Annotated in this window: 50 protein-coding genes (1 of these 50 only partly in view); 16 read left to right on the top strand and 34 right to left on the bottom strand. The window is 45.0% G+C overall.

The window, feature by feature from the left end:
• Both uvrB and ACRD7P_RS02570 read right to left on the bottom strand, forming a co-directional pair.
• Positions 1 to 1530, bottom strand: partial view of an excinuclease ABC subunit UvrB gene (gene uvrB / locus ACRD7P_RS02575; RefSeq protein ID WP_430905918.1) — the 5' portion only. Its footprint begins 459 nt before the window's first position; only the first 1530 of its 1989 coding nucleotides appear in the window; it begins with the start codon at positions 1528 to 1530; the stop codon falls past the left edge of the window.
• 161 nt (positions 1531 to 1691) lie between these two features.
• The gene (locus tag ACRD7P_RS02570; protein ID WP_430905917.1) at positions 1692 to 4070 is read right to left on the bottom strand and encodes a T9SS type B sorting domain-containing protein; all 2379 of its coding nucleotides are present in this window, start codon (positions 4068 to 4070) and stop codon (positions 1692 to 1694) included.
• A gap of 226 nt (positions 4071 to 4296) precedes the next feature.
• Between ACRD7P_RS02570 and ACRD7P_RS02565 the strand changes: the two genes are divergently transcribed.
• Positions 4297 to 4764 carry a hypothetical protein gene (locus ACRD7P_RS02565; protein WP_430905916.1) on the top strand — a complete coding sequence of 156 codons (468 nt, stop codon included), beginning with the start codon at positions 4297 to 4299 and terminating at the stop codon, positions 4762 to 4764.
• Positions 4765 to 4853: 89 nt separating this feature from the next.
• On the opposite strand, the gene ACRD7P_RS02560 is transcribed toward ACRD7P_RS02565, so the two are convergent.
• Positions 4854 to 5687 (bottom strand): ABC transporter permease, encoded by an 834-nt coding sequence (locus ACRD7P_RS02560; RefSeq protein ID WP_430905915.1) that lies wholly within the window; start codon positions 5685 to 5687, stop codon positions 4854 to 4856.
• A 7-nt stretch (positions 5688 to 5694) separates the two neighbouring features.
• Complete coding sequence (locus ACRD7P_RS02555) at positions 5695 to 6594, bottom strand: ABC transporter ATP-binding protein (protein WP_430905914.1); 900 nt, start codon at positions 6592 to 6594, stop codon at positions 5695 to 5697.
• 153 nt (positions 6595 to 6747) lie between these two features.
• Here ACRD7P_RS02555 and ACRD7P_RS02550 point away from each other — a divergent pair, with 153 nt between their 5' ends.
• Genes ACRD7P_RS02550 through ACRD7P_RS02530 form a run of 5 tightly spaced genes read left to right on the top strand, consistent with a single transcriptional unit; the run spans position 6748 to position 11710 of the window.
• On the top strand, positions 6748 to 7824 hold the full coding sequence (locus tag ACRD7P_RS02550) for a hypothetical protein (RefSeq protein ID WP_430905913.1): 1077 nt from the start codon (positions 6748 to 6750) through the stop codon (positions 7822 to 7824).
• 39 nt (positions 7825 to 7863) lie between these two features.
• Positions 7864 to 9240, top strand: a complete 1377-nt coding sequence (locus ACRD7P_RS02545; RefSeq protein WP_430905911.1) for an MATE family efflux transporter — start codon at positions 7864 to 7866, stop codon at positions 9238 to 9240.
• A gap of 6 nt (positions 9241 to 9246) precedes the next feature.
• Positions 9247 to 9474 (top strand): hypothetical protein, encoded by a 228-nt coding sequence (locus tag ACRD7P_RS02540; RefSeq protein ID WP_430905910.1) that lies wholly within the window; start codon positions 9247 to 9249, stop codon positions 9472 to 9474.
• A gap of 5 nt (positions 9475 to 9479) precedes the next feature.
• Positions 9480 to 10055 carry a phosphatase PAP2 family protein gene (locus tag ACRD7P_RS02535; protein ID WP_430905909.1) on the top strand — a complete coding sequence of 192 codons (576 nt, stop codon included), beginning with the start codon at positions 9480 to 9482 and terminating at the stop codon, positions 10053 to 10055.
• Positions 10052 to 11710, top strand: a complete 1659-nt coding sequence (locus tag ACRD7P_RS02530) for an ArnT family glycosyltransferase (protein WP_430905908.1) — start codon at positions 10052 to 10054, stop codon at positions 11708 to 11710. The genes ACRD7P_RS02535 and ACRD7P_RS02530 overlap by 4 nt, the downstream gene beginning before the upstream one ends.
• Before the next feature lie 81 nt (positions 11711 to 11791).
• Here the strand turns inward: ACRD7P_RS02530 and ACRD7P_RS02525 are convergent, their stop codons facing one another.
• From ACRD7P_RS02525 to ACRD7P_RS02480, 10 genes are all read right to left on the bottom strand, one after another.
• Positions 11792 to 12658, bottom strand: coding sequence for a lysylphosphatidylglycerol synthase transmembrane domain-containing protein (locus ACRD7P_RS02525; RefSeq protein WP_430905907.1), 867 nt, complete (start codon positions 12656 to 12658; stop codon positions 11792 to 11794).
• On the bottom strand, positions 12648 to 13607 hold the full coding sequence (locus tag ACRD7P_RS02520; protein WP_430905906.1) for a glycosyltransferase family 2 protein: 960 nt from the start codon (positions 13605 to 13607) through the stop codon (positions 12648 to 12650). Before ACRD7P_RS02520 ends, ACRD7P_RS02525 begins: the two co-directional genes overlap by 11 nt.
• Before the next feature lie 143 nt (positions 13608 to 13750).
• Positions 13751 to 14800: a methylmalonyl Co-A mutase-associated GTPase MeaB gene (gene meaB / locus ACRD7P_RS02515; protein WP_430905905.1), complete on the bottom strand. Its 1050-nt coding sequence runs from the start codon at positions 14798 to 14800 to the stop codon at positions 13751 to 13753.
• Positions 14797 to 15363, bottom strand: coding sequence for a DUF2911 domain-containing protein (locus tag ACRD7P_RS02510; RefSeq protein ID WP_430905904.1), 567 nt, complete (start codon positions 15361 to 15363; stop codon positions 14797 to 14799). The genes meaB and ACRD7P_RS02510 overlap by 4 nt, the downstream gene beginning before the upstream one ends.
• Before the next feature lie 820 nt (positions 15364 to 16183).
• Positions 16184 to 16483: a hypothetical protein gene (locus tag ACRD7P_RS02505; RefSeq protein ID WP_430905903.1), complete on the bottom strand. Its 300-nt coding sequence runs from the start codon at positions 16481 to 16483 to the stop codon at positions 16184 to 16186.
• 190 nt (positions 16484 to 16673) lie between these two features.
• Positions 16674 to 16952, bottom strand: a complete 279-nt coding sequence (locus tag ACRD7P_RS02500; protein ID WP_430905901.1) for a YgaP family membrane protein — start codon at positions 16950 to 16952, stop codon at positions 16674 to 16676.
• A 4-nt stretch (positions 16953 to 16956) separates the two neighbouring features.
• The gene (locus tag ACRD7P_RS02495; RefSeq protein WP_430905900.1) at positions 16957 to 17859 is read right to left on the bottom strand and encodes a haloalkane dehalogenase; all 903 of its coding nucleotides are present in this window, start codon (positions 17857 to 17859) and stop codon (positions 16957 to 16959) included.
• Between the two features lie 5 nt (positions 17860 to 17864).
• Positions 17865 to 18758 carry a DUF6503 family protein gene (locus tag ACRD7P_RS02490; RefSeq protein WP_430905899.1) on the bottom strand — a complete coding sequence of 298 codons (894 nt, stop codon included), beginning with the start codon at positions 18756 to 18758 and terminating at the stop codon, positions 17865 to 17867.
• A gap of 52 nt (positions 18759 to 18810) precedes the next feature.
• Complete coding sequence (locus ACRD7P_RS02485; protein ID WP_430905898.1) at positions 18811 to 19392, bottom strand: TetR/AcrR family transcriptional regulator; 582 nt, start codon at positions 19390 to 19392, stop codon at positions 18811 to 18813.
• A gap of 233 nt (positions 19393 to 19625) precedes the next feature.
• Complete coding sequence (locus tag ACRD7P_RS02480) at positions 19626 to 20531, bottom strand: aldose epimerase family protein (RefSeq protein WP_430905897.1); 906 nt, start codon at positions 20529 to 20531, stop codon at positions 19626 to 19628.
• A 101-nt stretch (positions 20532 to 20632) separates the two neighbouring features.
• On the opposite strand from ACRD7P_RS02480, the gene ACRD7P_RS02475 reads away from it, so the two are divergent.
• From ACRD7P_RS02475 to ACRD7P_RS02465, 3 genes are read left to right on the top strand one after another with little or no spacing between them, the layout of a single operon-like run.
• Complete coding sequence (locus ACRD7P_RS02475; RefSeq protein ID WP_430905896.1) at positions 20633 to 21157, top strand: RNA polymerase sigma factor; 525 nt, start codon at positions 20633 to 20635, stop codon at positions 21155 to 21157.
• Between the two features lies 1 nt (position 21158).
• On the top strand, positions 21159 to 21761 hold the full coding sequence (locus ACRD7P_RS02470; RefSeq protein ID WP_430905895.1) for a hypothetical protein: 603 nt from the start codon (positions 21159 to 21161) through the stop codon (positions 21759 to 21761).
• Complete coding sequence (locus ACRD7P_RS02465) at positions 21733 to 23181, top strand: hypothetical protein (protein ID WP_430905894.1); 1449 nt, start codon at positions 21733 to 21735, stop codon at positions 23179 to 23181. The genes ACRD7P_RS02470 and ACRD7P_RS02465 overlap by 29 nt, the downstream gene beginning before the upstream one ends.
• A gap of 287 nt (positions 23182 to 23468) precedes the next feature.
• Here ACRD7P_RS02465 and ACRD7P_RS02460 read toward each other — a convergent pair whose 3' ends face one another.
• Complete coding sequence (locus ACRD7P_RS02460; protein ID WP_430905893.1) at positions 23469 to 24203, bottom strand: sugar-binding protein; 735 nt, start codon at positions 24201 to 24203, stop codon at positions 23469 to 23471.
• 300 nt (positions 24204 to 24503) lie between these two features.
• Here ACRD7P_RS02460 and ACRD7P_RS02455 point away from each other — a divergent pair, with 300 nt between their 5' ends.
• Positions 24504 to 25313: a lysophospholipid acyltransferase family protein gene (locus ACRD7P_RS02455; RefSeq protein ID WP_430905892.1), complete on the top strand. Its 810-nt coding sequence runs from the start codon at positions 24504 to 24506 to the stop codon at positions 25311 to 25313.
• A gap of 207 nt (positions 25314 to 25520) precedes the next feature.
• Here the strand turns inward: ACRD7P_RS02455 and ACRD7P_RS02450 are convergent, their stop codons facing one another.
• Positions 25521 to 26171 (bottom strand): hypothetical protein, encoded by a 651-nt coding sequence (locus ACRD7P_RS02450; RefSeq protein WP_430905891.1) that lies wholly within the window; start codon positions 26169 to 26171, stop codon positions 25521 to 25523.
• A gap of 4 nt (positions 26172 to 26175) precedes the next feature.
• Positions 26176 to 26670, bottom strand: a complete 495-nt coding sequence (locus ACRD7P_RS02445) for an RNA polymerase sigma factor (protein WP_430905890.1) — start codon at positions 26668 to 26670, stop codon at positions 26176 to 26178.
• 404 nt (positions 26671 to 27074) lie between these two features.
• Here ACRD7P_RS02445 and ACRD7P_RS02440 point away from each other — a divergent pair, with 404 nt between their 5' ends.
• The gene (locus ACRD7P_RS02440; protein WP_430905889.1) at positions 27075 to 28364 is read left to right on the top strand and encodes an NAD(P)/FAD-dependent oxidoreductase; all 1290 of its coding nucleotides are present in this window, start codon (positions 27075 to 27077) and stop codon (positions 28362 to 28364) included.
• Positions 28365 to 28396: 32 nt separating this feature from the next.
• Here the strand turns inward: ACRD7P_RS02440 and ACRD7P_RS02435 are convergent, their stop codons facing one another.
• Positions 28397 to 30091 carry a glycoside hydrolase family 13 protein gene (locus ACRD7P_RS02435; protein ID WP_430905888.1) on the bottom strand — a complete coding sequence of 565 codons (1695 nt, stop codon included), beginning with the start codon at positions 30089 to 30091 and terminating at the stop codon, positions 28397 to 28399.
• Positions 30092 to 30338: 247 nt separating this feature from the next.
• Here ACRD7P_RS02435 and ACRD7P_RS02430 point away from each other — a divergent pair, with 247 nt between their 5' ends.
• Positions 30339 to 30857, top strand: a complete 519-nt coding sequence (locus ACRD7P_RS02430; protein WP_430905887.1) for a hypothetical protein — start codon at positions 30339 to 30341, stop codon at positions 30855 to 30857.
• Between the two features lie 100 nt (positions 30858 to 30957).
• Here ACRD7P_RS02430 and xerD read toward each other — a convergent pair whose 3' ends face one another.
• Positions 30958 to 31854 (bottom strand): site-specific tyrosine recombinase XerD, encoded by an 897-nt coding sequence (gene xerD, locus ACRD7P_RS02425; RefSeq protein WP_430905948.1) that lies wholly within the window; start codon positions 31852 to 31854, stop codon positions 30958 to 30960.
• Positions 31855 to 32152: 298 nt separating this feature from the next.
• Between xerD and ACRD7P_RS02420 the strand changes: the two genes are divergently transcribed.
• The 3 genes from ACRD7P_RS02420 to aroQ all read left to right on the top strand — a co-directional run bounded on the left by ACRD7P_RS02420 (position 32153) and on the right by aroQ (position 33966).
• The gene (locus ACRD7P_RS02420) at positions 32153 to 32716 is read left to right on the top strand and encodes an outer membrane beta-barrel protein (RefSeq protein ID WP_430905886.1); all 564 of its coding nucleotides are present in this window, start codon (positions 32153 to 32155) and stop codon (positions 32714 to 32716) included.
• A 175-nt stretch (positions 32717 to 32891) separates the two neighbouring features.
• Positions 32892 to 33410, top strand: a complete 519-nt coding sequence (locus ACRD7P_RS02415; RefSeq protein WP_430905885.1) for a hypothetical protein — start codon at positions 32892 to 32894, stop codon at positions 33408 to 33410.
• Positions 33411 to 33552: 142 nt separating this feature from the next.
• Complete coding sequence (gene aroQ / locus ACRD7P_RS02410) at positions 33553 to 33966, top strand: type II 3-dehydroquinate dehydratase (protein WP_430905884.1); 414 nt, start codon at positions 33553 to 33555, stop codon at positions 33964 to 33966.
• Positions 33967 to 33969: 3 nt separating this feature from the next.
• On the opposite strand, the gene ACRD7P_RS02405 is transcribed toward aroQ, so the two are convergent.
• The 14 genes from ACRD7P_RS02405 to ACRD7P_RS02340 all read right to left on the bottom strand — a co-directional run bounded on the left by ACRD7P_RS02405 (position 33970) and on the right by ACRD7P_RS02340 (position 55809).
• Positions 33970 to 34266 carry a hypothetical protein gene (locus ACRD7P_RS02405; protein WP_430905883.1) on the bottom strand — a complete coding sequence of 99 codons (297 nt, stop codon included), beginning with the start codon at positions 34264 to 34266 and terminating at the stop codon, positions 33970 to 33972.
• Between the two features lie 6 nt (positions 34267 to 34272).
• Positions 34273 to 34956 (bottom strand): hypothetical protein, encoded by a 684-nt coding sequence (locus ACRD7P_RS02400; RefSeq protein WP_430905882.1) that lies wholly within the window; start codon positions 34954 to 34956, stop codon positions 34273 to 34275.
• 68 nt (positions 34957 to 35024) lie between these two features.
• Complete coding sequence (locus tag ACRD7P_RS02395; RefSeq protein ID WP_430905881.1) at positions 35025 to 35324, bottom strand: DUF3817 domain-containing protein; 300 nt, start codon at positions 35322 to 35324, stop codon at positions 35025 to 35027.
• Between the two features lie 27 nt (positions 35325 to 35351).
• Positions 35352 to 36743: a dihydrolipoyl dehydrogenase gene (lpdA, locus tag ACRD7P_RS02390; RefSeq protein WP_430905880.1), complete on the bottom strand. Its 1392-nt coding sequence runs from the start codon at positions 36741 to 36743 to the stop codon at positions 35352 to 35354.
• A gap of 141 nt (positions 36744 to 36884) precedes the next feature.
• Entirely contained in the window at positions 36885 to 37943 is a 1059-nt protein-coding gene (locus tag ACRD7P_RS02385) for a nucleoid-associated protein (protein WP_430905879.1), read from the bottom strand.
• A gap of 83 nt (positions 37944 to 38026) precedes the next feature.
• Positions 38027 to 38521, bottom strand: a complete 495-nt coding sequence (locus ACRD7P_RS02380) for an IS1096 element passenger TnpR family protein (protein WP_430905878.1) — start codon at positions 38519 to 38521, stop codon at positions 38027 to 38029.
• 26 nt (positions 38522 to 38547) lie between these two features.
• On the bottom strand, positions 38548 to 39582 hold the full coding sequence (locus tag ACRD7P_RS02375; RefSeq protein WP_430905877.1) for a COX15/CtaA family protein: 1035 nt from the start codon (positions 39580 to 39582) through the stop codon (positions 38548 to 38550).
• Between the two features lie 168 nt (positions 39583 to 39750).
• On the bottom strand, positions 39751 to 41691 hold the full coding sequence (locus ACRD7P_RS02370; protein WP_430905876.1) for an OmpA family protein: 1941 nt from the start codon (positions 41689 to 41691) through the stop codon (positions 39751 to 39753).
• Between the two features lie 12 nt (positions 41692 to 41703).
• Positions 41704 to 42642 carry a PorP/SprF family type IX secretion system membrane protein gene (locus ACRD7P_RS02365; protein ID WP_430905875.1) on the bottom strand — a complete coding sequence of 313 codons (939 nt, stop codon included), beginning with the start codon at positions 42640 to 42642 and terminating at the stop codon, positions 41704 to 41706.
• Between the two features lie 33 nt (positions 42643 to 42675).
• Positions 42676 to 51477 (bottom strand): gliding motility-associated C-terminal domain-containing protein, encoded by an 8802-nt coding sequence (locus tag ACRD7P_RS02360; protein WP_430905873.1) that lies wholly within the window; start codon positions 51475 to 51477, stop codon positions 42676 to 42678.
• A 457-nt stretch (positions 51478 to 51934) separates the two neighbouring features.
• Complete coding sequence (locus ACRD7P_RS02355) at positions 51935 to 53353, bottom strand: CCA tRNA nucleotidyltransferase (RefSeq protein ID WP_430905872.1); 1419 nt, start codon at positions 53351 to 53353, stop codon at positions 51935 to 51937.
• 175 nt (positions 53354 to 53528) lie between these two features.
• Positions 53529 to 54089, bottom strand: a complete 561-nt coding sequence (locus ACRD7P_RS02350; RefSeq protein WP_430905871.1) for an L-threonylcarbamoyladenylate synthase — start codon at positions 54087 to 54089, stop codon at positions 53529 to 53531.
• A complete protein-coding gene (locus ACRD7P_RS02345; RefSeq protein ID WP_430905870.1) occupies positions 54086 to 54922 on the bottom strand; it encodes a glycosyltransferase in 837 nt (278 codons plus the stop codon). The genes ACRD7P_RS02350 and ACRD7P_RS02345 overlap by 4 nt, the downstream gene beginning before the upstream one ends.
• A 23-nt stretch (positions 54923 to 54945) precedes the next feature.
• Positions 54946 to 55809 (bottom strand): ATP-grasp fold amidoligase family protein, encoded by an 864-nt coding sequence (locus ACRD7P_RS02340; RefSeq protein ID WP_430905869.1) that lies wholly within the window; start codon positions 55807 to 55809, stop codon positions 54946 to 54948.
• Positions 55810 to 55929: 120 nt separating this feature from the next.
• Between ACRD7P_RS02340 and ACRD7P_RS02335 the strand changes: the two genes are divergently transcribed.
• On the top strand, positions 55930 to 56748 hold the full coding sequence (locus ACRD7P_RS02335; RefSeq protein ID WP_430905868.1) for a glycosyltransferase family 2 protein: 819 nt from the start codon (positions 55930 to 55932) through the stop codon (positions 56746 to 56748).
• 76 nt (positions 56749 to 56824) lie between these two features.
• Here ACRD7P_RS02335 and ACRD7P_RS02330 read toward each other — a convergent pair whose 3' ends face one another.
• Positions 56825 to 57619 carry a glycosyltransferase family 2 protein gene (locus tag ACRD7P_RS02330; RefSeq protein WP_430905867.1) on the bottom strand — a complete coding sequence of 265 codons (795 nt, stop codon included), beginning with the start codon at positions 57617 to 57619 and terminating at the stop codon, positions 56825 to 56827.
• Positions 57620 to 57671: the final 52 nt, after the last annotated feature.

The raw sequence follows: 57671 nt of genomic DNA, 5'->3' as shown, positions 1-57671 counted from the left end.
AAGATCGAGTCCCTCCCTCAAAAGGTTAACCCCGATCAGCACGTCAAAAATACCTTTTCGAAGGTCTTGCATGATCTCTACCCGCTCCAAGGTGTCCACATCACTATGGATATATCGGCAGCGCACATTGATGCGGGTAAGGTACTTGGCCAATTCTTCCGCCATTCTTTTGGTGAGGGTGGTCACCAAGGTACGCTCGTCTTTTTCTACCCGTTGTTGTATTTCCTCTACCAGGTCATCTATCTGGTTAAGACTGGGCCGTACTTCAATAATGGGATCTAACAGTCCCGTGGGGCGAATGATCTGTTCCGCAAAAACGCCCTCGCTCAGTTTTAGTTCATAATCCGCCGGGGTGGCGCTAACATAGATAACCTGATGTTGCAAGGCTTCGAACTCCTCAAACTTTAAGGGGCGATTGTCCATAGCGGCCGGTAAGCGGAATCCATAGTCCACCAAGTTTACCTTTCGGGAACGGTCCCCACCATACATGGCATGTACCTGTGGGATGGTAACATGGCTTTCGTCGATGATCATAAGGTAATCGTCCGGAAAATAGTCCAACAAACAAAAAGGTCGCGTTCCAGGGGCACGGCCGTCCAGGTAACGGGAATAGTTCTCGATTCCCGAGCAATACCCCAGTTCCCGGATCATTTCCAGATCAAAATTTGTACGTTCTTCCAAACGTTTGGCTTCCAGTGGTTTGCCTATTTCCTTAAAGTAGTCGATCTGTTTGACCAGGTCGTCCTGTATTTGGTGTATTGCATTTTGAAGCACGTCCTGCGAAGTAACGAACATGTTCGCCGGATAGATGTTCAGGCTTTCGTACACTTCAATTACGGTATTGTTAAAGGGATCGAACGCCTCGATTTCCTCAACTTCGTCCCCAAAAAAATGAATTCGGAACGCATGGTCGGCATAGCCCGGGAATACATCTACGACATCTCCTTTTACCCTAAAGTTCCCGTTTCTAAAATCTGCCGTGGTCCTGGAATATAACCCTTGCACCAATTGGTGTAAAAACTTGGTACGGGCGATCACTTGATCTTTTTTGATCTGAATCACGTTTTTCTGAAATTCGATAGGGTTCCCGATACCGTACAGGCAGGAAACGGAAGCCACCACGAGTACGTCCCTTCGTCCCGATAACAGCGAAGAGGTGGTGCTCAGGCGTAGCTTTTCAATATCCTCGTTAATGGAAAGGTCTTTCTCGATATAGAGTCCAGAGGTGGGGATGAACGCCTCCGGTTGGTAATAGTCGTAATAGGATACAAAATACTCTACGGCATTTTCAGGAAAAAATTGTTTGAACTCCGAGTACAACTGGGCCGCAAGTGTTTTGTTATGGGCCAGGATCAATGTGGGGCGTTGGGTTTCGGCGATAACATTGGCCACGGTAAACGTTTTTCCCGAGCCGGTCACTCCTAAAAGGGTTTGATATTGTTCGCCACTTTCCATGCCTTCCACAAGTTGTTTAATGGCCTGGGGCTGATCTCCGGTAGGTTTAAAATCCGATACGACCTTAAATTTCATATGTTATGCGGTTTAATACCATTTCTGATGTTAAAATGGTCAAAGCTTTTTTGAAGACTTAAAAATACAAAAAGCACTGTGCTAACAAGGGATAGACCAGCGTTATTCCCGCTTTAGTTGTGAACATTCAACGGTCGGGCACAAGGTCAAAAAACGGACAGTTATCTTTTAAGGGTAAAATGGCCTTTAAACTCCCGTTCCCCGTCAATGTTTGCTACAAACCAATAGTCCGAAGGGGGTATGGGCCTGCCGTTGGCATTGCCGCTCCATCCGTTTTCATCAGCCCGAAAACGATTGATCAGGGTGCCATACCGATCATAAATGCTAATGGTAGTGTTTTGTTCAACGGAAGGATCCACTCCGATAAGCTGCCAAAAATCCCCTATACCGTCGCCATTGGGGGTAAATACCTTTGGATAGCCCAACACCGTAATCGTTTCCTCGGTTATGCCACAACCGTTTTTGTCCCGTATGTAAAGCTCCAACGTACCCGGTGGGATATTTGCAAAAAAATTGGCATCTTGATACTCCTCGCCATCGATACTGTATTCGTAATCACCGGCTCCATTGACAATAATAGCTACGGTGTTGTTGTCCGAAGCATCGGTGAGGTCGATACGTTCTATTATAGCGGCATTGGATGGGGCGATCGTAAAATCGGCATCGTTGGAACAGCTAATGGTCTGTCCGCTATTAACGAACGTCTGGCTTACCGTTAGCCGGTAGTTGCCCGGGCTATCAAAGGTTGCCGTTCGCTGATCGGATATTTCCGCCGCCCCATTGGTGTCGAGGGCCGTCCATAAATAGCCGTCATAACCTGGAGGTGCTTCCAAGGACAGCACCGGGTTATCGGTGCAAATGAAAAAAGATCTGTTAAAACTGATTTCCGGCAGCGGATTTACCAGTAGCTCTACCACCTCGATTCCCTCGCAATCGTTGTTTTCCTCAATACGCACATATACGGTGGTATCTTCGGAAAGATAACTATCGAAAAGTGGGTTTTGTTCCAATTTGGCATCCTCCAGCGTAGCATAAAATGCAGTTTCGGAACCTGGATAGGTATTTTGTCCGAACAGGTTCAGGTCAAAACTTCCGGTCAAGGCATCATCCTCCTGGTCTTCATCGCAGACGATCAGCGGACTTTGTACACTGGTGCGCACCGGGGCAGGATTTACCGTCAGCAATACCTCGCCCAAAGTTTCACAAACGTCGGTCAGTACGCGGTAATATATGGTCTGGTTGACAGGTGTGCCGTTGGTGAAGTTGGAAAAATCAGCGATGGGATCGTTGTTGTCGCGATCTTGCTCCGTTTCGTAAAAAAGATAAAGAAAATTGGTCGCTTCAATATCGGCGAACAACTGGTCCAGGTTGAAAGCGGTAATGCCGTCCAGTTCGTTGGCCAGATCTACATCGCACTGCACCAGCTCGTCGGGAACCCGGATCGGGCTGGGCACTACCCTCAGATTGACGTCCACGACATCGAAGCAGCTCGGGTCCGGAGTCCAAATCACCCTGGCATATAAGGTTCCGTCGGGCGCTTCGTAGGTAGCCGTCGCAATGGCATTGATACCATTTGTTGCGTCGGCAGGGGTAGGGTGTACGGTTACCGAATAATTGATAGGGGAGGCAATACTGTTTTGCACATCTGCAATGATTTGGCTGATCTGAAAACTCTCGCTACCGTTTTCGTCGGGGTCGCACGCCACATATTCAAATGTTTTGGTAATCGGTGGATCCATCAGGATGGGTTGTTCGGTGATGTCAAAACAAGTATCGGGTCCTATGGTCTTTACGAATATGCTGGTGGTGGCGTCAATGGGAAAGGAAGAAGGGTCGCCGATGGCGTCCGTTCCATCAAAGGCATTGGCCAAGGTGCTATAATATTCGAACTGTAGGGAGGCTCCCGTGGCGATCTGATCTTGATTTTGGGTCAGGTCTACCGGAGCTCCGATTTGCGTAAAACACAAGGCGATAGGGTCCGGTTCCCCGGTAATGATGGGCTGTTCCACAAAATCGGCGGTCCCCTTCCAATCCAAGTCAAAACCACCGTTTCCGATTGGGCGATCAATCATTAAATAATAGGTTTCACCGGCCAGTACGGGGAGGGAGGACACAAAACTGTTGCCCAATTCGCCCGGTCCTTCGGAAGTATCCGATTCATTGCTTCGAAGTCCGGTAGTATTGCTCCCAAGGCCCGCTTGTTGTGGGTTGGTAGTGGAACACCGTATCGGTGCGTTGGTATTGCCGCAACTAAAATCGGGCCCAAAAATGTAAAAATCGTAATCCACACCAATGCTGTTGTTCACGGGAGTTATGGTAAACTCCAAATCTCCGGATTGGCCGATGTTCATACGTAGCCAAAGGCTGTTGCTTTCTTCAAAGGTGCAGGGATTGGAAGTGGCATCGAGTTCCTGAACGCCAAAACCCGAGGCATTGGAGCTGATGCGACTATTGCCGCATACCGTAATGGCATCGATACAATCGCTGGCGCCCTGCGACCAAACGGCAACGGGACCAAACAGCAATAGTATGAGCAGCATTTTTTTCATTCGAGGGAAATGGATGTACAAGATAATGCAAATGTTTTTCCCCACAATCTGTAGGCACTTGAAGTTCGTTATTTGTCCATTTTATAGCAGTTCGAAGTTAAAATGGTATACCACCCAAATGAATGCGACCGAAGTGAAGCGTACGAATCAAAAGAATTGAAAACGCTTCCATCATTTTGAATTATATTGCCTATCGAAAACGAGATTACTGGAATTTATGATTCGATTAGTACACCTAACGGTACTATTGACAATTGTTCTATCTTCAATGGCCAACGTTTTTGGACAAGAATTGGAGGTCAAAAGTGGTTTTTGGCGTTTGTTCTATTACGAAAACGATGAAGAAGTTGGAAAAGAAAGGTTTTTGGAAACGTTAAGGACCGATACGGAAGCCAATTTGTTTTGGAAAAAGGCCAAGACTTCTGAAACGTTGGCATATACTTCCCTGGTATTGGGAACAGGATTTGGTATCTGGAATTGCCGCAATATATCCAATAATGAAGTCAATATCTTATCGGCTATCGGTGGAATAGTGACAAGCGCAACCGCGCTGGTCTTTTTAATACGGAGCTCAAAAAACAAAACAAAAGCCGTTGCTACCTATAATCGAAATATAAAGAAGGGTACCGCGCTCAAAGTAAGGCCCTCATCAAAAGGTCTTGGACTGGCCCTAGTTTTTCAGTAGTCGTCATTAATGTGTTTACGGTATGATAAAACTGCGCTCTCCATAGTTCGTTGACAAGACCGAAATGTACCAAAAGGCCTAAAGGACAATTAAAGATCCCGCTTCCGAAGTAATGCGTAGGACAGGTAAACGAATACGGCGGTCCACAAGAGCACTATTAAAACCTGATACCAGTGTACGGCGTAGTCCAACTCCAGTTTTTCGCCAATTTGATCGGCTACCGATTTAACGGCCCCTAAACGGGAAAAGGGCTCCTGTACCAAATTGGTCATCGATTGTAAGGGGAAAAAATCCTTGACGATCCTGGCATTCTCCCACGACATGAGCTTCCAGCCCAACAGTCCAAAAAGCAATTGCTCCACAATCAGCCACAACACCAGAAACCCGAGGGCAAAGGCAGATCGTTTTACAAAAATCCCCAGAAAAAGACAGAAGGAGAAGAAGCCTACGAGCTTTACAAAAAAGGCGAACAAAAATTCGAGATCTGAAAAAATAATGGAAATTTCGTTATAGTCGGAATAGATCAGTCCGAGTATCAGCGTAACGATAAAAACGAATATCGTTGAAATCAATGCGAAGGACGTTACCGTAAGGAACTTGGATAAAATGAACTCCTTTTTGGAGAGCCCATCGATCAAATTCTGTTTAATGGTTTTGTTGCTGTATTCGTTCGCCATCATGGATACGATAACGATCGCCAAAAACAGTTTGAAAAAAGCGGCAACAAAACTGTTGAAATGCCAGATGTACGGAAAGTTGAAGATGCCCTGTTCCGCCAAATGGAACTTTACCGGACCGATATCAAATTTGATAGCCGCCACAAAAGCAATGGAAGTGAGCAGTATAAAATAGGATAAGATCAGTATTTTACTGGCCCTATTGTTCCAAAGCTTTATGAATTCTATATGTAATAAACGTATCATCGGTTTCCTAGCTTTGGTTCTTTGTTAACGTAAGGAACTGTTCTTCCAGACTCTGTTTTCGTTTGACCAGATGGGAAAGAAAAATACCTTTTTCGAACAGTTCCCGGTTCAGGGCATCAGCCGCCATTTCCTGGTTTAGAAAAGCAGTGATCATACCGTTTTCATTTTTGAGTTCCCCAAAATCACTGTGGTTCGTTAAATAGCGGGTCAAGGCTTCCGCCTGTTCGGTCTTTAGCTCAAAAAAGCCATGACTGGCCAACATGCCGTCCACCGAGCCCGAGTATAATTTTTTGCCCTTTCTTAAAATGACCACATGGCTACACACTTTTTCTACCTCGTCCAATAAATGCGATGCCAAGAGAATTGTGGTGCCCTCCGCAGCGATTTTTTTTATGATTTCCCGGATTTGATGGATGCCCTGTGGGTCAAGGCCGTTGGTAGGCTCGTCCAATATTAGGATTTCGGGGTCGTTGAGCAGGGCCGATGCAATGGCCAATCGTTGCTTCATACCAAGGGAATAGGTGCGAAATTTGCTTTTTTTTCGCTCCAGCAACCCTACTAAAGCCAGCTTTTCCTCAACCTTCGTATCAGGTACTTCCTTTATTTTGCAAACCAATTTCAGGTTTTGCAAGGCCGTCATGTAGGGGTAAAAGTTTGGTCGTTCGATAATGGCCCCCACCTTTTTTAGCGCTTCATGCGTTGAGGTGGCCCCATCGAACCAGGAAAACTCCCCGGCAGAACGGTTTACCACGTTCAGCACGATACCCAATGTCGTGGATTTGCCACTCCCGTTCGGACCAAGAATACCATAAACATTTCCTTTTTCTATTTCAAAAGAAAGGTTATTTACGGCAACCAGTGCACCAAATCGTTTGGTAAGGTTTTTTACGGATAGAATTGTGCTCAATTGAAATCGGTTTTAAGTGGTTGCTGTCTACTTGACGAAGAAAGCGTAGTTTTGTTACAAGAAGCGCACGCTTTTTTTAAGGTGCATTTTTTATGCTTCCGTATTGCGGGAACGATGGACCTTTTTTCGCCCGTACCAAAGAAACGAACGATTATGTCCGAAGAAAAATTAATGTCGAAGAAAAAGCCGGCCTTTCCCGTTAACGAAAGGCTCGATGTGTATCTGGGGCAGTATAGTCGTAAAATTGAGATTCCGATTTTTTATGAAGATCTTTTGCGTTTTTCGGGTTCCGTTGTGGTCTATGATGAAGATGACAACGATACCCTTTGGGTACGCGTTTTTTATTCGGAAATGGAGCGGGAAGAAATCGATCGTAGCCTGAAAAAGGTCTATTCCATTTTACATTCCGACGGTAGCAACGGCATTACCCCGTATTTGAACGTGGATGCCGTGGATTATTGCACCTTTGGCAACTCCAAACCCTTTCGGATCAAGGTCAGGAACATATTGAACGACAATTTTATATACTTCTATGTAAAAAAGACCGATGCCTCACGGGTTTACGGGCTTGAACTGGAACATATGCTCTCTCCCTACAACCTTAACTTTTTGGTATATAAGGATACGCTGATCGAAGAGCATATCGCCGGTATTCCTGGAGATGTGTTCATTAAGGATTTTTTACCAAAATGTACGGAGCGCGAAAAGTCTCAATTGGCAAAGGAGTTCGTAAAATTCAACGAACGTTGCATGATTCGTTTGCTGGGCGATATGCGGTCTTACAACTATGTGATCGTACCCGTACATGATTTTGATCATGTGGTGTACCGAATAAGGGCGATCGACTTTGATCAACAGTGTTTTGAGGGAAAACTAAAGGTGTACCGCCCACAGTTTTTTAAAGAAAACTTTTTAATGGTAGAATTGGTACGGGGCAAGTTACAGCGAAATTCCGTGGACCAGTATAAGGTAGAAGAGCGATCCATCGTTGCCAAACGCATCTTGAGTTCCGGGAACCGCATCAAAAAACTCAGGGAAATATGTAAAAACGATATGATTTCGAACCCTGAGAACGTGAGTACCCTAAAAAATCAGATTTATGAGCTTACCCTTGACATCAATTTTAAAAAATGCGAACGTATGGGGGAGGTGTTAGATCTTGCCCTCGATTTTGTGAAAAGGAATTATCAGGATGTGAGTATGAAAGAGATCATAGAGCGTAAATTTTAATACCAGAAATGGTATAAGACCTTTAAACCACAACTGCACTTGTTCCATAAGTATACCAAAGAATTTAAGTATAATGCCCGTCTGGCATTGCCAGTGATCACTGGAATGCTGGGCCATACCTTTGTGGCCTTTGCCGATAATCTTATGGTTGGCCGTTTGGGTACTGCCGAATTGGCGGCCGTATCCCTTGGAAACAGTTTTGTTTTTATTGCCATGTCCTTGGGTATCGGTTTTTCTACGGCCATTACCCCTTTGGTCGCCGAGGCCGACGGGTCGGGAAATGCGGCAAACGCAAAAAACGCCCTAAAGCACGGTTTGGTGCTTTGTACCGTATTGGGCCTTTCCCTTTTTTTTCTGATATTGCTCTGTAGACCGTTGATGTACCATATGGATCAACCTCCGGAAGTGGTGGCCCTGGCCTTGCCCTATATGGATCTGGTAGCCCTATCCTTGGTGCCTTTGACCATTTTTCAGGCATTCAAACAATTTTCGGAAGGCCTGTCGCAGACCAAATACCCCATGTATTCCACGATCATCGCCAATCTGTTGAACGTCCTTCTCAACTATCTTTTCATTTTTGGGACCTTCGGCTTTCCTAAGTTAGGAGTGGTCGGTGCAGCGATCGGTACCTTGGCTTCGCGGATTTTTATGGTCGGGTTCATTTGGTACCTTATGAAAAAACGCAAAACCTTTAAGGCCTACGTTACCGGGTTCAATTTTAGGAAAATCGAAAAAAGGGTCATGAAAAAGATTATTGCCCTTGGTTTTCCATCGGCCCTACAAATGTTCTTTGAGGTGGGTATTTTTACCGCGGCAATTTGGCTGAGCGGGGTATTGGGTAAAAATGCCCAGGCCGCCAATCAAATTGCGTTGAACCTTAGCAGCATGACCTTCATGTTCGGAATGGGGCTGGGTGTTGCGGCAATGATCCGAGTGGGCAACCAAAAGGGATTGGGCGACTTTAAGGAACTTCGGCGGATCGGGCAGTCGATATTTTTTATGACGTTTTTGATCGAAGTAGTATTTGCCCTGCTGTTCCTGTTCGGTAGGGAATGGTTCCCCACCCTGTACCTGAGTGCGGACGATCTCTTGCATGGCAGCGATAATGCCACGGTGCTGGCCATGGCCGCACAACTATTGTTGGTAGCCGCATTTTTTCAAATTAGCGATGGCATACAAGTAGTGGTCCTTGGGGCGCTACGAGGGTTGCAGGACGTGAAGATACCTACTGCGATTACCTTTGTTGCCTATTGGTTGATCGGTTTTCCCATTTCTTACTACCTCTGCCTGCATACCGATTTAAAAAGCACGGGAATTTGGATCGGTCTTTTGATAGGACTTAGTGCATCGGCCCTAATGTTGTATCTTCGATTTAATTTTTTGACCACCCGCCTGATTGCCGGGCGACAAGTATAATACACTATGGAGTTACCAAAGTTTTTGTTGGGCGATAATACCGACTATCCCGATGGCATTTATATCGTACATACCGAATACCCGCGATTTGTAATCAATTTGGAGGACGATGAGGTGGAATGGCTGGAAGATTTTAGTATGGAAGACGAAAAAGAACTGGAGACCGAGGCGGAGAACCTGATTCGGGAAGCGACCGCATTTTATGATAGGGAAGTGGCACGTTACGAAGATTGAGTGCCATGTTGCAACAGTTACTACAACAGGATAAAGAACTATTCCTCTTTTTAAATGGCTTGGGAAGTCCCGCTTGGGACGGTTTTTGGATGGGGCTGACCAACAAGTTGGGTTTTGTTGCCATAATGACCTATGCGCTATTGCTTTTTTTGGGTTATCGCCGATTTGGGCTAAAAAAAATGGGTATTGTGTTGCTAGGGGTGGCCTTAATGATTTTGGCTACCGACCAACTCGCGAACCTTTTTAAATATGGTTTTGAACGGCTACGACCGTGCCACGACCCTGATATTGGTACACTGGTACGTTTGGTGAAGCCGTATTGCGGGGGTAGGTTCGGGTACTTTTCGGCCCATGCCGCGAACATAATGGCACTCGTAGTATTCTTTACCGGTATTTTGAAATCGAATCAAAAAATAATTGGTTTTATGCTGTTTGCTTGGGCCATAATGGTTGGCTATAGCAGGATATACATAGGTGTCCATTTTCCCTTGGACGTGCTAACGGGAACCCTGATAGGTACTATTTTTGGATGGTTATTTGCAAAGTTGGTTATCTTTGTGTTACACAGAGACATCCGATGATATCGAATAGAAGGTACTGGTTTTTATTGGCACTGACCGCTCTGGTGTATGTAGCGGGCATGTTTGTTACACTTTTCGAAAACGATTCGGCCCAATTTGCGACCATGGCACTGCGGATGGTCCGGGAAAATGACTTTTTAAGCCTATTCAAAGGACCACAGGAATACCTCGATAAACCCCATATGCATTATTGGTTGGCCGCGTTATCCCTAAAAGTTTTTGGGGCCTTCGATTGGGCCTACAGAATTCCAGCAATGCTCATTACTTTTTTGGGCGCCTACAGTTGCTATGGCCTCGGTAAAACGTTGTACAACACGGATACCGGCAAGCTTTCTGCCCTAATTTTTTTGACCAGTCAAACCATCGTTTTATCCGTAATCGATGTTCGTACGGATGCGGTGCTAACAGGGTTGACCATATTTTCCCTTTGGCAGCTGAGCATTTATATCCAAAAAAGGACGTTACAATCTATTCTATTGGGAGCGATAGGAGCGGGACTGGCTTTTTCTACCAAAGGACAGATTGCGTTGGTGGTGATTGCGCTGCCCATATTATGCCACATCGCCTATGCCCGTATGTGGAAACGCTTTTTAAGTTGGAAGGTATTGTTGGCCTTTGCGGTGTTTGCATTGACCGTGGCCCCAATGTTATATGCATACTATCATCAGTTCGATCTACATCCCGAAAAAATCATTAGGGGGCGATCCAACCGTAGCGGTATCCTCTTTATTTTTTGGGAACAGAGCTTTGAACGGATGACCGGCACGGGTATGGGAAAGAACAGCAGTGATTATTTTTTCTTTTTCCACACCTTTTTATGGGTCTTTTTACCGTGGACCATTATTGGAATTATGGCCATAGGAAGTAGGATAAAGGCCTTCTTTAAAATGCGTTTGGCATATCGTCCAAAGTATGAACTGTTGACCTTGGGCGGTGCCCTTCTGATTTTTGTGTTGATCAGTTTTGCCCAGTTCAAACTACCACATTATTTGAACATTACCATTCCATTGTTTTCGGTATTATCGGCCTCTTACCTGCATAGTTTGTACAAATATCAAAAGGCAAAAACGATCAAGTTTGTGTTGGGCGTACAGTATTTTGTACTTGGGGTGGTATTCATCGCTACGGTATTGATCTGCTTTTTGGTATTTAAGTTCGAACATCTGATCGCCTCCCTGGCCTTGGGGGCCTCCTTTATAATGATTATTTATTTCTGTCTAAAACGAGAGGCCTATTACCTTAGGATCATTACCATCGCCGCCTTGAGCTCCCTGTTGTTGAACGTGGTGTTGAACATGCATTTCTATCCCTCCCTGTTGAAGTATCAAGCGGGAAGTGAAATGGCAAAAACGGTGGATGAAGAGCAGATTCCCGTTGATCGCATCTACAAATTGTCCGAAAAACATTCTTGGGCAATGGATTTTTATAACCAAGAGCCGGTCAAGATCTCTTCTTTACAGGATATCAAGGCCAAAAAGAACGTTTGGGTATATGCCACAACGGAGGAATTGAAACAGCTGAGCGAAGAGGGTATGGACTGGGACCGACAATTTTCAAAGGACCACTTTAGGATCACCCGTTTACAGGCTACGTTCCTAAATCCGGCTACCCGCAACAAAGTGGTCGAAAAAATGCATCTGATCCATATATACTGATGTTCCGTGGCGTTGCGCTACACTTCAAATTTAGAATGGATTATTGTAGCCGTTATACCATTTCAAAGTTGAAACAGGGTATTACTTTCCTTTTACTTCAAGTTCCGGTTTTTTAAAATGGTATACCAATCCGAAGAGCGATACAAAAGCGGTAATCAAAAAGAAGACTAAGCTTATGGCCACTGAGGTGTCCTCCTGTAGGCCAAGGAAGTCGGCACCGTACAGAAAGGTCAGTTCCCGACTACCGATACCGCCTATGGTCAACGGTATTACCGAAACGATAGAGGAAATCAAGAATATGAACATATAGGCCACACCATGTATGGAGATAGCAAGTGCCTTTAAAATACAGTAGACCGCAAACAACTGAGCGAGTTGTACTAGCGCGGAAAAACCAAAAGAAGGCCAAAATACGGGTAGGGTACTTTTAAAAAAGCGTTTGTTCAATCCCCAAAAAACCAAAACCGCCAAAAGGGGCAATAGCAGCAGCGCCCATTTGAAATCCGTTAAATAAGGGATATCCATGGCAAAGGCCAATAAACAGGCGTATACCAAGAGCAACAGCAGCCCGCTCAACCGATCTAACAGCAATACGGCGACCACCTTTTTTGTGGCTGTTTCAAAACGTTGCTTGATCACATAGCCCTTATAGGCGTCCCCTCCGATACCTCCCGGAAGAAAAAGGTTGTAGAACATACCCAATAGGTACAGTTTAAGATTGCTCTTTTGGGTAAGGAATATGTCGATCTGACGGAAATAACAGTTCAGACGTGCCGCCGCAACGACTTTGGAAACGATAAAAAAAAGCAGCGCGAACAAAAGGTAAAAGGGTTTTGCCTTGCGTAGTACGGGCACAATATCGGCCAATGGGATCTTGGTGAAAACAAAGTACAGTAATCCTCCGCTTACCAGTACCTTCAGCAGGGTAATCAGTTGCTTACGCGCCATTTTTGCCAACGGTTACCTTTTTGATGCGGTAGGGTCTTTTGTTCTGGGATTCGTAATAGGTACGGATCAACAGTTCCATAACGATGCCAATGGTAAACAGTTGAATGCCCGCAAGAATGAACATCAACCCAAAAATGAGCAACGGCCGGGTACCAATATCCTGACCCATGTAAAATTTGACAAACAAGAGGTAGATATTGATAAAGACACCGATCAGGATGAGTAAAAACCCAAAAATACCGAACAGGTGAATGGGCCGTTGAAAGTACTTTCGTATGAACAACAACAACATCATATCGGCGACCACCTTAAAAACCCGCTCCAATCCGTATTTGGATACCCCGGAATGTCTGGCATGGTGTTTTACCGGTACTTGTTTGATCTGCGCACCTTCCAGATAGGCCAAAAGATTTATAAAACGGTGCATTTCACCATAGAGGTTCAGCTCCTTGGCAATATCCTTGGTAAAGACCTTTAAGGCACACCCATTATCCTTAATATCCATTTTGGTGACCCTCCGAACTAGGAAATTGGCAATTTTAGACGGTATCTTTTTAACGAACGAATCCTTTCTTTTTTGGCGGATGCCCGTAACCACGTCATAATCGTCATGTACTGCATGTTGCAACATATCCGGAATATCACTGGGATCGTTCTGCAGGTCTCCATCCATGGTAATGATATATTCTCCATGGGCATAATCGATACCCGCAGCGAGTGCTAAACTTTGGCCGTAGTTTTTTTTCAATTCGATCAAATGCACCTTGGGATCGTCCATCTTTTTAACGGTGGCCCCGGTGCGATCCCTTGAAAAGTCGTCGATATAAATAATTTCATATTGATACCCGGCAAGACTTTCATGAATTTTTTGGGTGAGCAATACCACGTTGTCCTCTTCATTATACAAGGGTACCACTATGGATAAAAGCGCATCGGTGACGAGATTCATAGGTTGTTTTTAAAACGCCGCTAAAGGTATGTTTTTTATCAATGGGAGGCCAGTTTAGCGAAATACATAAATTATGATGACGGTACTTTTTGCTCCCCCCTGCTAGGGCGTGGTGCCAAGTTTATTGGTGTATCGACACCGTATCAAGGTTTCTTGCCCTCATTTTTAAGTTTCAACAGCCGTTCCGCAGCGGAGAAAGGCGATAGTTTTCCGTCGGATACTTCAACAATGTAACGTTCCAATGCATCACGGATTTTTTGATGTGTATAAAAGTCGTCCCTCAATCGCTCCTCTATGGTCTGTAGAAGCCATTCCCGATTTTGATGGGCGCGTTTGGAACGAAAAAAAGTGGTTTCCTTATTTTTTTTAAAATAGGCGTCCATAAGCTCCCAAAGTTGGGAAATCCCGGTTTTTTCCAATGCGGAGCAACAGCACACCTCGGGGACCCAACCGTTTTCTTTTGGTGGGTAAAGTTGTAAGGCCCGTTTGAAATCCTGTTGGGCCAATCTTGCCCTTTTTAAATTATCGCCGTCCGCTTTGTTGATTACGATGGTATCGGCCATTTCAATGATACCTCTTTTGATGCCTTGTAGTTCATCGCCCGCACCGGCGAGTTTAAGCAGTAGAAAAAAATCGACCATGCCATGTACCATGGTTTCACTTTGGCCTACACCTACGGTTTCGACCAGTACGACATCATATCCGGCCGCTTCGCAAAGCATTATGGTTTCGCGTGTTTTTCTGGCAACACCTCCTAAAGATTGTCCAGATGGGGAAGGGCGTATGAAAGCGTGCTCGTTTTTGCTGAGCTCGGGCATGCGCGTTTTGTCCCCCATGATACTGCCTTTATTTTTTTGGCTGGTAGGATCTACGGCCAATACGGCAACCTTCATTTTCATATCGGTTAGGCGTTTTGCGAACGCTTCGATAAAGGTACTCTTACCGACCCCGGGTACTCCGGTAATGCCGATTCGTAAGGACTGATCTTCTTGGGCCAAACATCTTTCTATTAGGGCGTTGGCCCGTTTTTTATGGGCGGGGCTGGTACTTTCTATGAGTGTTATGGCCCGGGAAAGCATCGTTTTATTTCCTTGGACGAGGCCGTTAAAAAGCATCTCGTCCGAAAGGGTTTCTTTTCGCTTTCCCTGGATTTTTGAGACGTTTTCAGGGTCGATGTTCTTGCGTTCCTTCACCGTACAATGTTAAAAGGGATGCGTACCCGGGTCTCTTCCCAAGAAAGGATCATCGCCAATTGTGGGCTTTCCTCAAACTCGATCGTGAACCGTTCCACCATTTTTTTTGTGGCTTCGGGCATGATTTCGCACCGTAAAGCGTCTTTTTCGGAATTCCGGGTTGTTTCCGTACCACCGCTCAAAAACGTTACGCCCCAATCCGGTACTTCCCTGTTGAAAATAATGGTCCATTTTTCCTCAGTTGGGATGGTCCATAAGGAGTAGGTGCCCTTGGCCAACTTTTGGTCCGCGATTTGAATATCGGTGTTGGTACTAAAGGTCGTCGGTTCATTTGCCCCGGTACGCCAAACGGCGCCATAGGGTACCAAATTGCCGAAAATGGCACGCCCTTTTTTGGATGGGCTGGAATAGGTTACCGCGAGCTGTACCCCATCTCCTTTATAGCTTGTAGTTTGTTGGGGACTGTGCTTTTTGGTCTTTTCCTTCATATAGGGATATCCCACAAAGTACCCCAACAGGCCCATCGCCATGATTCCTATGAAAAACCATTTTAAGAATTTCATTGCTTTTGGTTTTGTATCCCTAAGATACTAATACCATTTTAACTTTGAAATAGCACAAATGCATCGTTTCTTTTTCAGCTAGTATTGGTTAAACATTATGACCGTAAAGGAGGGTTTATAAAAGTTGAAGATTTAAATTCTATGCTTTTTTCTGATTCAAGAAAGATATCAAAAAAGCGCAAACCTAATGGATTTCGTTAATGCCGGTGTTTTTGACGCCTTGTTACCCACAATAGTTGTTGTTATTAATTTTGATCGTGAATAGTATGATTTAAGAAAAAGGCAGACTTACTTTTCTAAAGTTAGTGTTATTTTTCCTTTTTTTTGATTTGAAGCCATATGCTCATATGCCTTTTTTATGTCTTTCAATTCGGATGTAGTAGCTATAATTGGTTTGTATTTTTTGGTTTCTAAACCTCTTAATACATGGTTTTTCATTAGTGCAAAACGAGATTCTACTTCTAAAGTTTAAAAAACACAATGAAGACCAACGATACGAATGCCTTTTATCAATAAAGGGAACAGAGGAATTGCGGGTATTGGATTCAGCGCTTAAGCACCGTAAACCAAAATAGTAACTTCAAAGCTGGACGCTTCGACTAGGTAGTTAAAGAAGTCCGTATCGGCAATGGCGTCCATTGCTATATCAAATCCTTATTCCCGCTGTGAAATCTTTTACCGATTCCGTGAAGTTTTCTACTTCATAGGCGATAACTAAATCTGCGCCTTGTTCTTTTAAAAATTCTCTCTTTTGATCCTGTTCCTGTGGTAGCTATTACTTTTGCGATAGAGCTTTTTGCTAATTGAATGGCTGCTACACCTAAACCTGAACTTGCTGCTGAAACAAGAACAGTTTGTCCGAGCTCTTTTTTAAACTACCATTTAATATCAATGCTGCATAAGCGGTTCCATAAGCCATCCAAATTGCTGCACTTTTTTTAAAAGATATGTTCTTGGGCTTTTTGATAACGGCTTGTATGGGAGCAACTACGTATTCTCTAAGAAACCCATATTCTGTGGGAGTAATATTTGGTGTCAAAAATACTTCTTCTCTTTTTCCAAAACCATCTATATTGGAACCTACTTTCTCAATGATACCCGCTGCTTCAAGACCTAACAATGATGGGAGTTAGGCTGGAAAAGATACTAATCCTTAAAGAAAAGTTATTCGACTCCGTTCAGGCCAGCGGCTTTTACTTTTATGACGATTTTGTTTTCTTTTGGAACAGGTATTTCCCTTTCTACAATGTTAAGCACTTCTGTGCCCCTATCTCAATAAATTCAACTCCTTTCATATTTTTTCAAATAGATTATTTTTCAAACTTTATACCTTTTTTTGATAGATGTTCCTGTTCATGTTTAGGTACCGTAGATATGTTAGCCATATAATTAATACCACACCTTGCTGTTGCAGCAGTTCCCAATACCATAATTGCTAATATTCCCGACACAATACCTAGAACACCACTTATTACACCGAAATACCAAGAAGCAATTATAGCCATAGAAATAATTGCTCTGATTATTCTATCTTTTTTTCCTAAGTTTCTACTAAAACCGTAGGTTAAACCTTTTATAAATCTGTTCATTTTTTCAGTTTTTAAATTTCTTCCCGTACCACACTACTATTCCTTCTCCAATTTCGTGAGGATGTGTTTCTTGTATGTAGTGTTTCCCTTTTCCTAAATTGATTGCGGTTAAGTTTTTCCAAGTAGCTATAATTTGTTTAGCTTCTTTCGGTTTAATGATCATTCCTGGCTTAACGTGAAACATTAATTTTGGAACTTCCGAAGTAGGGAGATAATCATTATATGCTTGTATAATGTCCGTGCTAAATTTTGGGGTTCCGCTTATTGCAATTTGAGATGGCCATACAAAAAGTGGTTTGCGATGCGCTTCTTCTATGTATGGCGCTCTGTAGTACTCCATTTCTTCCGTGGTCAATTTTCTACCTGTCATCATTGGCAAGAATCGATTGACAAAAAAGTGATTCTTTACAATCATCTTGTAACCTTTCTTTGGATGCCTGAATCGTTTGAAAATAAAGCGCTCAATAATGTTTGCGTCGCTCCAGGTAATGGGCCTAACAATAGCTTCGAGGAAAACAATACCGGCAACTTTTTTACGGAAGCGGTTTGCATAATGAAATCCAATACCCGAACCCCAATCTTGAATTACGAAAATGATGTTATTTAACTCCATTTTATTCATAAAAGCATCCATATATGCTATATGGTCCTTAAACGTGTAATCTATATCAGGTTTACCTGACTTCCCCATACCTATTAAATCTGGAGCGATTACGCGCCCTAATGGTGAAAGGTATGGGATGATGTTTCGCCATAGATAACTCGATGTGGGATTTCCATGAAGTAGGAGAAAGGTGTGTTCGGAATTCTCATTTCCTTCATCTACGTAATGAATTTTGGATTGGAGAACTTCTTGATAATTGGATTTAAATGGGAATGCCGATGCTATTGCTTTTTTCTTTACCATTGATTCTATTGTTTAGTTGGTTTTGAGAATCCATAAGACTTTAATCCATCTATGGGATAAAGCAATTCCTTGTCAAATGAGTTGAACCGATAATTATCTAAGGAGATACTATATACCTTGCTTTCTAATTTTTTAGGTCCCTTTAGTTGAATTATAATGTTACTTGGCAGGTAAGCACCTATACTTGTTTCTTTTCGTTCATATCTTGCCGTTGCGTGTCGCAAACCTTTGGGCATCGTTATAAAGAAATCATTTATAGTAACTTCCAACAAATCAATGAATTTTGTTTTTGGGTTGATATAGACTAAAAAGCGATCGAACTTCTTGTTTGGTTCTTCACTTCCCCAAGTAACGTATACTGTTTCATACACAATCCCCTCAAGTTCTTTCGTTCCCGCATATCTAATAATTTCCGCGTCCGGCAAGTGCATTGGCGCTTCCATTAAGTAATGATAGGTGGCCAATCCCCAAATGTATCTATCGTGTTCGTGTAGTTTAAGATAATCGCCGTTCGATTTTTTTTTATATCCTTGCCAGGACTGAACACCTTGTATAGTACTTTCTTTTCGACCTTCCAAGTATTCTACTTGACCATCAAAACTATTGGTAGCTAAGCGAAGTTGGAGCGCGTTTCCATTATTGCCTGGAAAAGCATTCATTGGCATTAACAACCAGGCACCATTCCAATCAAATTTTGTATTCGCCTCGTAGACTTCTGTATTGGCAAGTTTATCATAACCCATTATTATTTTAGCCTCATTTAGGAGTATTTTCCCTTTTTGTTCGGAATTGATTATTGAATTTGATTTTAGTGCGGTTGTCCTTAGGTCAATCGATTTACAAGATTGGGAAAGGCTTATGATTATTATAAGGCTTGACAGTTTCAATAGGTTTTTCATTCTGTTCATATTAATAATTAGACTGTTCTGTTTAATTTAAATTTAAATTTTTTTATGTTTTGATAAGGTTAAAAGTAATATCCAGCCAAATATCCATATATACTCTTGACCTAGTGACTTTAGTTCGCGATAGCGCACCGTAAAATCCTGCGTGCAGGTATTCGGCCAATTCCATTGGGGAATAGGCAGTGGTTATCTGCTCAAGCTTCTGACCTTTATCTATTATAGGCGCAAGGACGTTTAACCATCCTATAAAGTGTTGATTAGCCGCTGCACCAAGATTATCGATATTACGACCGACCTCCATGCTCATATTGTTAACCAAACAACCGCCAGCATAATTATCTTGCTCATTCATATCCATTACCATTGCGTAAAATGCTTTCAGCGATTCAATGGGAGTAAGGCTGGATTCCTCAAAGAATTTTTCCATAAAACTTTGGTTTGAAAGCCCGTATTGATTTATTACTTGTTGCGCAAAATCCTCTTTAGATTCAAAGAAGTTGTAAAACGAACCTTTTGGAATCCCGGATTCTTTGAGAATTTCATTGATACCAACATTGTGGTATCCATTTTTTCTAAAAACTTCATAACCAACATTAAGAATATCTTCTTTGTTATATTTATATCCCATGGTTCAAATATAGATAAAAAATCTTAATTAGACCAGTTGGTTTATTCTTGGATTGGCACTTTCATATTGAGAACTTTGTTTTTCTCTCCATTATAGGCAACTTAAGGCTATGCCTTTACTTTTTGTTGGACCCCGTTTTTCGTAATATAAAATCTACCACAGCTCGAAACTGCGGTAAAACCAGCCGTACGGCAAATGATTACGAATCTCGTACCGCGTTTTTATTTAGGCCATCAGAGAATATCGAAAATAAATTCCGATTTGTTGGTGTAGGTGTTACCGGGCCGTAGCATGCTGCTCGGGAAATTTTCGTGGTTCGGGGCATCGGGCAGGTTTTGGGTCTCAAAACAAATGGCCGGCATATTGTCGGGGGTATATACCACCATTGCCGGTTGGTCGGTGCGCACCGTCATGCCGATACGGGACTTTTCAGAACTCAAATTTGCGGCCGTTTCACTGTCCGCGTCGATTAGGAAAGGCGTGTCCAGGGCAGTATTTCCTACTGCGCGTTTTCTGGTAAAGTCGAATTCCGTTTTCGAAACGGGAAGTATTGCTCCGGTGGGCAGCTTTTTATCGTCGGTCGCTACATAGTTGCTACACGCCATTTGCAGGTGGTAATTTTCGATGGTGGGGGCATCGTCCAACCTAAAATAGGAGTGATTGGTAAGGTTGACTATTGTCGTACGGTCGCATACCGCTTTGTGGATGATATGAAGGCTATTGTTTTCGATTTTATACGTAACGGAAACCTTTAAATTTCCTGGGTATCCCTCTTCCAAATGTTTGCTTTCATAGGATAGCGTCACAAAAGGGGTGTCGCCATAACTTACCTCTTCAAACGTCCAATATTTTTTACCGAAACCCTCTTTTCCCCCGTGTAGGTGTACGCCATTTTCTTGATGGAGGTTAAATGTTTCGCGATCTAGTTCAAAGCTCCCATTGGCGATACGGCCTGCAAAACGCCCGACACAAGCTCCCAGGAAAACGGTATCGTTCAGATATTCTTTCGGATTGTCATAACCGATTACCGTGTTCAACGTTTTTCCCGCAGCGTCCTTTACGAGCAGTTTTTGTATAATAGCACCGTAGTCCAGAACAATTAGGGTGATGAACGGGGTGCTGAGCGTAACTTGTTTCAAATCTTGAGCATTAAATTTTGTTAAAAATACTGTTTTTTGCAACATCGCTTTTTTTTGACCGTCCTTTAGATAACAACAACCAAAATTTAGGCTACTTGCCAATGTTTCAAATCGATCTCGTAGCGCGATGCAAGCAAAACGACCGTAAGGCGCAATTGAAGCTTTACCGCCAGTATTGCGACGGTATGTTTATAGTGGCGATGCGTTTTTTAAAAAACGAGAACGATGCCGAAGATGTTTTGCAAGAGGCTTTTATAAAAGCTTTTTCCAAAATCGACCAGTATAAGGGAGAGGTGAGCTTCGGGGCTTGGTTAAAACGCATCGTGGTCAACGGTAGCATCGACTTTTTAAAGTCCAAAAAAGAACAAACGGTGCCCATGGAAGAACATTTTGCGGTGGTCGGCGATGAAGATGATTGGAGCGTTTCCGATAGCGTAACGGCCGAAATGGCACGGAAAGCAATAGCACGTCTGCCGGATACCTATCGTTTCGTAACGCAACTTTTTTTAGTGGAAGGGTACGATCATAGCGAGATTTCCGAAATATTGGGAATAAGCGGTAGCGCCTGTAGAACACGTTTGCTACGTGGGAAAGAGCAGTTAAGATTACTATTAAAAACACATTGAGATGGCGAAAGATTTAAGGGAGCTGTTTAAAAATGAACGTGAAGACGGGAAAGATTCGAGCCGTTTAAAAAGCGGACACGAGGCACGTTTTGCGAAACGATTGGAGCATACGATGCCAGAAGGGAAAACCCATGGGAGCCGTCGGTTCCGCATTGCTGCTACGGTTACGATACTCGTCGGAATCGCCTGTTATTTTCTATTAAAAAAGTCCCATGCCCCGGGAACAACTCCCCCGGCCGTGGTAGAACATGAAAAACATACGAAAAAGGGCACTATGGATACCTTATCACTGGGAAAACTGTCCCCTGATTTAAAAAAGGTGGAAGATTATTACCTGGCCAGCATTCACCTCGGTCTATCGAAAATAGAGCTGTCCGAAGGGAACAAAGGATTGGTGAACAGTTTTATGGAACAGTTGTCAGGCTTGAATACGGAATATGAGAACCTGAACAGAGAACTGAACGAATTGGGCCCTAACGATCAAACCATTAATGCATTGATCAAAAACTTAGAGCTGCGCTTACAATTATTGCAAAAATTAAAAAGGAAGTTGAATACCATAAATACATCAAAAAATGAACAGATCCGTAACAATGCAATTTAAGGGACTCCTAGTGCTGCTGTGTTTCATCACCACAGCGGTTCGGGGTCAAGAACAGACGAAAAAATACCAAGAACGTTTTCTTGTGAATACCGAAACGGTACTCGACCTGAATACCAAAAATACCGACGTGGAATTTCAAACTTGGGACAAGGACGAAATTGCCATAGAAGCAACGATCGTTGTTACGGGTGCCACAAAAGAGGAGGCCGACGCGTATTTTAAAAATAACAGGATCAACATCAGCGGAAATAGTGAAAAAGTATCGGTCCGCACCGGGAGCATGCACCGTTCTTACTGGGGCCCCGAAGTACGTGAAATCGATATATCGGGTGGTGATATCGGCATACGTATCGATTCGTTTTACACCGGTCTGCCGGACATCAATTTTGATCGGGTCGCGATCGATATGGCGATTCTGGATGAAATGCCGCCCATACCGCCCCTTTCAGAAATAACTTTTGACTACCAAGCGTTTGAAAAAGATGGGGAGGCCTATTTAAACGAATGGAAAGAGCAGTTTTCTAAAAATTTTGATGCTGACTATGAGCTGCAGATCAAAAGATGGGGGAAAAGGGCCAGAGAACGTACTAAAAGAAAGAAACAAAAGGAGAAGGCACTAAAAAAACGACTTGAAGAAAGGAACGCGGCCAATGCGGAACGCACTAAAGCACGTATAGCGCTCTTGGAAGAAAGAACGGAGGCGCTGGCCAAACGGCGTGCCGCGGAACGGGCCAAAAGAATACACCTGATCAAAAGGGGCAATAGAGCGAACAGCTACTACATTTCCTCAAAAAAGGGTGAAGCCAAAAACTATACGGTCAAAAAGTATATTACCATAAAAATGCCCAAAAATCTAAAAATTAATATGAACGTAAGGCATGGTGAGATCAAATTGGCCGAAAACACCAGAAATATCAACGCAAATCTGGCCTATGCCAATTTAAATGCCTTTTCGATAGGGGGAAAGGAGACCACCATTGTAGCGTCATACTCCCCGGTGATGGTAAAACGATGGAACGAGGGCCGATTACGCGCCGATTATTCCGATGCGGTAGACCTAGGGGAAGTGGTAGACCTGCAGCTTAGCAGCACTTCCTCGGACGTTACCATCCATCGTTTGTTGGAAAAAGCGCAGATTTCCAGCGCTTTTGGACCGCTTCAGGTCAAGTTTATAGGGAAGGATTTTGAGCGTTTGGATATTTCCCTAAACAACGCCGAATTGTTCTGCAATGTACCCGAACCGGCCTTTACGTTTTTAGTAACGGCCCGTTCCTCAAAAGTGGATATTCCGGAAAATTTTGAAAAAAGTATAACACAAAACGGAAACGTGCTCACCTTTGAGGGATATCATCTTCAGAAAAACAATAATAAAAAAATCGTAATCAATTCGGATTACAGCGACATTGTCATTAATCGATAACGCGTTTGCAAATTCAAACTCAAACTCAAATACAAATTCAAACTCAAACTCAAACTCAAATACAAGCGCAAAGCTCTCTTTTACTTATTACTTACTACTTTCCACTAAACCATTGTTGAAAAAAGACGGCTGCGCTCAAGGAAGAAATAGCAAAGACCAAAGACAAATTCAAGTGTCAAGTTCAAATTTAAATTCAAGAGTCAATTTGAAAAACGGGCCCCATACGCAGCTTACTCCATACTAACTACTGACCACTAAAAGTAGTCACAGGTTGAAAAAGAAACGGCCTAATCGCCCAACACCAAAGTCCCAAATACATCCGAATCGATCCAGGCTATATTTTTATCGGCTCCCGGAATAAAAACCGAGCCAATAAAATTCTCACGTTCCGGGCTACCATCGTTATCACAATAGGCAAGGGCGAATCCCAGTTTGCTCCCTTTGACAAGGGAAATGGGCGATAGGGCGGCAGTGGCATCGGCATCTCCGGGATATACCCCCAAGGCGATTTCCCAAGTCATCCGTTGCTCGTCCCGAACCGATTTGATGTTCATATGGTCGTTCAGAAAAAGGGGCAACTTGTCAGGGCCGATATCGACTACCTTATGGTCCAAGGCAATATGGTATGCAAAGGCATTGTTGCTATGCTGGTGCAATCCTCCCGAATTATCGCTATCCATAAAAATTTCGAGACAATCATCGTTCCAATATCTTTTGAAGGGGTCTGCTATGGAATCGTAAAAAACATCATCGGTAATCTCTACCAAGAGGTATAGCGCTTTGGCATTCCAAGCAAGTTTGTAACGCCCGCTAAAATCGTCATGACTATAGGCGGCTCCCAACCAGTTCTGATCTAAGGCATGCCATTTTACTTTGTCCCAAATATGATCATTGGATTTACCGTCTATAATTGGAGCGTTCTCGGTCTTTTTAACCTCGATGATCTGATGGTCGGTTTTTTTCTCGCGATCAAAACAAGAAAACACTAAGAATAGCGTGCAAACTAGCAGGGGTATTTTCATAGGAAACTAGTTTTAGGTTAGTTCAATATATTAAATATAGTAATTTCTTACAGGTTTTGAAGTGTTGGATAGCCGTAACTGCCTTTTTATCGTTGGTCGGAGGTAAACCAAAGCTGTAAAGTAGCGGTATTACCAAGCTTGGGACCTGTTGATAGTAGCGTTCGATTTTCGTTTTCCAACATCCCTATCTTGATGATCGTACGTCGAGGGATGGTGGTATGACCAGTGGATGGCCTTAGGATATAATTTACAAAACGGGAGTACGTCCCGTTCCTTTTTCATTTTGTATTTTAGCGCTCTATGGGAATATTCAAGGAAAACCCTTTTGGGCATGTTCTTTTTTTAAAAAAATGGCTAATTCGAATTTTGGGAATGGTCACCCATGCACGTTACAAACAGTTCAACAAATTGGAAATAGAAGGCTCTCAGGTAATTAGGGACCTTCCACAGACCAAAGTACTCTTTGTAAGCAATCACCAAACCTATTTTGCGGATGTTGTGGCCATGTTCCATGTGTTCAATGCCAGTTTAAGCGGTCGTGAGGATAATATCAGCAATTTGGGCTATTTATGGAACCCCAAGTTGAACCTTTACTATGTTGCCGCCGCCGAAACCATGAAAAAAAGCCTGCTAACAAAAGTTTTGGCCTATGCGGGTTCCATAAGTGTGGAGCGTACTTGGCGGTCCGAAGGGAAAGATGTGAACCGACAGGTGAAAATGAGCGATATCTCCAACATTGGTACCGCGCTCGACGATGGTTGGGTAATTACGTTTCCCCAAGGAACCACTACGCCTTGGAAACCGCTCAGGAAAGGTACCGCCCATATTATTAAAAAGTACAAACCCATAGTGGTCCCGGTAGTAATCGATGGTTTTAGACGCTCTTTTGATAAAAAAGGGCTGCGGATTAAGAAAAAGGGAATACTACAATCGATGCATATTAAAGAGCCCCTTGACATTGATTATGAAAACGAATCGACCGAATCGATCATCGAGAAGTTAGAATATGCCATTGAACAACACCCTTCCTTTTTAAAGGTAATTCCCGAAAAGGAACTTTTAGCCTATGAAGAGGAGAACAAAATGCGAAAATGGCGACAGAATAACTGAAAAGCCAGGTGTAGCGGTATCTTTTTTGCTACCCACACTAAAAAATTCCCATTCACCCTTTTGCTGACGAATTATTTTTGATGGTGCTTTCATCGGTCCGATATGCTAACGGTAAGCACTTTTGCCTAAGCCCAGGTTTCATATTCATATTTACCGATCATTTCGTTGTGCCAAAAAAGGCGGAAACGGACTGCGTGGGTATGTTTTCTATACCTCCAACCTTCGCAGTTCGGTATAGTTCTTTTTCAATTTTCGGAGCAATAGGCCATAGAGTAAAAAGTATATGGCACCGGCTACCAAGGTCATTACACCGCCCATGACGGCTATACTTAAAATGAGACTGACTTTAAACTTTTCGGGGGATACGTGCTCGTGGTTCTTCCCCATTTCTTCGAAAAACGAAATAAAATCGTTGTTGAAATAAACGCCCATCATCATCATTACAACCGTAACGAGCACCATCGAGAGCGAAAAAATAATGTAGTATTTCACGGTTCGCCGTGTTTTCATGATTTTGCGCATGAGGTTTTTGGCATCGTCAAGAACCGATATTTCACGATAACGCTTATAAAAAAGAAATACAAAATAGAACACCACAATGTAGTATAATATGGAAACCCATAGATAATAAGTGTTGAATGAAGATTTTTCATATACCGCCATGCCTTCTTTGAGGGAAGGAAGGAGGTATAAAAGGAAAGGCAAGGTAATTTCGAGTATGCTGATGATCAAAATCCATTTTACAATAGAGGAAGATTTCTTCCAGGTCATTTGATGTATCGCATCATAGGACAATTTGGGAAGGTGTTCTTCCTTTTTTTGCCAATCTTTTTTTAATAATTCAAGTTCGTCCATCATATCCTTATGGATTCAGTATGGTTCGTAATTTTGTTTTAATGCGGTTCATTTTAACCCGCGCATTTACTTCGGAAATACCCAATGTTTCGGCGATTTCGCTATAATTTTTATCCTCTAGATATAAAAACACCAAAGCTTTATCGATATCCCCCAATTGTTTTACCGCCTTGTACATCAGTTTCAGCTGTTGCTCCTGTGTTTCATCATATTCGTCGGCTTTAATCTTAAAAATTACGGATTCGTAGTCTTGGGTACGAATTCTTTTTTTTGATTTTCGATACAGGGTAATCGCCGTATTCAATGCTACACGGTACATCCAGGTACTGAATTTACTATCGCCCCTGAATTTTGGGTACGCTTTCCACAATTGGATCGTTATTTCCTGAAAAAGATCGTTATGGGCATCACGATGATTGGTGTATAGCGAACAGACTTTGTGAACAATGTTTTGATTGCTCTCTAGTTCCGTCACAAATTGATGCTCCAGTTCTTTATTCACGTATCGGTTGGGTGAGTTGTTATTTGGTTAGTAACAAAAATGGGCCATTTGTTACAAGCAACAAACGAAAACTTTCAGTTTTATTGAAAATATGCCGCTTTTAGCCGTAAGGATGTCGGTTTTTTGATTTTTGAAAGTGTGTCGAGCGTTCCGGATGCAAAGTTCATGTTCCGGACAACAAAAAAAGGAACTGTTATGTTCCGTAGCACTAGTATCTGTATTTTTGTATTGAAGTGGTTTAAACTTTTCGCATTAAAGTGAAAATTAGCAGTTTTTTGCCCAGTTGAAGGTTTTTTTGAGTTGCATAGCAGGGCTACGGGAGGAAAAAAAGGCGAAAATTGGGTTAAAAAGGGCAATTTTTTAACGAATGGGAAAAGTTTAAACTACTTCATTATACTTCAAATATGAATATTCCAAAATCGAGTTATCCGAGAATCGTTATCATTGGAGGGGGCTTCGGGGGCATCTCTTTGGTAAAAAAGTTGGCGCGAAAAGAGGTGCAGGTCGTACTGCTCGACAAGCATAACTACCATACTTTTCAACCCTTACTGTATCAGGTATCCACCGGTGGCCTTGAACCAGATTCCATTGCCTATCCGATACGGAAGGTTTTAAAGGACTACGAAAATTTTTACTTTCGGTTGGCAGAGGTAAAGGGGATACGTCCGGAACAAAAGCAGGTGGAAACGAATATCGGTCCCCTAGCGTATGATTATCTGGTGGTCGCTACGGGTTCGGAAACCAACTTTTTCGGAAATGACGAGATTGCCAAAAATGGTATGTCCATGAAATCCATCCCAGAATCCTTGAACCTTAGGAGCCTTATCCTGGAAAATTTTGAACAGGCATTGCTCACCGATGACCTTCATGAACGGGATGCCCTAATGAACTTCGTTATTGTTGGGGGAGGACCGACCGGAGTGGAGTTGGCGGGAGCGTTGGCAGAGATTAAAAAAGGTATTTTACCCAAGGATTATCCTGACTTGGATACGCGCCGCGCCCAAATCAATTTGGTACAGTCCGGGAATCGTATCCTGAATGCTATGAGCGAACAGGCATCAAAAAAGGCGGAAGATTTTTTAGAAGATCTGGGCGTACAGGTATGGAAAGACACCCGTATTACTTCCTATGATGGCAAAGTGGCGGAAACCTTGACCGAGCTTACTTTCCGTACCGCTACATTGGTTTGGGCAGCCGGGGTAAAAGGAGCGTTGCTACATGGTTTGGATGGTGAAGCGCTATTGGCCGGAGGGCGTATTCGGGTCAACGAATTCAACCAGGTGGAGCAGTGGCCCAATATATTTGCCATCGGCGATGTTGCCTGTGCGGTGAGCGATTCTTTTCCCAGGGGCTATCCGATGATGGCACAACCCGCCATACAACAAGGGAAAAATTTGGGTGAAAATTTGGTCCGTTTGTTGGAAGGCAAAGCAATGAAACCGTTCGTATACTGGGACAAGGGAAGTATGGCCACGGTAGGCCGGAACAAGGCAGTGGTCGACCTTCCAAAATTTCGGTTTCAAGGGGTTTTTGCCTGGTTCGTATGGATGTTCGTACACCTCTTCTTTCTTATCGGTTTTCGCAACCGTATGGTCGTATTCATCAACTGGGTCTATAACTATGTGCGGTTCGATCGCGAGGCTAGGCTCATCATTAGGCCCTTTAATAGGGATTATAAGGCCTTTAAGGACTAACCTGGATTATCTTCCATAAAATTAAACAGCTTTTAGCGCAAGCGATACACCGTGGCCTGGTAGGGAACCAATTCAAAGGTTTTTCCCTGATGTTGCTCCGCTTCGGAAGCGTTGGAAATGATTGCCGTTGCGGTGTCAAAAACGACCATATCCAAATTGATTTTGGCCCGCTCCGTGGAAAAGCTCAAGAGCACAAGAAAACGGTCTTGGCCCAAGGTTCGGGTATAAGCATAAATTTCCTCGTGCTCTGGTCGCAACAGTTCATAGTCGCCGTGGATCAAGGCCGGATTACTTTTACGTACCTGTACCATTTTCCGGAAATAATGCAATACCGAAAGCCTATCGGCTTCTTGGGCGGCAACGTTTATGCCCTCTTGGTAATTGTCGTTTACTTTTAGCCAGGGGCGTTCTTTTGAAAATCCGGAATGCGCGGTGGCGTCCCATTGCATTGGTGTTCGGGCGTTGTCCCTACTTGCCGATTTTTCGTTTTCGATAAAGGCGTCCAGATCGCCACCTTCTTTTTGAATGATTTCGTAACGATTAATGGTATTGATGTCCCTGTACTCCGATATGGTGTCGAATTTGATATTGGTCATTCCAATTTCTTCCCCGTAATAAAAGTATGGGGTTCCCCTCATGGTCAATAAAAAGGTATGCAGCATAGTGGCCGAATTGTACCAGTGGGATACGGAGTCGTTGCCCCAACGGCTTACGCTACGCGGAAAATCGTGGTTGTTCAAGTACATGCTGCCCCATCCCTTTTCTGCGAAAACCTTGTCCCAAGCACTGTGTACCTTTTTGAACTCGCTCAGTTTCCAGGGACTTTTCCGAATTAAAAAAACCTCATTGGCTTCGCGGTCGAGCGACATTAGATCAAAATGAAAGAACATGTTCAGTTCCCCCCTTTCGGCATCTACGAAATCGAGGGCTTTGTCCAAACCGATACCAGGGGCCTCACCGACCGTCATCACATCATATTTGCTCAACACTTTTTGGTGAAGCTCGTTAAGATATTCGTGTAACTTGGGCCCCTCGGAGTAAAAAGGTACAAAGTCCCCTTCATATTTTTTTGGTAGCTCTGGAAAATCGGTGTCCTTTGAGATAAAGGAGATCACATCCATTCGAAAACCGTCCACCCCCTTATCGAACCAGAATTTCATGATATCCTGAATCTCTTCCCGAACCTTCGGGTTTTCCCAATTCAGGTCAGGTTGTTTTACGGAAAAATAGTGCAGATAATACGCATCCGTTTTTTCATCATATTTCCAAGCCGTTCCGTCCACGTCAAAATAGCTCCATCTTTTGGGAGGTGTTCCCTTTTCGGCAGGCCACCAGTGATAGTAGTCCCTGTAGGGATTTTCACGCGATTGTCGGGACGCTTCGAACCATTGGTGCTCGTCACTCGTATGGTTGACTACCAGATCCATTACCAATTTCAAACCACGTTCTTTCATGCCCTGTAAGAGCAGGTCAAAATCGGCCATGGTGCCAAATTCCGGCATAATCTTTCGGTAGTCCGAAATATCATAACCGTTATCGTCGTTCGGGGATTCGTAAACGGGATTCAACCAAATAATATCGACCCCTAAACTTTTGATATAATCCAGACGTTTTATCACCCCTTGCAAGTCACCGATTCCGTTTTGTGTAGTATCTTGAAAACTTCTCGGATAAATCTGATAGACGATTCCTTCTTGCCACCATTTTCGGTCGGTTATCTGCTGCATTGGTAATGTGTTTGAATCATAAATATATCAATAAAGCGGTTAAGTAAACAGTATTTAGAAGCTTTAAAACTACTACAACGATTGCGTTTTCGGTTTTTTTGAAGGTTCTATTTTTTTTGTGCTTTTTAAAGAGTAGGAAAGGGGTTCTCTTTCGATAATTAAGGGTTCTTTCGTTAACGTTATTACAAAGCCGTAGGCATTTACCGTAATCGTTCTTATCTTTAGGTATCTTCCTAAAGCATCTACTATGGTACGATACTTTGTTACGGCCTTTTTCACCGCCGTTTCTTTCTTGAACGCACAGAATCCTCCGGATGTGTTGCGAACTATTGTTGGGAACAATCAAGCGAACAATACCGATTTTGCCTATCCGATATCCATGTTTGGCGAGCAGCATTCCTCCTTTTCGGTGAACTATCCGCTTTCGAAAACATTTGAGGCCGAGCTGCAAGGATTTTACAACACCTATATCGGTCCATTTAGCACCGATAGGTTTCGTGTAAACAGTCGTTTGAACTGGAAAATGGCAAAAAGGTTAACCGTGTTTTCGGGCTTGGAAAGTGAATTTGAAATTGACAAAATGGGAAGAAAAACGCGAAAACCCCGTGTAGGTTTTATCAGCGGTGTAATGTATGACCTTCGGGAAAACATATCCCTTGAATCAAAAATGAACCTACAACTGAACGATTCCCCGGTAGGGGTATATGGAGAACCCTTAATACGGATGCCCCAAGTCTACACTGTTGGTAGTAAAATTAAATTCTAAGGGAGCGATCGGTTTGCCAAGTTGGGATTAAATGTTGTTTTTAGGACCTACAGTGCGCGCGCTTAAATTGATCGTATCGCCTTGGCTTTATCGTTGGATTCTAATTTCTGGGATGAAATTTGTGGATGACCTCGGCCAAATGTGACCGGTCCACGTGTACGTAAACTTCGGTCGTGGTAATGCTTTCATGGCCGAGCATCTGTTGTATGGCCCTTAAATCGGCACCATTGGTTAGCAAGTGCGTGGCGAACGAATGGCGAAACGTATGCGGACTGATACTTTTTTTCAATCCAACGGTTTCGGCGAGCTGTTTGATAATGGTAAAGATCATGGCCCGTGTCAGTTGTTTGCCGCGCCGGTTCAAAAAAAGATAGTCTTCATGGCCTTTTACCTTCACTAAATGCACCCGTACACCACTACGATACAGATTTATATATTTTTTATTGACAGCACCTATGGGAACAAAACGTTGTTTGTCGCCCTTACCGGTCACTTTTATAAAATCTTCCTCAAAAAATAGGTCCGACAGTTTCAGGTTTATCAGTTCCGAAACCCGAAGGCCACAACCATAGAGGGTCTCAATAATGGCACGGTTTCGTTCGCCCTGCGGTTTGGAAAGATCTATTCCCGAAATCAATAGATTGATTTCGTCCACTGAAAGTGTGTCGGGAAGTTTGCGGCCAATTTTTGGGGTGTCGATCAATTCCATGGGATTGTCGGCCCTATAATCCTCAAAGACCAAATAATTGAAAAAACTCTTGAGTCCCGAAATGATACGTGCCTGAGAGCGTGCCTGTAAGGTTGCGGCCACAGCGTGGATAAACTGTTGCACACTTGCCCTAGTGATGGACAACGGGCTTTCGATCATATTTCCTTCCTCCAAAAACCGAACGAGTTTCTCTACATCCCGCACATAATTATTTATGGAATTGGTCGCTAGTCCCCGTTCTATTTTTAGGTAGTGTTCGTAGTCTTTTAAGGCCGTACGCCATTTCATGGGCCAAAGGTAATGCATCGTTTTGTATCCGGCCTTCCAAAACCGTTCAAAAGGGCAACACCGATTCTGTAGCAGTAGCGCATAAACGCGTTAAAATGATGTGGATGAATTAACGAACGTGGCAATCATCGATGGACAAAATTTCTATCTTTGCCAAGAGAATGAAAAAAAACCCCAAGGGATTTATTTAAATTTTTGGCACAAAAAATCGGTTTGACAAAAGAAACTGAAAACCGATAAAGATGGATGAACCATATGCGGCACAATCACGTATATGAACGTAAAACAATGTAATATCATGAGAACACTATTTGCAATTGCCTTTTTAGGACTTTTAGGAACCTTTCAGACCCAAGCACAAGGAGTTGTTGAGGGCACGAGTTCAATGAAAGTGGGCGACCTTCGGTTCGGCGCCAAAATGAGTTTGATGCTGACCGATCTGGTCGGGGACGGGGTAATCGACAATTCGGTGGCGCCTGGTTTTCAGTTCGGGGGAGCGGCCGAAGTTCCCATTACGGACGACATCTTCTTTGCCCCGGAAATGTTATTTTCCTTTCAAGGCGCAAACGGGATCGATGTGAACTTATTCTATCTGAATTTTCCATTGGTAGGGAAATATTACATCACCGATAAGATTGCCGCGGAATTCGGACCGCAATTTGGAATTTTGTTATCCGATAATATCGATAATATCTTTTTGGATTCCAATACCTTGGACCTGGGCATCACCTTTGGGGGAGGGTATTATCTTATGGACATGATTTACCTACAATCACGCTTTAATTTTGGATTTACCAAGGTTATAGAAAATGTAAAGTCCTATAATGCTACCTTTCAGGTGGGGGCCATTTACTATTTCTAAGGGAAAGACAAGACGACAACCAAACACGGAGCGGCAGGTAAAACTGCCGCTTTTTTTGTTTTTTGATGGCGATGGTCCTTCAATTGTACGTTCCACTACGTTATGTGGACCGTTGACAACATATTTTTTGAAGGCTCCTACTGTTGCGGTAGTTTTATGGGGCAATACCCATATCATGAAAAAACTGCTATTATTGGCCGTGCTAGGCATGGCCCCTTTGCTAAATGCCCAAGAGGGTTTTAAACTCGGGGCACATGGCGGAATTCCCTTGGGCGACTTTAACGATATGGTCGGTTTGGTCTTTGGCGCCGACGTTGGATATGCTTGGGCACCCAATAAAACCTTTGATGTCGGTGTAAAGACCGGACTTGTTCATGGGTTTCCCGAGACTTTTCGGGACGAGGTAATCCGTGAACGGTTGCCCAGTGTCGATTTTGTTCCGTTGGCCGCCACATTTCGTGTATGGCCAGGAACCACTTTTTCCTTTGGGGCCGATATCGGTACCGCCATTTCCCTGAAGGATGAGGTAGAGGGCGGTTTTTATTACCGGCCCCAATTGGGCATTCAGGTGGGTGCGGGGTCCGAAGTAAATTTTTCGTATTCCGTGATCGAGACCGATTCGGCAACCTGGTCTACGGTCACTTTTGGGTTCGCATATACCTTTCTATCCAAACGTACCCTCCGGGGACGTTGATGCTATACTGGCTTTTTTATCGATTTTAACCGACTGGGACGGTTTCCATCAAGCGTGTTCATGGTCCATTTTAAAGCCGAAAGGGTAGTAGAGATTTAGGGTTTTCTTTTCGGATTGAAGGTTAATTTCCTATTTTTGGACCATGAAGATTATCATTGTAAACGGCCCGAATTTGAACCTTTTGGGCAAAAGGGAACCCGAGGTATACGGCAATCAAACTTTTGAGGATTATTTTGCCACCTTACAGTTTCAGTTTAAGGATATTCAATTGGAATATTTTCAGTCCAATATCGAAGGGGAGTTGATCGGCAAATTACAGGAGGTCGGTTTTTCGTATGACGGTATTGTACTGAACGCAGCATCCTATACCCATACATCGGTCGGTATTGGCGATGCCGTAAAGGCCATAGAAACACCGGTCGTAGAAGTGCATATTTCAAATACGCACAAGCGGGAAGATTTCCGCCATGTCTCCTATATTTCCGCTGGCGCAAAAGGTGTTATCCTTGGATTCGGACTACAAAGTTATGATTTGGCCATCCGTAGTTTTCAATAAGGATCAGTCCCGTTTATCCCTAATTTGTCGAAGTTTCCAACTCTTGTATGCGCCACCGCCGATCCCTATGGCTCCACAGAGCGCAAAAAAGCCCGCTACGGCCAGTTTCCCGCCAAGATCATAAATTCCCCAAAGTAAGCGATGTAGGTGCATCTGCTCATTGCTCTGTTCCCAAGCAGCCAGGTCGTAATAGAGGTAAACGCCAAAAGCGATAAGGCCAAGCCCTATCAATAGGCCCGTAATAAGACTACTATTTGGATTTCTTGATGATTTTCCCGTGTACATGTTATCGTTTGCCATGGTAATTTATTTTTTAATATCGGTGATGTATCCTGAAAAGTGTTGGTCGGTATAATCGAAACCTGTTAAAAAGCGTTCTTTAAAACGGGGCAATGATGCCTTGATCTGACGGCTGCCAAAGCTGGAATCCGATAGGTCGAAAGCGAAGTCGGGGTCATCGCTCAATTGTTTGTGTACGCGCAACCAAATCGTATCCTCGGCAATTTTCGTTACCAAAAGCCATGTGGTGCCTTCACGTGCCGTTTGTCGGTTTTTGATAAAACTGATCATAACGCCCACTTTCTCCCCTTCACTTACCGCTGCAATGGCCCGCGCTTTTTCCTCATAGGAATGTGTTTGCCAAGTATGGTATGCCATACCGAACAAAAATGCCGCGATCGGAATGGCAATGACAAGATAAAAACGTTTGTGCAGTTTTATTCCCGTTGGGGCAAGTTGTAAGGTCTTCTTTTCCCTGTGGAAAAAGTTTTCGATTTCATCTGTCCATAGCACCGGGGATACCTCCGTTTGGGTGTGTCGGCAAAATAGGACCCCCGACACTTTTTTACTGTTTTTTGTGGAAAAAGCCGAGACAATGCGTTTTTGGTAAAAATGAAGTCGCAAACAGTTCTTTTGGTGGCAATCGGGGCAACGGTGCGGTAGTTCTTTTTCCCCTACAGAATCGTAATGTTCGGTAACGTTATAAAACATCAATATCGGTTTTGTTTACACAAATATCGAATATTCCGTTTGGTGACCGACCCCTTTTTTCCGTGTTTTTAAGAAGCCGTTTCTAGGGCCGTTCCTTCCGAGAGGTATTTTTTGTCCGCATAAAACGTGGCAAAGGGTAGGAAGGCCGCCAATAGTAGAATGGCCAGCTGTTTAAATCCCCATTTTTTATAAATACCCACAACCAGTACCAAAACCATATAGGCGATAAACAACACGCCATGGGCGTAGCCAGTGTACTTATTGGGCACCGGTAGATCGGCCATGTACTTTAAGGGCATGGTTACCGCAAAAAGAGCCAGATAGGAGATTCCTTCAAGAATGGCGACCGCCCTTAATAGTAGTAGCATATAGCTGGTTATAAAAGGGTATGTGGATTACAAGTGTATTACTTCATCGTAAGCATCGGCAACGGCCTCCATTACGGCCTCGCTCATCGTAGGGTGGGGGTGTACCGCCTTTAATACTTCGTGCCCAGTGGTTTCAAGTTTACGGGCGACCACTGCCTCGGCGATCATATCCGTAACCCCGACACCGATCATATGGCATCCCAACCACTCGCCGTATTTGGCATCAAAAATAACTTTTACAAAGCCATCCGAAGCTCCGGAAGCTTTTGCCTTTCCACTTGCGGAAAATGGAAATTTACCGACCTTGATGTCAAAACCTTTTTCCTTTGCCTGTTTTTCGGTGAGCCCTACGGACGCAACTTCCGGCATGCAATAGGTACAGCCGGGTATGTTACCATAGTCCAGGGGTTCTACCTGCATTCCGGCAATTTTTTCGACACAAAGTATTCCCTCTGCAGAAGCTACATGCGCTAGGGCCTGCCCTGGCGTTATATCGCCTATGGCATAGTATCCCGGAATATTGGTCTGATAATAATCGTTCACCAGTATTTTGTCCCTATCGGTGGCAATACCTACCGTCTCTAGGCCAATGTTCTCGATATTGGATTTTATGCCCACAGCGGAGAGTACGATGTCGGCTTCCAATTCTTGATCGCCCTTAGCGGTTTTTACCGATACTTTTACGCCATCCCCCGTAGTGTCGACCTTTGTTACTTCGGAAGAGGTCATAATTTTGATACCGCTTTTTTTGAAACTGCGTTCCAACTGTTTGGAAACGTCCTCATCCTCCACTGGAACAATTCGTGGAAGATATTCCACAACGGTCACCTCTGTACCCATGGCATTGTAAAAATAAGCGAATTCGATACCGATGGCACCACTACCGACCACGACCAATTTTTTCGGTTGCTCCTTTAGGGTCATCGCTTCCCGATATCCGATCACTTTTTTCCCATCTTGAGGGAGACTTGGAAGTTCACGGCTACGGGCTCCCGTGGCAACGATAATATGTGCTGCGCTATACTCGGTTTCACCACCGTCTTCACCTTTCACCGAAACCTTTTTTCCTGGTTTTAAGGTGCCATATCCATTAATGACCTCGATCTTATTCTTTTTCATCAAAAATTGAACGCCCTTGCTCATCCCGTCCGCTACGGAACGGCTTCTTTTTACTACGGCATCAAAATCCTTATCGACGCCCTCTGCGGTCAAGCCGTAATCTTGGGCATGTTTCAAATATTCAAAAACCTGAGCGGATTTCAAAAGTGCTTTTGTCGGTATACATCCCCAATTAAGGCAGACGCCACCAAGGCTTTCCTTCTCGATTATAGCGGTTTTAAGTCCTAATTGCGACGACCGTATGGCCGTAACATAGCCACCGGGACCACTACCTAAAACAATAACATCGAAATTGCTCATATTTATCTTAATTTGAAGTTGTATTGACGTTTTCTAAAGCGGGGCAAAAGTACGAAAATCATACTCCAAAAACCAATTCTTACGACCAGCGTTAACGTAATTTTTTGACGTTGCGATGGCCAGACCCCCGGTAATGGCAGTTTAGTTTTTTTCCTCTTTGTTGAAATAGACCAGGTAGTAGTACATCTGGCGTTCTTCGTCCCAACCCTTTTCCACAAATTTTTGTGCGGATTCAGGATTGATGAAATCCATTTTTATCTGAATGTTGGTATCCAGATTGATTACATTTTTTATCTTTTTTCGTGCATCGGAAACCGCTTTGTTGGCGATGTCAAAATTGGAAACGTCCTCGATACTGAACTTGGGCCCTTTTTCTACTTTATAATGTTTGAATTCCGGTATCAGTTCCGGGTTTTCGATTACCTCGTTCAAAAAACTGGTTTCTTCAAACGCATCATTTTTGGCAAAGTGATTTACCGCCCGGTTCATGAACAGTACCTCTTGTTGTTTGTCCTCGGCGGGTAGTACCACGTCTTTTGCAAAGTTTTGACAAAATTTCAGATAATTCTTGGTATAAAAATTCTCATCGGCAAGGGCGTCTACCTCTAAAAAGTGCTCCAACCAATATTTGGCATCGTAGCGGTTGCTGTCAATGGAAAGTACCTTATATCCTTCTTCTTTGGCAACGTTAAAAATGAGGCACCCCTTGTCCAATTTATTGACGTTGATGCCCTGTTGGACGAGGATGTCCAAATTATTTCCGTTTTCTTGAAATTGAAGAAAATCATGCTTGAGCTCGCTTTTAAAAATACCTATGGCGTCTACCTTGGTATTGTCGAGGAGTACATTACTTAAATAGGCAACATATACCTCACCACTTTTGATGTGCGGATGATTGGACTGTTCGAAGAGGTGGGTAGCCACTTTTTTTGAATTGGCGTGTAGGCTCGCAGGATCGGCAAAAATATCCGAAACGATTTTGTGCAACGTATTGAACGCTACATCGACCTCGTTAGAGAGCTTGAAATAACTTTCTTCTTTTTCTCGAAATGGTTTAAAAAAATACTCCTTTAGCAGACCGGTAGTCTCATCATTGAGTGAAAACGGTTCTTGGGATAAAAAAATACCCTCGTTCTTATTTTTGTTTCCTACGCGGTGTAGGGAAATGCTATCGATTTGAGTGGAATACAGGTTGATCATCGGTTGTAGGGCTTTTGTCGTGCCAATGCCAAAAGTGCATGGCCCGAAGCTTGTTAAAAAATGTTCAAAAAGAAAAAATGGTATTAGTTCCAGTTCTCGTCAAAATCCAGGTCGTCGTAGTTTTCGAAGGTGTCGTCAAAATCTACCGAAGGATCCGCTTCAAACTTTTTTTCGGGCGGTGCATCGGGCAGTTCACCAAAGCTGAACAACAGGTTCGGATATGCCCTGCCATCTTCTTTTTCCACAACATCGGCAAGCTCCACAAAAAAGGTCCACATATTCAAGAAATCATAGACGTAAATGAGTTTGGGATGTTGTTCCGTTAAAATATCCTCCAAAAAAGTCTCGTTCATCAGCCGTACCGTAGCTCCGCCTTCGCCCATATCAAAAAGTGCGATTTCCTCGTCTTGGTTCCATTCCTCGTCGCAGGTATAGAACGAGGCCATCTCGGTTCCCAAAAAACCGAAAGACTGCGCAATGGAATTATGGAGTTCTTCCAAACTTACTTCCGCAGCAATTTCGATATCCCTGAAAATATCCTCCTTTGCATCTAAAATAATCCTGATTTTGTAAATCATCGCCCCAAATTAAGGTGAGGGCAAAGTTACAAAGATTTGGGACTTTTATCCCCATTAAATATTTCTAAAACCAAATAAAACTGGGTGCCAAAAAGCAGTGATGCCAAGATGAGGTGGAGCGGTTGCGAGGCGAAGGGAAAGTCAAGGTAAAACATCGCGATACCGCTAAGTACTTCAAGGAAAACAATGCCAAGTACCCAAAACACCTTGGTATAACCAAAGTCACCTTTGTATACCCGGTATGCGATATAACCGTTCAACAGTACTACCAGTATGGAAAAGGAACGATGGACGTAGAACCAAAGGTCGGGGTCTTGTAACCAAAGGTTTTTTGCGATTTCGCCAACAACATCTATCCGGTGGTCCACGAATTGCCGTACCTGTGTTCCCATAACGATTTGAACCATCGACAACAGTGCCGCCAGACCGATAAGTACCAACAGTTGACGGTCATACCGAAATGTTGGCCTGGGCGTTTTGGTGGTATAGGTGATATAGAGCAAGAGGGCAACAATCACCAATGCCATTACCATATGGATGGTTATTTTTACAGGTTCCAATACCGAATACACTACGGTAGCGCCCAACCAGGCTTGAAATCCCATTGCAAAAACCGTTAAAAAGGAAAGTACCGTAATCGTTTTTCGCTTTCTCCAAAAACGAAGCGAAGCAATGGCCAATACCAATGTGCCCAAACCGGCCAAGGCCCCTAATAGTCGGTTTATGAACTCGATCCACGTGTGCCAAGGATTAAAAATAGCGTATTCATGCTTGGTATAGGGCTCCCAGTGGTCCGCCAAAAAGGTATCCTCGGTTTTAAAATCCGTTTTCGCTACCAGAAGCGCTTCGGATACAATGATGACCTGGCCTTTTTCATAACTTCGGTTGGGCTCCCACGCCAGTTCGGATGCCTCTGTCGGCGGGATTAGGTATCCGAAGCATTTGGGCCAATCGGGGCAGCCCATACCGCTCCCGGTCATCCGTACAATAGCGCCTGCGGCAATCACTAAATAGACCAGTACCAAAGAAATTTTAGCAATTTTTCTGAAGGATATTTGCATGAAATATGCTTTTTTTTACAAAATTACCACATCTTTCGCAGAGTAGGAACAATAGTTTCAAAGGTGCTTAACACCAGAAATGGTATAACGGCCCTTTACGTTTATGCCGCCCACAAAAAAAGGCCGTTCGATAACGAACGGCCTTTTTTAATGATAAGTTATGCGTCCCTAACGGACAACGATAAATTCCGATCTTCGGTTTTCTTGATGTCTTTCATCTGGGCAACTTTCCCGCGTATTACATTCGTTGGTCAATTGCGACTCCCCAAAACCTTCTCCCGAAACTCGGGAAGCATCGATGCCATTGGCAATCAAATAGGCAACAGTGTTTTTCGCCCTTCTTTTGGAAAGACCACTGTTGTAACCGGTGCTTGCTTTGGCATCGGTATGGGATTGTACTTGTACCTTAATGTCGGGAAAGGTATTCATATATTCGATAACGGCCGTCATGGTCCTCGACGCGTCAGGACGGATATCGGCCTTATCCAAATCAAAGTATACCGGTTCCAATTTTAAGAACGCGATCAAATCGGTTCCCTCATCGGCCTGTTTAATGGTTTTCTTTAAACGGACTTCAACGTCTTCGGTGTTATTGGCACCGACCACCTCGAATGCGGTATCGCCATCATTGTATTCTTCTTTGGTCGCTACTACCTTGTAGGAGCCGTCCTTACAGTCGCCCTCTAACATAAAGCTTCCATCGGCATTGCTCAGGGTTTCGGATACCAGTTCGGCATTCCGGTTAAAAATGGCAACTTTGGCGTTCCCCATCGGATTGCCGGTTTCGTCGTCGGTAACGGTACCTTTGACCATTGTATGGCAAACCAGATCTATGGGGTCGTTTTCGGTGAAGGCATAAATGTCGTCGCCTCCTTGGCCACCTTCCCTGTTCGAGGCAAAGAAACCCTTTTTGGTTTCTTCATTGATGATAAACGAAAAGTCGTCTTCCTCACTGTTGATCGGTTTCCCGACATTAATAATGTAAAGATTGTCCAGATCCTTGATGCTGGTCGCAAAAACGTCCAACCCGCCGAGTCCCGGATGACCGTCCGATGCAAAGTACAGTACGTTCTCGTCGGTCACGTAAGGGAACGTTTCCCTACCTTCGGTATTGATCTCGTTTCCTAAGTTTTTTGGTACACCGATACTACCGTCGCTATGCAGGTCTACCACAAAAATATCGGACTGTCCCACACTGCCCAACATATCGGAAGCGAAGTACAGTTTGGATTCGTCCGGACTTAGGGTAGGGTGGGCCGCGGAATAGGAGTCGTCATTAAAGGGTAACTCAATGATATTGGTCCAATTGCCATTATCCAAATTGGCGCGATAGATCTTTAAACGGCTCACTCCGGCGTCATCCCTTGAAAATCTTCCATTATTGGAATTGTTCCTTGTAAAGTACACCGTGGTACCGTCCTTGGTAAACGCGGTGGAGGATTCATGGGTTTTTTTGTTCAGGGCATTGGATAGTTTGGATGCGTTGGTATATTCCCCTGAAGCATCCGGCGTAGCGCTGTACAGGTTTAAAAAAGCACTATTGTTCCATAGATGTACCCTTTTTGACGTAATGCCGGAATCCCTAGCGGTGGAAAAAACCAAATTGTCGCCATCGAACGATGGGGCAAAATCCGACTGTGGTGAATTCACGGAAAGGCTTTTCACTTCATAACGTCCGGATCGCGCTTTGATCTTTTCAAGATAGTCCGGGTTGGCTTTGGAAACTTTGGCCCTACGATCACTTGCCTTTGCCTCTTCATATTTTTGCATCCATGCGCGGGCCGCCTCATACTCTTCGTTCGATTTGAGCGATTGCGCATAGCGGTACATATAATCGGGGTCTACGGTGATTCCTTCCAATTTGAAGAGCCTGCTATACCAGTCGGCCGCTACATCATAGTCGGCGTTCTTATAGTTCGCATCTCCCAAGTTCTTAAATATCTGTTCGTCGGTATATCCTTTTTCGACCAGACTTTCATAATCGTCGATTGCCCCGGCATATGCAAAGGAATCGAACTTGTCTCCGGCCTTTTCTACCTTTTTGTCCTGCGCGTTGCAGATCGCAATGGCGAAAAGGGTACAAAGGATACTTGATATTACTGTTTTCATCGGCTGTATGTTTTAGAAGAATCTTGGGGTTATTACTTTTTTGTACTTGGTAAGGAACTCGTAGCGCAACATAATCTCAAAAGAGCCACTGTTAAATGCGGTATTGCCCAGTTCGGTAATTTCTTTGTCATATGCAAGCCCTAACATGAACTGATCGGTGATCTGGAACCCGAACAGTCCACTCAGCGCGGCATCCCACCGATAGGCGGCTCCCAAGGTAAACTTTTGATTGAACATAAAATTCGCGGAAACGTCCACTTGCAAGGGAGCCCCACTGACGGCCTTTACCAAGGCTGCCGGTTTGAACTTCAGATCGGGATTTAGGTCGAACACATATCCGGTAATCAGATATAGGTTCAAACGTTCCTCTGCCAAAAAGGAGGCATTGCCCGATGCGTCATCAAAATGTTGGGTCTTTAGGAAATTGGGTACCGATACCCCGGCATAGAACTTATCGGTATGGTAATAGACGCCCGCTCCAAAATTTGGAGAGAACTTACTGTCTATATTGTCCAGATTGGTCGCATTAAGATCGGCCCTGTAATTTTGGAGCTTTGTAAAGTCTACGTTAAGCAGATGTCCCCCGGCCTTTAAACCAAAAGAGAGCTTTCCGTTCTCCGAGGTAGGCACCGTGTAGGAGAACACCGCGTCGAAATACTGGTCCTGGTTGGTACCGTTACCGATTTCGTCGCTTACCACGGACAGCCCGATCCCGACGCGTCGGGACACCGGGGTGTGAAAGTTTGCGGTAAAAGTGGTCGGCGCACCGTCCAATCCTATCCACTGCGTTCGGTAAAGACCGTTCAAGCTCAGTACGCCCCGTGAACCGGCGTAAGCAGGGTTCACTGCAATGGTATTGTACATATACTGGGTGTATTGTGCATCTTGTTGGGCGAAAAGACCATTCGACGCGGCCAGTATCAACGTTAAAGCTATAAAGAATTTTTTCATGGTATCTTTTTATAGTAATTGGTTGTTGCTTGATTATCGATTGACATATAAATATCCGGACTTGGTCCTAGAGGTACCGTTGTTGACGTAGTCTATGATATAAAAGTAGACCCCTACCGGCAACTCCTCGTTCTTTTGGATGGTGGCCCTACCATTGGAGATGCCACGGAAATTATTGTTCCCGTTGTCATAGCCATTGGTCTCGAAAACCAATATGCCCCAGCGGTTATAAATACGCACGGTATTGTTAGGGAACGCATTAATGTTATTTATCCTAAAGAACCCTTCATCGATCTGTGGTCCTACCAAGTCGTTATCGACTTCTATATCGCATACCGATCCGGCAGGTGGCGTACCGCCTCTTGAACTACATGGGTCGTTCGGATCGGTACCATCGATCAACTCTTGACCGTTCGGTATGGTATCGCCATCGCAATCCGTAGTAAGATACTCGCCAGATGGGTCGACCGAAACACTTGTCGGGTCAAAGTCGCAAGGATCGTTCGTATCGGTGCCGTCCGCAATTTCGGACGCATTGGTAACGCCGTCGCCATCACAGTCCGATATGAGATAGTCGCCAGATGGCTCTAAAGTGACACTGGCTTCCAAAAATTCGCAAGGATCTTCTGGATTGGTTCCGTCCGTTATTTCCTGTTCGTTGGTAACCCCGTCACCATCGCAATCGGCGGTGAGGTAACTACCTCCTTGAGGTTCGGTAATACTGGCCATAAGGAAGTCGCACGGATCGTTAGGATCGGTGCCATCGGCAATCTCTTGATCGTCCAGCACACCGTCGCCATCCGCATCGGCACCCTGTCTCCAATCACGATCACCTCCGGCAACCTGTGCGTCTGGGAACGAATTTGGGGTTTGCCCGCTGTTGGTCGGTTCCGGTAATGTCAAATCCTGATCGAAAGCATCATCCAACCCATCATTGTCGGTATCGTTTCCAGAAGGTGTTACCTCCGGGGTGCCGTCCGCATCGGTATCCCAACCTTCGATCAGGTCGGAAATACCATCCTCGTCGGTATCCAGATTCAAATAATCGGGAGCACCGTTACCACTGGTGTTTACAGGGTCAATACCTGTTGAATTGGTTTCGCTATCGTAGGCATCGTCCAATCCATCATTGTCAGTGTCGATGCCTAATGGGGCAACGTAACCGTCGGTCGATTGTCCTTCAATGTTATCTACAATACCATCGTCATCGCTATCGATGTCCAAATAGTCAGGACCACCGTTGCCATCAAAATTACTTAAGGTAAGCGGCTCGGTTTCGGTAGCATCGTCATATCCATTACCGTTGGCATCTACAAAACCGTCTACTTCTCCGTCCCCGTCGGCATCCTCACCGATCGCAATGGTAGATTCGGTAGCATCGGTAATCCCGTCGTTGTCGGAATCGATGTCGAGATAGTTCGGTCTTCCGTCCCCATCAAAATCAGGTGCCGGTAATTCGGTGCCCGCACCATCCAAAGGTGTTGGGGTGGTACTGTCGTCGGTATCTACACTGTCCGTAAATCCGTCGCCATCGGCATCGGTAAAGCCATCGATACGTCCGTCGCCATCGGCATCGGTACCACCCGCTTCGGTTACATCGGTAATTCCGTCGTTATCTGAATCGATATCCAACCAATCTGGAACGTTATCGCTATCACTGTTCGGTCGTGGTAATGGAGTACCAGGTGTAGCTGGACCGACCGGATCAACGCTATCGGCCAAACCATCTTGATCGGTGTCGGTAAAGCCGCCGATTACACCATCGCCATCAGCATCGGTACCACCGGCTTCGGTTACATCGGGAATACCGTCATTGTCGGCATCAAGATCCAAGCGGTCCTTTATTCCATCTCCATCAGAATCTGGGTCCGGTAAAGGGACGGCCGCTATGGTATCATCCAATCCGTCGTTATTTGTGTCCACCAGAGAGGTAGGATCACCGGGGGTGGGGTAGTCTATCTGTCCGTCGCCATCGGCATCGGTACCACCGGCCTCTATGATATCGGGGATACCATCGTTGTCGGAATCCAGGTCGAAGGCATCGATAATGCCATCGCCATCGGCGTCCCCGGTACCCTCTACGGTATCGGGAATGCCATCGTTATCATCATCAAGATCGATAATATCGGGAATCCCATCGCCATCATTGTCCTGACATGCCGTGGTATCCAAGGCATCCGTCACTGCGGCTACGGCACCGGTATCGTATGCAGCCGCATCGACGAGTCCGTCCGTGGTAGGAGCGGGGGTTCCCGTTCCGTACTGTCCGCCATCTCCGCCATCGGCGATTGCCGACACGTACGCTTCGTTGGCATCGGAACAACCGTCACCGTCGCTATCGAGGTTCAGGTGGTCCGGTGTACCGGTAGTGGTCTCGGTCGGGACGTTTCCGGTCCCCGCGGATGTGGGTATACCGTTACTTGCGGTATTGTCCGCGTTGTCGTCGTCGTCGTCGGCCCTTCCGTCGGTATTGGTATCGGCCCCTCCGGACTCGACCACGTCGTAAATCCCGTCGTTATCGGAGTCCAGGTCGAGCCTGTCCTTGGTCCCGTCGTTATCGGTGTCCTCGTCTATCAAGGCGGTACCTCCTTCGGTGGTATCTATGGCATCGGCAAAGCCGTCGCCGTCCACGTCCACCATGGTAGTAGGGTCGCCCGGAGTGGCGTAGTCCACCTCCCCGTCGTTGTTGGCATCGGTACCACCGGCCTCGGTGATATCGGTAATACCGTCGTTGTCGGAGTCCAGGTCTAGCCTGTCGACCAGGCCGTCGTTGTCTGAGTCGGGGTCGGCCAACGGTGTACCGTCGGTCACCTCTCCGGCACCGGAGCCGTTGTCCACGTTGTCGACACTATCGGCAAGTCCGTCGTTATCGGCATCCACCATTGAGGTAGGATCACCGGGGGTGGGGTAATCTATCTGTCCGTCGCCATCGGCATCGGTACCACCGGCTTCCACGATATCGGGGATACCGTCGTTATCGGAATCCAGGTCGAGGGCATCGATAATGCCATCGCCGTCGGCGTCCCCTGTACCCTCTACGGTATCGGGAATGCCATCGTTGTCGTCATCAAGGTCCAAAAGATCCGGAACACCGTCCCCATCGGAATCGTTACAGGTATCGGACTGCAGCGGATCTGTCACTGCGGCCACGGCACCGGTATCGTATGCCGCGGCATCTACGAGTCCGTCCGTGGTAGGGGCGGGGGTTCCCGTTCCGTACTGTCCGCCATCTCCGCCGTCGGCCACTGGGTCCACGTACGCCTCGTTGGCATCGGAACAACCGTCACCGTCGCTATCGAGGTTCAGGTGGTCCTGTGTACCGGTAGTGGTCTCGGTCGGGACGTTTCCGGTCCCCGCGGATGTGGGTATACCGTTACTTGCGGTATTGTCCGCGTTGTCGTCGTCGTCGTCGGCCCTTCCGTCGGTATTGGTATCGGCCCCTCCGGACTCGACCACATCGTAAATCCCGTCGTTATCGGAGTCCAGGTCGAGCCTGTCCTTGGTCCCGTCGTTATCGGTGTCCTCGTCTATCAATGCGGTACCTCCTTCGGTGGTATCTATGGCATCGGCAAAGCCGTCGCCGTCCACGTCCACCATGGTAGTAGGGTCGCCCGGAGTGGCGTAGTCCACCTCCCCGTCGTTGTTGGCATCTGTACCACCGGCCTCGGTGATATCGGTAATACCGTCGTTGTCTGAGTCCAGGTCTAGCCTGTCGACCAGGCCGTCGTTGTCGGAGTCGGGGTCGGCCAATGGCGTACCATCGGTCACCTCGCCGGCACCGGAGCCGTTGTCCACGTTGTCGACACTATCGGCAAGTCCGTCGTTATCGGCATCCACCATTGAGGTAGGATCACCGGGGGTGGGGTAATCTATCTGTCCGTCGCCATCGGCATCGGTACCACCGGCTTCCACGATATCGGGGATACCGTCGTTATCGGAATCCAGGTCGAGGGCATCGATAATGCCATCGCCGTCGGCGTCCCCTGTACCCTCTACGGTATCGGGAATGCCATCATTGTCGTCATCAAGGTCGAAAAGATCGGGAATACCGTCACCATCGGAATCTTGGCATGCCACGTTATTATTGGAATCTGTCACTGCGGCCACGGCACCGGTATCGTATGCGGCAGCATCGACGAGTCCGTCCGTGGTAGGGGCGGGGGTTCCCGTTCCGTACTGTCCACCGTCGCCGCCGTCGGCCACTGGGTCCACGTACGCCTCGTTGGCATCGGAACAACCGTCACCGTCGCTATCGAGGTTCAGGTGGTCCGGTGTACCGGTAGTGGTCTCGGTCGGGACGTTTCCGGTCCCCGCGGATGTGGGTATACCGTTACTGGCGGTATTGTCCGCGTTGTCGTCGTCGTCGTCGGCCCTTCCGTCGGTATTGGTATCGGCCCCTCCGGACTCGACCACATCGTAGATCCCGTCGTTATCGGAGTCCAGGTCGAGCCTGTCCTTGGTCCCGTCGTTATCGGTGTCCTCGTCTATCAAGGCGGTACCTCCTTCGGTGGTATCTATGGCATCGCCAAAGCCGTCTCCGTCCACGTCCGCCATAGTGGATGGGTCGCCCGGAGTGGCGTAGTCCACCACTCCGTCGTTGTTGGCATCGGTACCACCGGCCTCGGTGATATCGGTAATACCGTCGTTGTCGGAGTCCAGGTCTAGCCTGTCGACCAGGCCGTCGTTGTCGGAGTCGGGGTCGGCCAATGGCGTACCATCGGTCACCTCTCCGGCACCGGAGCCGCTGTCCACGTTGTCGACACTATCGGCAAGTCCGTCGTTATCGGCATCCACCATTGAGGTAGGATCACCGGGGGTGGGGTAGTCTATCTCTCCGTCGCCATCGGCATCGGTACCACCGGCTTCCACGATATCGGGGATACCGTCGTTATCGGAATCCCTATCAAAACAGTTGGCGATACCATCAAAGTCATCATCTGCCTGCGTTAAAAAGCCAAAGGTAATGGCCTGTCTTCCATCGGTCGGTCCTGGAATGTCCGATGTGCTGAAGCGTAGTTCCGTTACGCCGTCCGAACGGAATAATGGAACCCCGTTTACGGTGTCATCAATAGAAACGGTCAATGTTCCCGCTCCAGAAACGATAGGTCCGCTTCCGCTGTAGGCGACCTCCTCAGAAAGTGTCCATGGAGTACCGTTGGTGGTGGCAACATTTGTTTCGTTATTATCGGTACGTTCCCCATCCGTGAAAATCACTGAAGGTAAGAACGGTATGCCGGTGGCGGTTACCGCCGTAATCTGAACCGTCATTTCCAATTCTTCCCCATCCGTACTCGAATATAGGGCATAGTTGTTCCCGTTATCGTCATATTGTGTTTGTAACAAAGCTCCGGAAAAAGATGCGATTCCATCGGGCACAAAAAATTTAGAACCCGCATTTGCGTCGGTAACGGTAATCGTTATCTGCGCTCCATCGCTTAGGGTTTGGGTAAGGGTGTCACCAATATCTACACCATCCGCAAAGTCTCCACCCCACTGGACAAAGGCCAATTGCTCCACAAATGTTCCGGAGCCTACGGTACCGGGGCCTGTATTTCCTATGTCGTTCGGCTCCGCACATTCTACGATATCCGGGATGCCATCATTATCATCATCGAGATCGACAAGGTCCGGAATCCCATCGCCATCGGAATCTTGACATGCCACGTTATTATTGGCATCTGTCACTGCTGATACGGCTCCGGTGTCATATCCCGCAGCATCGACCAGTCCGTTCGTGGTGGGAGCGGGGGTTCCCGTTCCGTATTGTCCACCGTCGCCTCCATCGGCAGCGGGGTCCACGTATGCTTCGTTGGCATCGGAACAACCATCACCGTCGCTATCGAGGTTCAGGTGGTCGGGCGTACCCGTAGTGGTCTCCGTTGGAATGTTGCCCGTTCCCGCGGATGTGGGTATACCGTTACTGGCGGTATTGTCCGCGTTGTTGTCGTCGTCGTCCGCCCTTCCGTCGGCATTGGTATCGGCCCCTCCGGACTCGACCACATCATAAATCCCGTCGTTATCGGAGTCTAGGTCTACCCTGTCCTTGGTCAGGTCTCCATCGATGTCCGTGTCGGGCAGTGCGGTACCTCCTTCAGTGGTATCGATGGTGTCGGTAAAGCCGTCTCCGTCGACATCCGCCATTGTGGTGGGGTCACCGGGAGTGGCGTAGTCTACCTCTCCATCGTTGTTGGCATCGGTACCACCAGCCTCTCGGATATCGGTAATGCCGTCGTTGTCGGAATCTAGGTCGAGCCTGTCGTCTACGCCGTCGTTGTCGGAGTCGGGGTTGGCCAATGGCGTACCACTGGTTACCTCACCGGAACTCGACCCGCTGTCGACGTTATCGACACTATCGGCAAGTCCGTCGTTATCGGCATCTACCATTGTAGAAGGGTCTCCCGGGGTGGGGTAGTCTATCTGTCCGTCGCCATCGGCGTCGGTACCGCCAGCCTCTACGATATCGGGGATACCGTCGTTATCGGAATCCAAGTCCAAATTGTTGGGGATGCCATCACCATCGCTATCATTGTTCAGTATCTGACAGGAATCGTATAGCCACGCGATATCATCATAGGTCGCCTGTCCGTCCGCGGTAGGTGCATCGTATGCATAAATGCGTACGGTGTAGCTTGAAGAAGGCGCCAGATAATAGGGGGTCTGTAGAAAACGGTTGTCATCAAAACTTGGAAGTATGGAAGGAACATAATCCTGAAGTACCGTAGTGCTCGTAGTAAAACCATCGTCGGACATTAGTACGCCTACCTTAAAATCGTTACGCCGCGGCTGGGAAGAAGGCCCTCCATTAAAAACGGACCAACTGAAACGGTATATGTACCAGCCTACATCACTGGCATCGGTATCAAAAGTAAATTCCACATAATCCCCGAAGGTAATGGCATCGGCCAAGGTGGTCTGATCCACCCCTTGGATATTAAGGTAGGGCGCACCCGCTGCGTCACCGGCCGCGGGAACAAGGCTTACCCCTCCTCCCAAGCTTTGGGGACTGATATTGTTAAAAGGTCCTACCGGGTCTTGAAAGGGGTCAAGGTCATACGTGCCTGGGGTATTGTTACTGTAAAAATGTCTTGGGCCAAAATTTCCTCCCGTTCCACAAGATTGCTCCTCGGTATCGGGAATGCCGTCGTTATCGTCATCAAGGTCTGTTAAATCGGGAACACCGTCCCCATCGGTATCCACATAATCAAAACTTGCGTTGCTGTTTACTACGTTTACTTGTTGGTTACTGGTGTTGGCTGCAGAAACCTCTACAATATTGTTCAATGGGGTTACGGAATTACTCAAGTCTACCTCGACCGTATATCGAATCAGGAAACGTTCTCCCGGTCCTAAAATGTCAGCCTGTGAACCGGCAAGTAGGTCTACATTGCTACCGACCCCGGTACCGGTTTCACCGTCGTAAGCGGTGTTCGGCAATGGAGGACTGTTTGCATCGATGTTATTTATTACCGGATCACCTACAATACCTATGAAGGCGCTCCCAAAGGTACTTTCGATGTCGTCGATTGCGGAAAGTCTTTTTAAGTTGATATCATTGGATGGATCTGCCTCTACCAAGATGTCGTAAGTAAGGTCATAATGACCTGGAGTACCACTTGCGGATGCCCGATAGTCTATTAGGCTTTTACTACTGTTCAGTTGTCCGGTAAACCCGAAACGAACCGAAGTTCCGCCACCACAGGCGTCTGCCGGTCCTCTTGAATCTCCACTTTCCGGATCTTGTCCAAATACGGAAATTTCGGATACCCGGCCTCCCAATACATCTTGGTCCGCCGATACGATACCACTGGTAAAACGGTTGGCAGTATTGGTAGTAGGCCCCACATTTAAGACAACATCCACGTAATCGGTTTGGTCGGGGGTAAGGGTACCACCGGATACAATGGTAATGTCGGGTGTTACGGTTGCGCCGCCAACGGTAGATGCCCCACCGTTAAAATTTGGATTGGGGGTAAGGTTGCCCGCAGGTGAGGGGACCACACTCACCGAATTAATGGGCATAATGCCAAATATATGACTGAAGTTATCCGTAAATGTAATATTGGTTGCATTGATACCCGTTCCGCCATCATTTTGATAGTTTCCTAAGGTTACCCGATATGTAAAATCGTAGGTACCGTCCAAATTCACATCCAAAGTAGAAGAATTTGGAAGTGAAGCCCCTCCTTGAAATGCTTGCATGGCGGCTCCTGGAATGACATTGGTACTGGTAAGTGTTACGTTCGATTGTTGGGTGTCCGTAACAGTGGCGCCTGCTCCGGCACCATCAATACCTGAAGTGGTATGGCTTACGGTAACTATAGTACCATCGCCCACCACGGCAGGGTCGGAATACACTTTGTAGGCTAGACGCAACCGTCCTCCGGGAGGAATACATTTTATGGTTGCCGGATCGATTGCATCACCTTCGGGATTTCCGGTGTTAAAAGCTGTTCCGGTGGTATTTAAATCCGCACCGTTAAAACCGGACTGCGATAAGCCGATAGCCTCTATCCTTAGGATGGAAGGATATCCCGGTGCGGTCACAAGACTACTCGTTATTTGTGGACTACAGACATCCGTAGTACCATTGTTTTCAAGTTCTACACGATAGCATACCACGTACTCGCCCTCGGTAGTGAAGCCGGAACTTAGAATGCTCGCTGACGTGGTAATTTGTGCAGTAGCGGTATTCCAAAACCCACTGGTCATTAAAAAAATGGATAGGAGGTAAAATACCCTTTTTGTATTGAAAAGGTTCAGAACGTTAAAGTGTTTCATAAACTCAATTTTTGGTGGTTGATTGGAACTAAATTCTTTGGTTAATGATTTATCCATGTTGGACCCATTTTGACCGTTATCGGTCACTATTTTGTATTGAAAATAATAGAAATCATAATAATTATAAGTAAAAACTAAATTAAATGTAAGTTTTTACTTATAATAATTTTATTACAACTGCTTAATTCCGGTTTTATTCTACAATCAAGAATTTTTACACCTAAATTTCGCTATTAGAGAATTTTGGTTTGGGCAGATTTGCCCTAGGATGTTCATCCGTGGGATAGTGAAACAATGTTCCATGGGAAAAGGGGATTATGGTTAGTGTTTTTTTAAATAGCACTATCGGGTAGGTACAGACAGCGTTAAAATTTTAACAAATGTAACGGTAAACCTTTAATAAAAACACTCTTTTGTTGTGATTTCCTGTTAAATTGTCGGTGAAAGGCCTTTTTTTATAGGTAAAGGGCATGTTTCTTACATGCAGTTGGCTATGTAGGAATTGACGACAATACTACTTTTTTGGGGATAGCCCCAATGCAATTCCTTTTTCTTTCATGTACTCCTTTGCGGCGGCATATTCATTTGGTATGGTTCCCTCTAAAATGGCTTCCTTTATGGCCTCTTTGATCACCCCTATTTCCCTGGACGGTTTTAGGTCGAAGGTTTCCATAATTTCAGCGCCACTGATAGGGGGCTGAAAATTTCGGATATGGTCACGGTTTTCCACTTCTACTATTTTGTTCCGGACCCGTTGAAAGTTGTTTTTATAACGCCGTTGTTTTCTTGGATTTTTGGTTGTTATATCGGCTTCGCAAAGTGTCATAAGGTCTTCTACGTGCTCCCCGGCGTCGAAAACCAATCGCCGGACGGCAGAATCCGTTACATAGTCCTCGGAGAGCACAATGGGGCGAGAACTCATCAAAACCATTTTTTGTACGAACTTCATTTTATCGTTCAAGGGCATCCGAAGTCTTTTGAACAGGCGATACACCATTTTAGACCCTACAAATTCGTGGCCATGGAAAGTCCAACCAATTTTTTTGTGGAATTTTTTTGTGGGTGCCTTTCCAATATCGTGCAACAAGGCGGCCCATCTAAGCCAAAGATTTTCTGTGGTTTCGGCGATATTGTCGACTACTTCCAAAGTATGCCAAAAATTATCTTTATGGCGTTGCCCTTCTATTTCTTCTATACCTTCCAGAGCGATCAGTTCGGGCAGTATGTAGGGAAGGAGTTCCGTTTTGTGCAGCAGGGAGAGCCCGATGGACGGTTTTGGACTTGCCAAAATTTTATGAAGTTCATCCACGATTCGCTCTTTGGACACAATTTTCAACCGTTTCTTATGTTTTGCGATAGCTGCCAAGGATTCCTTTTGGATGGTAAATTTTAATTGAGAGGCGAACCGAATGGCACGGAGCATACGCAAGGGATCATCGGAATAGGTGACTCCGGGTTCCAAGGGTGTTCGAATACATTTGTTTTCGAGGTCTTGTAGACCGGCAAAAGGATCTATAAGGTCGCCAAAACTATTTTTTGCCAAGGATAATGCCAAGGCGTTGATCGTAAAGTCCCTTCTATTTTGGTCGTCTTTCAAGGTGCCGTTTTCAACGATGGGTTTTCTACTGTTACGGTCGTAGCTTTCTTTTCTGGCCCCTACGAATTCGACTTCGAGGTCATCTCCCTTGATCATTGCCGTGCCAAAGTTTTTAAAAACGGTAACCTTGGGTTTTCCCTCGAGCCGATCGGCTACGGTTTTGGCCAGTTGTACTCCGCTTCCCACGATTACGATATCGATATCCTTTGCGTTCCCTCTTTGGAGCAGGTAGTCACGAACAAATCCTCCGATTACGTAGCATTCCGCTCCGAGGAGTTCGGCTGCTTCCGATATTGTTTTAAAAATGGGGGCTTTTAATGCTTCTTTATGATTCAAGGATACTTTTTTATTATGATACAATCGATGTCTTCGAACGATAACGGTACCATTGGAATGCTCTGTTTTACCGCCCTTTGTACGAATCGGACCATCGGTTGCCTTCACAAGATGGGCCTATTGCTTTTGTAGCGTATGACAGTCCACCGCTGTCGGTTGGTGCCTATTGCGATTTTTAATTTCGGATAATCTTTACACTGCTGTCATTTCCAATTTTGATTATCGAAGAACGGCTACCGTTGCTAATTTTGGAGGGTAAAGGTACCACATAGTCGACTTCTTTTAAAATGGACCGTTCAATATCTTCCGTCGTTTTTGGTATCGGGTTTTGCGATGTGCGGGCCGAAGTGGCGATCAGAGGTTTGCGATATGCATTGATCAGGTACCGGCAAAATTTGTCGGATACGACACGCACCGCCAGGCTACCGTCCTTGGCCAATGCGTTTGAAGCGATTCCTTTTGGATTATCGTATACCAGGGTAATCGGACTTTCGGAGACGTCCATGAGATCATAGGCGAGTTCGGGAACTTCTGGAATATGGCGTTCCAACATCGCATCATTTGCCACCAGACATATAAGACCGTTCCCGGGTTCCTGTTCCTTGAGATCGTAAACCTTTTTAACGGCCTCTTCATTAGTGGCATCGCAGCCGACGGCCCAAATGGTCTCGGTTGGGTAAAGGATAAGTTGCCCTTTTTTAAGTACTTCTAGACATTTGTTGATTTCTTCGGTCATTGGCCCAAAATCAAATTACTTAAGTTAAATGCTTTGTTCAGGGCATTCCATTGCTCTGTATTCTTGTCCTTTCCCAAGTTTTCTTTTTTAAGTGCTACCTTCTGAGAGCCTACTATCGGAATGGGTTCTTTTGGGAGATCGGTCGACTGTACCGAAAGGGTGCCGTTTAATAAGGCCATGGCCTTAAACCATAAATCGTCGGCTTTCGGCGCTAGTTTTAAAAATAATTCACTGTCCACGGTAATTTTGGAAAGCGATCGTGGAGGATAGAGAATTCCCCATGCACCAATGGGAACCAAAGCTTTTGGGTTGGTTACGGTAACATACTTTTGGCGCCATTGTTTGAAAGGTAATGGGTTGTTTTCGTTGTCGTGATTTACATGTACGGTATGGTTCCCAATGATCACATCGGTTTGTTTTTGATGTTCCCTATATATTTTCGAAAGCCAGTTCTTCCTGTACATCAAATCATCATCACAGGTAATGATAATATCTTCCGGGTAGCATTCTAGGGTATGGACCAATTTCCTATGGGAACAGGTCAATGGCGAATATTTTATGTTGAAAATATCGGATTCCAAACGTGACAATTTGTTTGGGAGTTTGCCTTTTAAATCATCATTTAACCATAAAAGTATTTTCTTGGGGCTGCTGTCCTGATTCAGCAGACTTCTTATCACCAGATGGAGGGTGGATAAACGGGACGGAATTGAAGTAAGTGAAACAATGGCCGGCACAACCTCCTTTTCTTTTCTATTTAGGATGCGAGCGGGAATAAGCATGAGCTTACAACTCTGAAGGATTGAAATCGGAAGTTCTTTAAATACCTTCATTTATGGTGCCGATGATTTTGCGATTAGGAGTTCTGGATTTTGGTAATGTACTCTTGACCCTTTGGGATGGTAGGTAGCGTCAAATAATTGCCTATTGTGGTATTGAAATGGTCGGGAATAAAGTCCATTCGACCATCGGTGGGATAAAATGTCATCTCACCAAAAAGTATTTTACCATCCAAGTTATAGAGGTCTACCCTAACAAAAGGGAAGTCGCCTGCAAGTTTTGTTGCAACCAGTAACATTTCATCATAATTTTTAGGACGTTCCATTTCGCCTTCATATGGTTTGATTCCATCTGTGGCCAAATTCATCTTTTTCCATTCCATATCGTAGTAACTACGAGCATGCCCAACGGTACGGTCCACATCTACCTGAATGAACTTGGGCACTCCGCCAAAACAAAAGAACTTATAATCGCTTATCGATTCCTTTCCGATCTGAGTAAGATATTTTTCGACGATTATCCTGGGTTTTACATTTTTATAGGCCCATTCCAGTCCGCCACGATAATACTGATTTTTGTGCATCCATTTCGTCAACAACAATTTTGATTTTAGCGTGTTCAATTTCGCTTTTTCCGGTACTATAATATTAAAATGATAACCATGAACCGCTTTCATCACGTATTGTTCGGGCAAGACAGCAAAATCGACATCACTTACTTTATCATATACTGCTATAAGTTCGTTCAGGTAGGCCTCGCCAACGGTATCGGCGACATATTCCCTCACCGAATATTTGTCTACCAGCTGGGTAAGAATAGGGGGTTTGTAATAAACCTTTAACCACTGTAATTTCTGATTGAATTCAATCGGGTTTTTGAGGTCCAGTTTTTTCCCGACATAATATTCATAATAGATTTTTACATAAAATGAAGGAGGCAAAAATTTGAATTTTTTTAGAATTCCATAAATTACCTTTTTAAACATTTTGTATTAAAATTTATTGATTTCAAAGATAAACAATAAGAGTTTTATATTTTAGCCATTTACTTAAACCAATACATGGAAACACCCAAAATATCCATAATTATCAGCACCTTTAATTCTGAGGAGTGGTTAGAGAAGGTTTTATGGGGATTCCATTTTCAGACGTTCAAAAATTTTGAGGTTGTTATCGCCGATGACGGGTCCGGTCCCAAAACCAAACAGTTGCTAGAGGAGATGGAGGGGCTGGTCCACTACAATATCGTTCACGTTTGGCAGGAAGATGACGGTTTTCAAAAATCCCGAATTTTAAATAAATCAGTTGTTGCCTGCAATGCGGACTACATCATCATGACCGACGGGGACTGCATCCCAAGAGAGGACTTTGTGGAAGTACACAATGTGAACAGGAGCAAAGGTTACTTTATTTCTGGCGGGTACTACATGCTACCAATGAACATTTCAAAAGGCATCACTAAAGATGATATTGAAAAACAGCGGTGTTTCAATATCAAATGGTTAAAGGAAATGGGGATACCAAAAACCTTTCGCAACAACAAGTTGACCGCTAGAGGTCTTATTTCCAAATTGTTCAACACCTTTACTCCGACCAATGCCAGTTGGAACGGCCATAACTCTTCCGGATGGAAGAAAGACATTTTAAATGTTAACGGTTTTGATGAACGAATGCAATACGGTGGGCAAGATAGGGAATTGGGAGAACGCCTTTTTAATTTCGGAATTAAATCCAAGCAATTACGATATAGCGCTGTTTGCGTGCACTTGGATCATAAAAGAGGATATAAAACTCCCGAATCCATTGCCAAGAACATGGCCATACGTAAAAAAACCAAAAGGGAAAAACGGGTTTGGACCCACTATGGCATTGAAAATTAAAAAAGGTGAGTAGCCTTCTCTCTGTGGGAAGGTTTACGTTTGTTCCATATAATCGCCTTTACCCTCCAATAAACGTTTAAGGCATCAGTAAATAGTAGGCGAGTTCGTTCTTTTTTTCCAATTTTTTTAGTTCGCGGTATCGCTCCAAATCGGAAAGGGCGTTCAAATAAGAAATGATTACCCCTTTTTTACCGTCCAAGAAGCCAAGTCGTATGATAAAGTGGTTAAAGAACTTCCATAACGGCTTAGCCACCAAAGAGGCATAGTTGAACTGTTTTTCACGATAAAAGGATTCTTTTGCCTTTAGGCGCCCATATCGTAGCATTTTGCCTTTGTAATCCTCATAGTCCTTGTAGCAATAGTGCATCAGCTTTTCGGTAAACACCCCCGATTTGCCATCGACGTCCAAGGTTTCGTGCACAATTTTCTTATCTGAAAATTTAGCTTTACTCTTTCTGAACAAGCGATAGTTCTTATCGGTCTGCCAGCCACTAAAATGTAAAGGACTGTTTTGGAACATGAACTTTCTGTAAAACCAGTAGGCAACAACGTCGGTATCGCTGGCCACCGTTTGCTGAATTTCGGTCTTGAGCCCCTCGGTAACAATTTCGTCAGCATCTAAAAAAAGTATCCAATCATTTGTAGCCTGCTTTAAGGCAAAGGATTTCTGAAGAGTGAAATTGGAAAAGGGGTGCTGTATGACCCGCACCTTGGGATGCGCTTTTAAATATTCATAAGTACCGTCCGTACTATAGGAATCAACAACGACGATTTCATCGGCAAAACTGACCGATTCCACGCACTTTTCAATGTAGCCGATCTCGTTATAGGAGATAATCAGGGCCGATATTTTCTCTTTTTGGTTGTTCATGACGCTTTACTATGGATAGGGGTCTTGGCTTGGTAATAGAATAATAACAGAA

Origin of the sequence: Maribacter sp. 2-571, from assembly GCF_050589625.1 — a bacterium.
In the GTDB taxonomy this organism is placed as follows: Bacteria; Bacteroidota; Bacteroidia; order Flavobacteriales; family Flavobacteriaceae; genus Pelagihabitans.
This window is presented reverse-complemented; position numbering and strand designations above follow the sequence as displayed.

What these genes read in the sequence shown, in the direction of transcription:
- ACRD7P_RS02430 (WP_430905887.1), top strand. Translation starts at nt 30,339, where the DNA reads ATGGTACGATACTTTGTTACGGCCTTTTTCACCGCCGTTTCTTTCTTG.
- ACRD7P_RS02510 (WP_430905904.1), bottom strand. Translation starts at nt 15,363, where the DNA reads ATGAAATTCTTAAAATGGTTTTTCATAGGAATCATGGCGATGGGCCTG.
- ACRD7P_RS02495 (WP_430905900.1), bottom strand. Translation starts at nt 17,859, where the DNA reads ATGGTAAAGAAAAAAGCAATAGCATCGGCATTCCCATTTAAATCCAAT.
- ACRD7P_RS02475 (WP_430905896.1), top strand. Translation starts at nt 20,633, where the DNA reads ATGTTTCAAATCGATCTCGTAGCGCGATGCAAGCAAAACGACCGTAAG.
- ACRD7P_RS02335 (WP_430905868.1), top strand. Translation starts at nt 55,930, where the DNA reads ATGGAAACACCCAAAATATCCATAATTATCAGCACCTTTAATTCTGAG.
- ACRD7P_RS02400 (WP_430905882.1), bottom strand. Translation starts at nt 34,956, where the DNA reads ATGTTTTATAACGTTACCGAACATTACGATTCTGTAGGGGAAAAAGAA.
- ACRD7P_RS02570 (WP_430905917.1), bottom strand. Translation starts at nt 4,070, where the DNA reads ATGCTGCTCATACTATTGCTGTTTGGTCCCGTTGCCGTTTGGTCGCAG.
- ACRD7P_RS02440 (WP_430905889.1), top strand. Translation starts at nt 27,075, where the DNA reads ATGAATATTCCAAAATCGAGTTATCCGAGAATCGTTATCATTGGAGGG.
- aroQ (WP_430905884.1), top strand. Translation starts at nt 33,553, where the DNA reads ATGAAGATTATCATTGTAAACGGCCCGAATTTGAACCTTTTGGGCAAA.
- ACRD7P_RS02415 (WP_430905885.1), top strand. Translation starts at nt 32,892, where the DNA reads ATGAAAAAACTGCTATTATTGGCCGTGCTAGGCATGGCCCCTTTGCTA.
- ACRD7P_RS02420 (WP_430905886.1), top strand. Translation starts at nt 32,153, where the DNA reads ATGAGAACACTATTTGCAATTGCCTTTTTAGGACTTTTAGGAACCTTT.
- ACRD7P_RS02455 (WP_430905892.1), top strand. Translation starts at nt 24,504, where the DNA reads ATGGGAATATTCAAGGAAAACCCTTTTGGGCATGTTCTTTTTTTAAAA.
- ACRD7P_RS02490 (WP_430905899.1), bottom strand. Translation starts at nt 18,758, where the DNA reads ATGAAAAACCTATTGAAACTGTCAAGCCTTATAATAATCATAAGCCTT.
- lpdA (WP_430905880.1), bottom strand. Translation starts at nt 36,743, where the DNA reads ATGAGCAATTTCGATGTTATTGTTTTAGGTAGTGGTCCCGGTGGCTAT.
- ACRD7P_RS02550 (WP_430905913.1), top strand. Translation starts at nt 6,748, where the DNA reads ATGTCCGAAGAAAAATTAATGTCGAAGAAAAAGCCGGCCTTTCCCGTT.
- ACRD7P_RS02500 (WP_430905901.1), bottom strand. Translation starts at nt 16,952, where the DNA reads ATGAACAGATTTATAAAAGGTTTAACCTACGGTTTTAGTAGAAACTTA.
- ACRD7P_RS02350 (WP_430905871.1), bottom strand. Translation starts at nt 54,089, where the DNA reads ATGACCGAAGAAATCAACAAATGTCTAGAAGTACTTAAAAAAGGGCAA.
- ACRD7P_RS02375 (WP_430905877.1), bottom strand. Translation starts at nt 39,582, where the DNA reads ATGCAAATATCCTTCAGAAAAATTGCTAAAATTTCTTTGGTACTGGTC.
- ACRD7P_RS02485 (WP_430905898.1), bottom strand. Translation starts at nt 19,392, where the DNA reads ATGGGATATAAATATAACAAAGAAGATATTCTTAATGTTGGTTATGAA.
- ACRD7P_RS02345 (WP_430905870.1), bottom strand. Translation starts at nt 54,922, where the DNA reads ATGAAGGTATTTAAAGAACTTCCGATTTCAATCCTTCAGAGTTGTAAG.
- ACRD7P_RS02470 (WP_430905895.1), top strand. Translation starts at nt 21,159, where the DNA reads ATGGCGAAAGATTTAAGGGAGCTGTTTAAAAATGAACGTGAAGACGGG.
- ACRD7P_RS02530 (WP_430905908.1), top strand. Translation starts at nt 10,052, where the DNA reads ATGATATCGAATAGAAGGTACTGGTTTTTATTGGCACTGACCGCTCTG.
- ACRD7P_RS02395 (WP_430905881.1), bottom strand. Translation starts at nt 35,324, where the DNA reads ATGCTACTACTATTAAGGGCGGTCGCCATTCTTGAAGGAATCTCCTAT.
- ACRD7P_RS02370 (WP_430905876.1), bottom strand. Translation starts at nt 41,691, where the DNA reads ATGAAAACAGTAATATCAAGTATCCTTTGTACCCTTTTCGCCATTGCG.
- ACRD7P_RS02450 (WP_430905891.1), bottom strand. Translation starts at nt 26,171, where the DNA reads ATGATGGACGAACTTGAATTATTAAAAAAAGATTGGCAAAAAAAGGAA.
- ACRD7P_RS02330 (WP_430905867.1), bottom strand. Translation starts at nt 57,619, where the DNA reads ATGAACAACCAAAAAGAGAAAATATCGGCCCTGATTATCTCCTATAAC.
- ACRD7P_RS02365 (WP_430905875.1), bottom strand. Translation starts at nt 42,642, where the DNA reads ATGAAAAAATTCTTTATAGCTTTAACGTTGATACTGGCCGCGTCGAAT.
- ACRD7P_RS02540 (WP_430905910.1), top strand. Translation starts at nt 9,247, where the DNA reads ATGGAGTTACCAAAGTTTTTGTTGGGCGATAATACCGACTATCCCGAT.
- ACRD7P_RS02525 (WP_430905907.1), bottom strand. Translation starts at nt 12,658, where the DNA reads ATGGCGCGTAAGCAACTGATTACCCTGCTGAAGGTACTGGTAAGCGGA.
- ACRD7P_RS02360 (WP_430905873.1), bottom strand. Translation starts at nt 51,477, where the DNA reads ATGGATAAATCATTAACCAAAGAATTTAGTTCCAATCAACCACCAAAA.
- ACRD7P_RS02520 (WP_430905906.1), bottom strand. Translation starts at nt 13,607, where the DNA reads ATGAATCTCGTCACCGATGCGCTTTTATCCATAGTGGTACCCTTGTAT.
- ACRD7P_RS02435 (WP_430905888.1), bottom strand. Translation starts at nt 30,091, where the DNA reads ATGCAGCAGATAACCGACCGAAAATGGTGGCAAGAAGGAATCGTCTAT.
- ACRD7P_RS02535 (WP_430905909.1), top strand. Translation starts at nt 9,480, where the DNA reads ATGTTGCAACAGTTACTACAACAGGATAAAGAACTATTCCTCTTTTTA.
- ACRD7P_RS02460 (WP_430905893.1), bottom strand. Translation starts at nt 24,203, where the DNA reads ATGAAAATACCCCTGCTAGTTTGCACGCTATTCTTAGTGTTTTCTTGT.
- ACRD7P_RS02565 (WP_430905916.1), top strand. Translation starts at nt 4,297, where the DNA reads ATGATTCGATTAGTACACCTAACGGTACTATTGACAATTGTTCTATCT.
- ACRD7P_RS02405 (WP_430905883.1), bottom strand. Translation starts at nt 34,266, where the DNA reads ATGGCAAACGATAACATGTACACGGGAAAATCATCAAGAAATCCAAAT.
- ACRD7P_RS02560 (WP_430905915.1), bottom strand. Translation starts at nt 5,687, where the DNA reads ATGATACGTTTATTACATATAGAATTCATAAAGCTTTGGAACAATAGG.
- ACRD7P_RS02465 (WP_430905894.1), top strand. Translation starts at nt 21,733, where the DNA reads ATGAACAGATCCGTAACAATGCAATTTAAGGGACTCCTAGTGCTGCTG.
- xerD (WP_430905948.1), bottom strand. Translation starts at nt 31,854, where the DNA reads ATGAAATGGCGTACGGCCTTAAAAGACTACGAACACTACCTAAAAATA.
- ACRD7P_RS02385 (WP_430905879.1), bottom strand. Translation starts at nt 37,943, where the DNA reads ATGATCAACCTGTATTCCACTCAAATCGATAGCATTTCCCTACACCGC.
- ACRD7P_RS02380 (WP_430905878.1), bottom strand. Translation starts at nt 38,521, where the DNA reads ATGATTTACAAAATCAGGATTATTTTAGATGCAAAGGAGGATATTTTC.